Origin of the sequence: Labilibaculum sp., assembly GCF_041595635.1 — a bacterium.
Lineage (GTDB): Bacteria > Bacteroidota > Bacteroidia > Bacteroidales > Marinifilaceae > Labilibaculum.
Genome location: NZ_JBFHJW010000002.1, coordinates 115,344 through 158,463, shown reverse-complemented (window position 1 = coordinate 158,463; position 43,120 = coordinate 115,344). Strand labels below are relative to the sequence as shown.

Sequence of the window (43,120 nt, the reverse complement as noted above, 5' to 3'; positions counted from 1 at the left end):
TATCTGTTTGCTGGTTGGTATTTATTATCTATGGAGGTAAAGAATAGCCAAAAAATATTGCCTTTCATAGTTTCTTATCTAATAGCACAAACCTATATTGCAATTGTATTTGGAATAAGAGACTATCCATTGAAAGAAGTGTTTGCAATAACTACAGCAGCTTCCATTCTTCTCGCGATAATTATTTTATACGTTAATGAAAAAAAATTAGAGAGTAACTACGCAGTAAAATCCTATATCAACCGGTTATGGCTTTGTTTGATGTTTGTCGGATCCTATGCTTGGATCTAAAATGCAGAGGAGAAAAAATAATCGCAATTCTATATCTGTATAGTTTAGGCTGCATATTCAATCTAATTAGTCTACGGAAATAGCTACTTACTATAAATTGAAGAGCCGAATCGATACTGATTCGGCTCTTTTTTTATTGAAATCTTAATGAATTAACATCTTTAATGAACAGGTGAGTTAAATAGTAAGATTGGTGAAATTTTAGTTTTCGTTTAATATTTCCATATCAATACCCATTTTTTGCATTAAAATAGGAGCGTTAAAGGTCTTACAAAATCCTTTTTGCACTTTATAATCGAAGTAAAGTTTTTCTCCATCAATTTTAATATCAAAAAAACGGTTCTCAACTTTTCCAGGAAGTTCCTTTTCTAATACTGATAATTCTAAATCGTGGGTTGCAAGCATGGCAACTGCATCATGCTTCACCAACTGTTTAATCAAAGCTCTCGAGCCAGTATGCTTGTCTTTCGAATTGGTTCCTCTTAAAATTTCATCTAAAAGAAGTAAGCTTTTTTCCTTCCGATTCACTTTTTCGAGTACCTGCTGAATTCTTTTTAGTTCTGCATAAAATGAGGACTCATTTTCTTCTATGGAATCTTTAATTCGCATGGAAGTATTGATTTCCACATTTGAAACGGTCATTTCTTTCGCACAAACCGGAGCTCCAGCTAAAGCCATCACCACATTCACTCCAACAGTTCTTAGAAAAGTACTTTTCCCAGCCATATTCGAACCTGTAATAATGTGCACAGTTCCTGGACCTGTTAATTTATAGTCGTTATTCACTCTCGATTTTTGATCGATCATAGGGTGACCAGCTTCCTTCATTTCTAATGCAAAATGTTGTTCTGTTACATTGGGAAATGACCAATTTTCGTGGTTGAAACTTAAATTAGATAAACTTGATAGTGCTTCAATTTCACCAATGGCGGCAAACCATTTTTCAATTTTCAATCCGTTTTTCTGTTTCCATACATCCATTCTGAATAAAATATGCAAATCGTAGAAAAATAGCAGATTGATTAGGAATTGAACTACCAAATTTAAACTCTGATCAAGAAGTTCGATAAGCTTAGTTAATTGTTGGATTTTTTTAGAAGTGGGTACATCAGAACTAGCCAATTCTTTTTTGAGTTCTATTAATTTTTCAGAAGTCCAGTTTTCATGTTCAAATCGTTCAATAATGTAGGAGTAGGTTTTGAGCATTTCTCCTTTTTTGGATATTTGTTCATGCGCCAACTTAACTTTCTTCGAATTTAAATTATGAATTCCAATACTAGCCAGAGCCATAATTATTAGGGGAACTGGTGAGTCTATAAATGAGTAAATCAAAGCTCCTAAGGATAACAGGGGCATGATTGTAATCACAATCTTTAGCAGTTTTTTCCCATAAAAAGGAGAAGTTTTTTTTCCCCATTCAGTTACAAAATCTGGCTTATCATTTTTTAAATTGTTCAAAAGGCCATATTGAATAATATCTTGCCTCCAGTCTATTTTTGCTGATAATTCTTGAATTGCTTCCTGTCGTTTTTTAATTTCTTGATTTTCCGATGGTTTCGATAGCCAGTTGGCAAGAATATGATTACCACTTTTGCTAACAGCTCTATTAATCAATTGAAAAATAGAATGTGAACCAAATATATCAAGATCTGAGGCATAAGGATGATTTGCTTCTAGGTATTCTTTTCCCTTATTGTATAAGGCACTGTGCCTGGTTTGTAAACAATTTATTTCATTTTCATTAATCTGAATAAGAAGCTTCAGTTTTTTTATTTCCTGATCATTTTTACTATACCTACGCACAAAATAAACTAGAGCGATAATCAGAATACTTCCCACCAAACAAGCAAAATAAATAGAGGTGGATAGAAGAAGATAAAATAGTATAAACGCGCCAAGAGCACTGCTTAATCGTAATACAGATAGGGTTTTATTAGCTTTTTTTAGTTGAGTAATACGTTTTTGAAAGCCGTGAATTCGATCGGCGTAAAAGGATAATTTTTGTTTCATTTTCTCTTTGAATGTAATTGAAAAAGCTAAGGTAAGTAAAAAGATAGCTTTTTATCAATCATGAGAAAACATTGTATTATCGTAAGGCCGATTTGTAGGTCGCTAAGGCTCTTTCACGAGCAAATTTATGATCAACTATGGGGGTAGAATAGTCTTTCGTGTCTATTTCGGGAACCCATTTACGAATGTATTCCATTTTCGGATCAAACTTTTTTTGTTGTTCATGGGGGTTAAAGATTCGGAAATAAGGCGCAGCATCGCATCCACATCCGGCAGCCCATTGCCAATTGCCATTGTTCGAAGCCATGTCGTAATCTAATAAGTGGTTCGCAAACCAAACTTCACCCCAACGCCAATCAATTAGAAGGTGTTTGCATAAAAAGCTAGCAACAACCATTCGAACCCGGTTGTGCATATTCCCAGTTTGTTTTAATTCCCGCATTCCTGCATCAACCATTGGGTAACCAGTTTTTCCTTCACACCAAAGTTTAAATTCATTTTCATCATTTCGCCATTTAATTTCATCGTATTTTATGCGAAAACTTTGATGTTCTACATGTGGAAAATTCCAAAGAATCTGGCTGAAAAAATCTCTCCAAATCAATTCATTCAAAAATTGAGGATGACCCATTAGAGCTTTTTTAGCAGCTTGCCGAATGCTAAGGGTACCAAATCGGAGATGTGGCCCAAGCAACGATGTTGCTTGCAATGCAGGATAATTCCTTCGATTGTCATAATTCAGTAAAGTTTCTGCTGATAAATCATAAACGGGCACAGAAATATTACTTTTTTCGAATCTTAAGCTTTCTAAGGTGGGAACTTCAGAACTTGGAATTTGAGCGAAATTTTTGGAGCAAAAGTCGATTGGGTACTCTAAAAAGGGGTTGTCAGCATGAAGTTCACGCCATTTTTTCATGTAGGGCGTGTAAACGGTATAAGGCAAACCATCCTTTTTAACAACTTCTTTTTTTTCGAAAAGTACATGATCTTTAAAACTTTTAAGATCAGTGTTTTTCAACTTTAATAATTTTTGAATTTCCTTGTCTCTTTTTATTGCGAATGGTTCATAATCTTCGTTAGTGTAAATATTCGCAATATTGTACTCTGTTAGCAATTCCTCAATGACATTTCTACAATTTCCATGTTTTATAAGTAAACTACTACCAATATTTTTTAATCTTTCATTTATTTCAATTAGTTGTTCGTGTATGAAATTGATACGTGCATCATTCTTGTATTCTAATTGGCTTAGAATCTCAGTATCAAAAATAAAGAAACAAAGAACTGGCTTTTTCGATTGGATAGCCTGATAAAGTCCATGATTGTCATTTAAGCGTAAATCTCTTCGAAACCAGAAGGCTGTGAATTCATTTTTCATGCAGGAAGTTTTGATTTCTTTAAAAACAAACTAAAAGTATGATTTGTTTTGACGAAAGATTGGAAATGAGAGTTGTTTATGCTCTAATTTGTCCATTGCCTGCAATCAACCATTTGTAGGAGGTTAATTCTTCCAAAGCCATGGGACCGCGCGCATGCAATTTTTGCGTACTAATTCCAATTTCTGCTCCTAAACCAAATTGTGCTCCATCGGTAAATGCAGTTGAAGTATTAGAATAGACTGCAGCAGCATCTACGGCTGAGTAAAAGCTAGTTATGGTTTGGTTATTCTCGCTAATAATAGCTTCGCTATGCTTCGAACTATACTTGTATATGTGATCAAGTGCAGCTTGAAAGTCGTTTACTGTTTTTATGGACATTCTAAGACTTAGAAACTCGGTTCCAAAGGAAGAAGAATCAGCTTTTTTCAGAAGATGGATCGGATAATGTCCTTTAATTGAACTGTAGGCTTCTTCGTCGGCATAGATTTCAACTTTTTGCTTGGATAGTTTGCTTACAATAGTTGGTAAATCAGAAAGTCTACTTTTATGAATTAGTAAGCAATCCAATGCATTACAAACACTTACTCTTCGAGTTTTTGCATTACATACTATCTCTTTGCCTTTTTCAATATCTCCATCCTTATCAAAATAGGTATGTACAATACCGGCACCTGTTTCAATAACCGGAACTTTAGAGTTTTGTCGAACCGAATTGATTAAATTTTGAGAACCTCGGGGAATTAAAACATCAACAAAACCAACTGCGTTCATCAATTCTGTGGCTGCTTCTCTGGCCGAAGGCAGAAGTTGAATAATATCTGGATTTTGCTGTTCCTGCTTAAGCGTTTCCTTTATAATGGCAACCAATGCTTTGTTTGAGTTTTCAGCATCGCTGCCACCTTTCAGAATGCAGGCATTCCCAGATTTAAAGCAAAGTGTAAATACATCAAGAGTAACATTCGGACGAGCTTCGTAAATTACTCCGACAGTTCCCAGCGCAACACTTACTTTTTTAATGAGTAATCCATTGTCAAGTGTTTTTTCTGAAAGTATTCGGCCCAAAGGCGTAGGTAGTTGAATGGTATTTTCAATATCAGTTGTTATGGCATAAATTCTTTCCTCGTTTAAAAGCAGACGATCGTATTTTGGATCGTCAGTAGACATTTTAGCTAAATCTTTTTGGTTGGCTTCAAGAATCTTTGCAATGTTAATTTTTAATGAGGAGGCTAGAGCCTGCAAAACTTTGTTAATGCCTTCTGAATTTAGCGAGCAAAGTGCTCTCGAGGCTTCTTTTACTTTATGTAGTTGTTCTGTACAGTTCATATCTAACAGTTATTTTGAGCTAATGTATTGATTTTATTTATTGTATTAATTAGGATTTGTTTTGGCATTCTTAGTAAAGAAAAAGGTAATCATAATGAACTACCGGTTTTTCTCCAGTTTTCCCGATAAAACTTTCGGCTTTGCTTTTATTGTATTGTGTTTTTCCTAAGCCTAAAATTTTTCCTGAATTGCCAACGATCTTTACAATATCGCCTTTTTCAAAATCGCCAATTATACTTACAATTCCTACAGGAAGTAAACTGCTTGCATCTTTCGAGCACAATGCTTCTTCTGCACCTTGGTTGATAATTAATTTTGCCTTTTCGAATCCATCCGATCCAGCCAACCATTGTTTTACTGTCGAAGATTTTTTACTAGCTATAAATCGGGTGTGTTTTACTGTTTCTGGCGATTTTACCAATTGCAGTAATATATTATCTATTCCACCATTGGCAATATGAACAGGGATGCCCGATTTTGCGACTCTTCCAGCAATACTGCATTTGGTAATCATGCCACCACGGCCAAAATTCGATTTTTCTGTTGTGATGTACTGTTTTAGCCGGTTAATGTCGCCACTTACCGTTTTTACAAGTTTAGATGCAGGATCGTTAGGATTTCCGGTGTAAATACCATCAATATTACTAAGCAGATAGAGATCTTCAACATTCATCATAGAAGCAATTAATCCCGATAACTCATCATTATCAGTAAACATCAAGGCTGTGACCGAAACGGCATCATTTTCATTGATGATAGGTAAAATATCATGATTAAGTAGTGAGTTTAAACAGTTTTTCATGTTTAAATAATGTTCTCTGGTTCTAAAGCTTTGTTTTGTAACCAATACTTGGGCACAGTCTATTTTGAATTCTTTAAGATAGGATGAATAGATATTCAGCAATTCAACCTGCCCCACAGATGACCATATTTGTCTTGCAGATACGGTATCAATTTTTTCAGGGATTTTCACTTTGCTTTTCCCGGCAGCAACAGCTCCCGACGATACTAGAATGCATTGAAATCCTAATTTTCTGAGGGCAGAAATTTGATAAACTATGTTTTTTATTCTGGATGTATTTAGCTCACCATTTGTTTTTGTGAGAACATTGGAGCCAATTTTGATGCAAATTCGTTTCATATTATATGTATGGATATGACAATTTAAAGTACGCAAACAGAATTCGGTGCTTAGAATTGAAAGCTATTACAATTAAATGCCTTTAATAGGATAAGGGCAGAAAATAAGAAAATAGATGGATCTAGTTACAATTTGGAGAGTACCCAAAGGGATGGAAGCTATAGGGATGACTTGCTGTAAGACATAGCAAATTAAATACAAAGAAGAAACTCTTTGTTTGGTAAGTTTTTTGGATAAGAAAATTCATGCCTCTCATTTCGGTAACGCTTGTAATTACAAATCCCCCCTTTATAATAAACCCAAATATAAGTAATTTTTCATACAAGTGCTTTTTACGTGTTGATAGATTGCTTGTTGAGTCTATTGTTAAAAGGTTTGCACAACGTTTATCTGTATGTCTTTAAATAATGTTAAATGGCTTGTATTTTTCAATCAATCAATAGTTAAGGCTAATTTTATTTAGGAGAGAAAAGCTTTATTAAGATATTTTCTAAATAATTATATTTTTTGTGGATTAAATGCCTTGTCAATTTCATATCTTTGTTTTTTATTATAAAAAAAGAATTATGAGTATAGAAACAAATCCATTACTAAGTGAATTTACCACAGCATACGAATCCGCTCCTTTTGAAATTATCAAGTTAAATCATTTTCTTCCTGCATTTACCGAAAGTATTAAAATTGCCAGAGAAGAAATTGATACAATTGCGAATTCAGACAAAAGTCCTAATTTCGAAAATACAATTGAAGCATTGGAATATTCAGGGCATAAATTAGATCGTGTGGCTTCAATTTTCTTTAATCTGAATCATGCCAATACTAATGATGAGATGCAAGCTCTTGCTCGCGAAGTATCTCCTATGCTAACCGAGTTTTCCAATGATATTATCATGAATGAAAAACTTTTTGCTCGCGTTAAAGAAGTTTATCAGCAAAAAGATGAGTTGACATTAAGTATTGAGCAGGAGAAATTACTAACCAATCGATACAAAGCATTTGTCCGCTCGGGAGCTAATCTTGAAAAAGAGAAAAAGGATCAAATTCGTGAAATATCGAAAGAACTATCGAAATTAACTTTGCAGTTTGGTGAAAATGTATTGGCTGCAACCAATAATTTTGAGCTTCTCATTAGCGATAAAAAAGATTTATCGGGTCTTCCAGAAGGAATTATAGAAGCAGCCTTAAATGCCGCAAAAGAAAAAGAGAAGAAAGGATGGCTTTTCAACTTGCAATTTCCAAGTTATGTTCCTTTTATGCAGTATTCCGATAAGCGTGAATTACGTGAGATAATGTTTAAAGCCTATACTTCCAGATGTTTCAATGATAAATTTGACAATCAAAAAAACGTGAAGCGAATTGTCGAATTACGTTTAAAAAAGGTTCAATTGTTTGGCTACACTTCTTATGCTGATTTTGTACTAGAAGAACGAATGGCACAAACATCCAATCAAGTTTTTGATTTTCTTTCTCAATTGCTTGATTCTTCGTTACCCAAAGCCAAACAAGAGTTCAAAGAATTACAAGACTATGCCAAAAGTTTGGGAGCCAATTTTAAATTGGAAAGATGGGATTGGGCTTACTATGCAGAGAAATTGAAAACAGAGAAATTTGATATTAATGATGAAATTACTCGTCCTTACTTTGAGTTAGGTAAAGTAAAAAAAGGCATTTTCTCCTTGGCAACTCTTTTGTATGGAATCAAATTTAAAATCAATTCCTCTATCTCAAAATATCACGAAGATGTTGATGTATATGAGGTTTTTGACGAAAAAGGAGAATTCTTATCATTATTATATACCGATTTTCATCCACGAAGTTCAAAACAAGGTGGAGCTTGGATGACTTCTTTTGTTGATCAGTACCAGAAAGATGGAAAAGACCATCGTCCTCACATATCTATTGTCTGTAATTTTACCAAACCTAGCAAAACAAAACCTTCTTTACTTACTTTTAACGAAGTAACCACATTTTTACACGAATTTGGTCATGCTTTGCACGGAATGTTATCAAAATGTGCATACAGTAGTTTGTCTGGAACAAATGTTTATCGCGATTTTGTTGAGTTACCTTCCCAATTTATGGAAAATTTTGCGACTCAAAAAGAATGGTTGGACGAAGTAGCTGAACACTTTGAAACAGGAGAGAAGATTCCAGCCGAATTAGTCCAAAAAATTATTGATAGTGAAAATTTCTTAAGCGGGTATTCATTTGTTCGCCAAATTAGTTTTGGTATGAACGATATGGCATGGCATAGCATTACAGAACCTGTCGCTGACGAAGTTGCGCAGTTCGAGAATACTGCCATGGCCCCTACAGAACTATTTGACCCGGTTGAAACTAGTTGCATGAGCACTTCTTTTTCCCATATTTTTGCTGGAGGATATGGCGCAGGATACTATGGTTACAAATGGGCCGAAGTATTAGATGCAGATGCCTTTGATGCTTTCAAAAGTACTGGTGTGTTCAACAAAGAAACAGCAAATTCTTTCAGAAAAAACATTCTCGAAAAAGGAGGAAGCGAGCATCCCATGGCTCTTTATTTGAAATTTAGAGGAAAAGAGCCATCTATAGAACCACTATTAAAAAGAAGTGGACTAAAGTAAGTAAATAAAAATACAGTATTCGAGCTGCTCAATAATTGAGCAGCTCTTTTTTTTGGAAAATATTTATTTTTAACATAAGTGTAATATTAGTGTGTGCTTTAAATTTAAATTAGAACCATGTAAATCAGGCTTAATTACATTTATTCCATTTTCATAAGTGAAAAATTGACGTTTTTTTGATGCTTTTTTGATGAGTATGTTTAAAAATAGTATATATATGTGTCTTTTGTGTTGATAAACTGGGTTTTGCGGTTGAAATAAAATCAAAGATTTTACTTGGATTTATAGGTGGGGAATTTAATTTTGTCGGCGAATTTTAAACAACTAAAAACTACAAGTAAAAAATGGCTTTCATAACTAACGAAAAATTTTTGTCCACCGAGTGGATTAGCGCATACGCTTATTTAATACTAGGGAGTATTATTTTTGCTGTTTCTGATATTTTATTTGTAGTACCATACAAGTTAGCTCCAGGTGGAGTGTATGGAATTGCAACAGTTTTAAACACATTATTTGACTGGAAAATTAGTTACTGTACTTTTGCAATGGAAATACCCCTTGTCATAATCGGCACCTTAATTTTAGGTCCACGATTTGGTGCTAAAACCATTGTAAGCATTTCTATTATTCTTGCTACCGTTTGGTTTATGGAAACCTTTATTTCACCTGATTATGCAAAAGTAATTGCTGATCCTATGTTGAATACGATTGTTGCAGGAGTCTTTTATGGAATTTCAATTGGTTTTGTTTTTAAATCGAGAGCAACTTCTGGAGGCTCAGATATCATTGCCATGATTTTGGCTAAATATACTAAAATGTCACTTGGAAAATTAGTGATGATCGTTGATGGTATTATCGTTTTATTTACACTCGCTCAACCCAGCGAAACGGGAGCAATCGGATGGGAGTTCGCTATCTACTCTTTAATAATCATATATATTGAAGGGAAAATTATTGATATGGTAGTAAGTGGAGCGAATTATCACAAAACAGTGATGATTGTCTCAGAACAATACGAGGCCATTTCGTCTAAAATTAAAAATGATTTAGTGAGAGGAGCTACTATCTTTACAGGACAAGGTGCTTATTCGGGAACTGAGAAAAAAATGATATACTCGGTTATGAGTAGGAGGGAATTAGAAATACTAAAATTATACATTCGCGAGGTAGACCCTTCGGCATTCGTAAATGTGACAGAAGCAAACGAAATTTTGGGCGAAGGATTTAAATCTCTTAACGAAGAATAATTTAAAATATTTATTCCAAATCCTTTCTGGAATATGAAGGGATTTTTTTATTTTTGTGGAAGTGTCCAATCTTTATAAATCTTAATTGATAAAAAAAATTTATTGTTTGTAAGATGCTATATGCTGCTAAGTAGGCACTCATAGTGTTTGTTACACATCAAGGAATTGCAAGGGCACTAAAATATATCTGTAAAAAGTTGCAATATAATTTGATTTTCAAGAAAATTATTACGTATTTTGCGACCTGTTTGAAAAGCGTTTAAGGAAAAAAATAATCTGGACTATGTCAAGAGTTTGTCAAATTACTGGAAAGAGCGTAATGGTTGGGAACAATGTTTCTCACTCAAAAAGAAGAACTAAGAGAAGATTTTATCCAAATCTTTTCGATAAAAAGTTCTATCTTCCTGAAGAGGATCGCTGGATTGAGCTAAGAATTTCTGCTGCAGGAGTACGCCTAATTAACAAGTTAGGAGTAAAAGGTGCACTTACAAAAGCTCAAGAAAAAGGATTTATTAAAAAATACTAAAAAAGGCATATAAAATGGCTAAAAAAGGTAATAGAGTGCAAGTAATTCTTGAGTGCACCGAGCATAAGGAAAGTGGTATGCCTGGAACTTCAAGATACATCACTACTAAGAATAAGAAAAATACTCCAGATCGTATGGAGTTGAAAAAGTACAATTCTATTTTGAAAAAAGTAACTGTTCACAGAGAAATTAAATAATTGAGATATGGCTAAGAAAGTAGTAGCATCCCTACAAAAAGGTGAAGGCCGTGGTTACGCTAAAGTGATCAAAATGGTGAAATCGCCTAAGACAGGTGCGTATTCTTTTAAAGAGGAAATTGTACCAAACGAGAACGTAAAGGATTTCTTTGCTCAAAAGTAAAGATCTTCATATATTAGTATATTTAAAGCCTCCTGATTTTTATTAGGAGGCTTTTTTTTGTAGTACTATGGTATTACTTTTATTCTTTAGCTATAATTCATTTATTGTTAATTGCTTGTGAGTTCATTTTTTTGTACTTTAGCAGTCTAAAATTATTATAGAAAATGGGATTATTTGATAGTTTTTCAAGGTCAAAAAAAGAAAATCTTAACAAAGGACTTGCGAAAACAAAGGACAGTGTTTTTAAGAAGTTGACGAGAGTTGTTGTTGGTAAAACTACCGTTGACGATGATGTACTTGACGAATTAGAAGAAGTCCTTATTTCTTCTGATGTTGGAGTAGATACAACTTTAAAAATTATTGAGCGAATCGAAAAACGTGTGGCGCAAGATAAGTTTCTAGGCACATCGGAATTGAATCGCATTTTGAAAGAAGAGATTGCTGGTCTCCTGAAAGAAAATAGTAAAGGTGAACATATTGGCTTTGATCTGCCAAAATCTGAACATCCTTATGTAATTATGGTTGTAGGAGTTAATGGTGTTGGTAAAACAACAACTATTGGAAAATTAGCTTATCAATTCAAAAAAGCCGGAAAAAAAGTGACTTTAGGAGCCGCCGATACATTTCGAGCTGCAGCAGTTGATCAATTAATAATTTGGTCCGAAAGAGTTGGAGTTCCTGTTGTGAATCAAGGCATGGGAGCCGATCCTGCTTCAGTAGCCTTCGAAACGCTTACTCAAGCAAAAGCTAATGGTTCTGATGTGGTAATTATTGATACTGCGGGTCGCTTGCATAATAAAATCAACTTGATGAATGAATTGAGTAAGATTAAGCGTGTTATGGATCGTGTTATTCCAGGTGCGCCTCATGAAATATTGTTGGTGCTAGATGGCTCAACTGGGCAGAATGCCTTCGAGCAAGCAAAACAATTCACCTTAGCAACGGAAGTAAACGCACTTGCAATTACCAAACTTGATGGAACTGCAAAAGGAGGCGTGGTTATAGGGGTTTCAGATCAATTTAAAGTGCCTGTAAAATACATTGGTATTGGCGAGGGAATGGAAGATTTGCAAGTTTTTAGCCGAAACGAATTTGTTGATTCTTTATTCAATTAAAAAGAATCATTCAGTGATATTAGAATGACTGCCTATAAAAGGCGGTCTTTTTTCATTATAGAACTTATTATTTTGAATCCAAATGGGAAAAAGAGTTTTTTCTCTTAATTTTGTGGCTGTAATAGCGATAAAAGGAAATCTACAAATATGAATCAGACGAAAATAAATATTATTAGCTTAGGTTGTTCTAAAAATTTGGTTGATACTGAATTACTAATGAAACAACTCGATGCCAATCAGTTTCAGGTTAGCTGTGACGAAGAGGATAGTGATGCGAGAACAATTATTATTAATACCTGTGGTTTTATTGGTGACGCTAAGGAGGAATCTATTGATATGATTCTTCAATATGCTGATGCTAAAAAAGCTGGTGATATCGATAAACTTTTCGTTATGGGATGTCTGTCAGAGCGTTATCGTGATGATTTGGTGAAAGAGATTCCTGAAGTGGATCATTTTTTTGGAAAATTTGAATGGCCAGCAATTGTTAAAGAATTGAATAAGGATTATAAGCCTGATTTTAAGAATTTTAGAATGGTAACTACACCTAAGCATTTTGCCTATCTTAAAATTTCGGAAGGTTGTAATCGTTCCTGTTCCTATTGTGCTATTCCTATTATTACTGGAAAGCATGTTTCCAGGCCCATGGAAGATATTTTAGAGGAAGCAAGAGGTTTGGTTAAAGGTGGAGTGAAAGAATTGTTGGTAATTGCTCAAGATTTATCATACTACGGCTATGATTTGTATCAGGAACTAAAATTAGCAGAATTGGTCGAGAAGCTTTCAGAAATTGAAGGTTTAGTGTGGATTAAATTACACTATGCCTATCCAACACAATTCCCCTATGGAATATTGAAAGTGATGCGTGAGAATCCGAAAGTGTGTCGTTATTTAGATATTGCTCTTCAGCATTCTAGCGATAATATTTTATCTCTAATGAGACGAGGAATCGATCGCCATAAAACTGTAGAATTAATCAACAGAATCAGGGAAGAGGTGCCTGGTATTACTTTAAGAACTACAATGTTAGTTGGTCATCCTGGAGAAACAGAAGAGGATATAGAGGATTTAAAAGCATTTGTTTCGGAAATGAAATTTGAACGTTTAGGCGTCTTTCCATATTCTAACGAGGAAGATACCTTTGCTGCGAACAATTATGAGGATAATATCCCTCAAGAAGTTAAGGAAGATAGAAAGGATGCAATTATGGCTCTGCAGCAAGAAATTTCACGACAAGTGAATGAAAAAAAAGTAGGGGAAGAGCTGAAAGTAATCATTGATAGAAAAGATGAAGACTTTTATTACGGAAGAACAGAATTTGATTCTTATGAAGTGGATCCTGAAGTGCTGATTCCAAATAACGGTACAGCTCTAAAAATTGGTCAATTTTATCAGGTGAAGATTAATGATTGTGAGGATTACGATTTATTCGCAGAATTGATATAGCAAGAAAGGCAGATCGAAAGATCTGCCTTTCCTATTTTTAGAATAAACTTCCTTGAATCTGATACAAACCCGATTTTTTTAATTCGAAAAAGCAATCAGCACAAGCTTTTACATCGGCCAATGCATCATGAGCACCATCGAAGTCTTTATTAAATAAAAAATGGTGTAATTCGGTTAAGTTGGGCCATTTGTAACCACTTCTGCCAGGAATTTTGCACACGTTCGTAGTGGTTTTCATGGTGCAAATCTTAGGGATTTCTACAAGCTTGGTATTTATTTCTTTGCGAAGGAATTCTGCTCCAATAATTGCTTCGTCAAAGCTGATGTTGTGAGCAATAAGAAAATCGGCTTTATTTAGTACTTTTGAAAACTCACTTAAAGCTTCCGATAAATTAATACCTTCGTTTATAGCTTTTTGTGTTGATATACCATGAACATTGGAGGCTTCAGTAGGGATGATAAAGCCTTCCGGAATAACGATTCGGTTGGCTCTTTTTATTTCATGATCACGACTGTCATATAAAATCCATGCTAATTGTACCAGCCGTGGCCAGTTATCTAAATCCGTAAGAGGAGCACTCCATCGTTTAGGTAATCCTGTGGTTTCGGTATCGAAAAATAAATACATATTCTACGGGTTAAAAAAAAAGCTCCACGAAGGAGCTTTTTACGTTTATTCTCAAATATTTAAACCAAACCTTTAGCAACTTTTAAAGCAGCCTCATAATTAGGTTCTTCAGTCATTTCAGCTACATATTCCACATACTGTACTTTGTTCTCTTTATCAATAACAACAATACCACGAGCTAGCAGTCGCAATTCCTCAACAGCAAAGCCATATTTTAAACCGAAGTCTAACTCTTTATGATCGGATAGAGTAATTAGATTTGTAATGCCCTCAGCTCCGCAAAAACGACCCAAAGCAAAAGGAAGATCATTTGAAAGAGTAATGATTTGAATGTTAGAATCCAAAGATGATGCTTCCTTATTAAATCGATGAGTTTGTGCCGAACATACACTAGTATCAATAGATGGGAAAATAGATAAAATTTTTACTTTTCCATCAAAATCAGATAATTTTACTGGTTCTAATCCTTGATTTAAGGCGGTGAAATTAGTAGCAGTACTTCCTACTTTAACTTCTGTTCCTAAAAGTGTCATAGGATTGCCAGCAAAGGCGACTTTCTTATTATTTTTATTCATAAAATATTTTTTATTGTTGTTTCTATCAAAGATAATAATTGTTTTGAATTAATCTAGATAAAAACATTCAAGAATTCAAAAGCCGGATAACTCCGGCTTTTATTTATTCAACTTCTTTGTGTTGTTTTAGAATTTTAGTGGTAATTTTTTGCTTTGCTTTATCAAAGCCAACAGATATTGTATCTCCCTCAGAAATAGTAGCTTTAATAATTACTTCAGCCATTTCATCTTCCAAATATTTTTGAATGGCACGTTTTAATGGTCGAGCGCCAAACTGAACATCATATCCTTTTTCCGAAATAAAGTCTTTGGCTGCAGCTGATATTTTAATACCATATCCAAGGTCACTTACTCTCTTATATAAACCATCTAGTTCAATATCAATAATTTTATGAATGTCTTTTTGAGTCAATGAATTAAACATGACAAGATCATCAATTCTATTCAAAAATTCAGGGGCAAATGCTTTTTTAAGAGCTTTTTGGATGATACTGTTGGTGTAGTCATTCGATTCTGTTCCTCCAGTTTGAAAACCAATTCCTTTGCCAAAATCTTTTAATTCCCGACTTCCAATATTCGAAGTCATAATAATGATACTGTTCTTAAAATCAACTTTTCGCCCTAAACTATCGGTTAATTGACCATCATCAAGAACCTGAAGTAATATGTTAAAAACGTCAGGATGTGCTTTTTCAATTTCATCGAGAAGCACAACGGAGTATGGTTTACGTCTAACTTTTTCAGTTAGCTGTCCACCTTCTTCATACCCAACATAGCCCGGAGGAGCTCCAACAAGCCTTGAGACAGCAAATTTTTCCATGTATTCGCTCATGTCGATTCTAATCAAAGCATCGTTACTATCAAATAAGTAGTTGGATAATACCTTTGCTAATTGTGTTTTACCGACACCAGTAGGTCCTAAAAATATAAATGTTCCAATTGGTTTGTTCGGATCTTTTAAGCCCGCTCGGTTCCTTTGAATAGCTTTTACTATTTTACCAATGGCATCATCCTGTCCAATTACTTTGCCCTGTAGTTCTTTACCCATTTGTATAAGTCTGGATCCTTCGGCTTGAGCAATTCTTTTTACAGGAACTCCTGTCATCATGGCAACAACTTCAGCAATATCATCTTCTGATACTTTTTCCTTTTTAAGACTTAGCTCTTGTTCCCACTTGTCTTTTTCGCGTTCCAATTCCTCCGAAAGATTCTTTTCTTTGTCTCTAAAACTAGCTGCCAACTCAAATTTTTGAGCCTTCACCGCTTTTATTTTACTTTGACGGGTTTCTTCGATTTTTTTCTCAAGTTCCTCAATGATAACAGGAACATTAATATTTGAAATGTGAACACGGGATCCTGCTTCATCCAAAGCATCAATTGCTTTGTCTGGAAGGTGTCGGTCACTAATGTATCTGGATGTTAATTTAACGCACGCCTCGATGGCTTCTTTTGTGTAGTATACATTGTGGTGATCTTCGTAGCGATCTTTTATGTTGTTTAGAATTTCAACTGTTTCTTCAGAAGAAGTTGGTTCCACCATTACCTTTTGAAAACGTCTTTCTAAAGCACCATCTTTTTCAATGTTCTGGCGATACTCATCTAAAGTCGTTGCCCCAATACATTGGATTTCACCTCGAGCTAAAGCAGGTTTAAGCATATTTGCAGCATCAAGCGAACCGGTTGCACCACCAGCACCAACAATAGTGTGAATTTCATCGATAAATAAAATGATGTCATTGGTTTTTGAGAGCTCATTCAATATAGCTTTCATTCTTTCTTCAAACTGACCACGATATTTAGTTCCTGCTACAATGGAAGCCAAATCGAGAGAAACAACTCGTTTTCCAAAAAGAACACGAGAAACCTTTTTTTGTACAATTCTTAATGCAAGGCCTTCGGCTATGGCTGATTTACCTACACCAGGCTCTCCAATTAATATTGGATTGTTCTTTTTTCGACGACTTAAAATTTGAGCAAGACGTTCAATTTCATTTTCCCGGCCAACGATAGGATCCAGAGTACCTTCTTCCGCTGATTTTGTAATGTCAACACCAAAATTATCTAGCACGGGTGTTTCCGATTTTCCTCTTTGGCTTGGTCTTTTTGAATCTCCACCCAATCCACCTTTCCCCTCACGATCCTCAGGAGTGTAATCCGCTTGAGCCTTGGGGAAAAGTGTTTTGAGGTTTTCCTTTACCTTATTGTAATCGATAGAATTATTTTCAAGAACCTGAGTAACCAAGCTTTTTTCATCTTTTAATATTGCCAAAAGAAGGTGGCTTGTATCTATAGTTTTATTCTTTAGTGCTTTAGCTTCAAGATAAATTAATTTAAGCACACGTTCTGCAGATCGTTGCAAAGGGATGTTATTTTGATCTAATTCAGAAATAGTCTCCGATTTTAGATTTTTTTCTATGTTTTTTCGAATATCGTAAAGGTCAACTCCTAATGAAATTAGAATGTCAACTGCAATACCTTCACCCTCACGAAGAATTCCTAAAAACAAATGTTCAGTTCCAATTGCGTTATTTCCAAGCCTTTCGGCTTCTTCTTTGCTATAGGAGAGAACATCTTTTATACGAGGTGAAAATTTTGAATCCATATAGTAGTTCTTTAGTAATTTTACAAAATATGATAAATAGCGATTTTTCTTACTTACGCTATTTTTTAATTGTAGCATTAAAATAACGAAAAATTATTAGATACAAGCCTAAAATAACAATGATTTTTATCGATAAATTGCATCAAAAATAGGAATTAAACTAATAATCAAGCAATAAACAAAGATGGTCTAAATATTTATCTTAATTCGTTCATAAATATCATATTCATTCTTACACAAAATCTACATATTTTGTTACTTTTGTATTTCCGAGAAATGTATAGAATTTTAAAATAAATATAATGACTACGGGAGAGAGAATTATTCGTATTAATATAGAAGAGGAAATGAAATCGGCTTACATTGATTATTCAATGTCGGTTATTGTTTCTAGAGCTTTGCCAGATGTTAGAGATGGTTTAAAACCTGTTCATAGAAGAGTGCTATTTGGAATGGGCGAGTTGGGTACAACTTCGAATAAACCATATAAAAAGTCTGCTAGAATTGTTGGTGAAGTACTAGGTAAGTATCACCCTCATGGTGATAGCTCGGTATACATGACAATGGTTCGTATGGCTCAACATTGGTCATTACGTTACCCTCTTATCGATGGTCAGGGAAATTTTGGTTCAGTTGATGGTGATAGTCCTGCTGCTATGCGTTATACCGAAGCTAGAATGAACAAAATTGCGGAAGAAACCTTATCCGATCTCGAAAAGGATACCGTAGATATGACACCCAATTTTGATGAATCCTTGAAGGAACCAACGGTTCTTCCTACACGTATTCCGAATCTTCTAGTAAATGGGGCATCAGGAATTGCTGTGGGAATGGCTACCAATATGGCTCCACATAACTTGACTGACGTTATTGATGCTATTATTGCATACATCGATGATAACGACATATCAATGGATGATTTGATTCGTATTGTAAAAGCTCCGGATTTTCCAACTGGAGGTATTATATATGGATATCAGGGTGTTAAAGATGCATTCGAAACAGGAAGAGGTCGAGTTGTTGTTCGCTCTAAAACAAATATTGAAACAACGGATAATGGTCGTGAAAAAATTATCGTAACCGAAATTCCTTATATGGTTAATAAGGCGGAGCTGATTATTAAAACAGCAGACTTAATTAACGATAAAAAAATTGAAGGAATTTCCAACGTAAATGATGAATCGGATCGTAACGGTATGCGTATCGTTTTTGATCTGAAAAGAGATGCAATTGCCAATGTTGTTTTAAACAAGTTGTTTAAATATACACAGATGCAAACTTCTTTCAGTGTTAATAATATTGCCCTGGTAAATGGACGCCCTAAAATGCTGAATTTAAAAGATTTAATTTTGCATTTTGTTGAGCATAGACATGATGTGGTTGTCCGTAGAACTCAGTTTGAACTTAAGCAGGCAGAAGCCAAAGCCCATATTCTACAAGGCTTGATTATTGCACTTGATAATATCGATCAGGTTATTGCTTTGATTCGAGGATCTAAAACGCCCGATGAAGCAAAACAAGGTTTAATGTCTAATTTTGAGTTGGATGAACTTCAAGCGAAAGCAATTTTGGATATGCGATTGCAGAAACTTACTGGTCTTGAAAGAGATAAGTTGCATGCTGAGTACGAGGAATTAATGAAGTTAATTGATTACTTGAACTCCGTTCTTAATGATAAAGCCATTCGTATGGGAATCATTGAGGAAGAACTTCTTGAGGTAAAAGCTAAATATGGTGATGAAAGAAGAACCGATATTGTTTATGCTTCTGAAGAATTTAATCCAGAAGATTTTTATGCCGATGAAGAAATGGTGATTACTATTTCGAGAATGGGATACATAAAACGAACTCCACTAGTAGAATTCAAAACTCAGAATAGAGGAGGAGTAGGTTCTAAAGGAAGTATTACCCGAGAGGAAGATTTCCTAGAGCATATGATTATGGCAACAATGCATAATACAATGCTATTCTTCACCGAAAAAGGAAAATGTTTCTGGTTAAAAGTATATGAGATCCCTGAAGGAACTAAACAATCTAAGGGTAGAGCAATTCAGAACCTATTAAATATTGAACCAGATGATAAGGTAAAAGCCTACATCAATGTTCTTAATTTAAAAGAAGAAGAATATATTAATAATCACAACATTGTGCTTTGTACAAAAAAAGGTGTTGTTAAAAAGACTTCTTTAGAAGCTTATTCACGACCAAGAATTAATGGTGTAAATGCCATTACTATTCGTGAAGATGATCAGTTATTAGAAGCTAAACTTACGAATGGCAATAATGAAATTTTAATAGCTGTACGTTCTGGTAAAGCAATTCGCTTCGCAGAAAGTCAGGTTCGACCAATGGGAAGAACAGCATCAGGTGTTCGTGGAATTACTCTAAAAGACGAGAAAGATGAAGTAGTTGGCATGATTTGTGTTGAGAATGGGGAAGAAGATGTTCTTGTAGTTTCCGAAAACGGTTTTGGAAAACGTTCCAATATAGATGATTATAGGATTACAAATAGGGGTGGAAAAGGTGTTAAAACCATTAGTGTAACAGAAAAAACTGGTGATTTAATAGCAATTAAAGGTGTAACCGATAATGATGATTTAATGATTATCAACGAATCGGGAATTACCATTAGAATGGCTGTCTCTGATTTACGAGTAATGGGTCGTGCAACTCAGGGGGTTCGCCTAATTAATTTGAGTAAGAAAAATGATTCCATTGCCGCTGTAGCCAAAGTAAATTCATCAAATGATGATGATGAAATAAATTCAGAAGATTCAGAGGAAACTGAAGAAGGTGAAGTAAAAGAATAGATATTTAGACTAATTATAAAGAAATCAATCTTGAGATTAGTTAAAAAATAAAGATCTATTTTTGTTCAAGATTGTAATAAAAACTAAACATTGATTATGAGAAAATTATCATTCATTCTAGTTATGCTTATGTGTGTTGCAAGTGTAAGCGCTCAAAAAAGCAAAGTTACTGGAGCACAAAATTATTTAACTTCTGGTAAGTTAGATAAAGCGAAAGAAGCTATTGATGAAGGAATTCAAGACGAAAAATGTGTGTCATATGCTAAGGCATATCTTGTAAAAGGAAAAGTATATCAAGGGATTTTTGAAAGTCCACTTCCTGCTTATCAAAAATTAGCTGAAAAACCACTTGATGTGGCTTACGAAGCTTATATGAAAGCTCTTGAATTAGATGAAAAAGGAAAAATGCTTAAGCCTGTAAAAGCTCAGATGACTAACATGATTCCTGATTACACAAACCAAGCGGTAACATACTATAACAATGGTGATTATACTGCTGCTTTAGCCGCTTTTGAGAAAGTTTTAGAAATTGAAGCAATGGATATGTTTAAAGAAACTGCTACAATTGATACTGCAGTTATCTTTAACGCAGGTATGACAGCTCAAAAATCTGATGATTTGGAAAAAGCTGCTAAATATTATACCCAAGCCATTCAATATAATTATGGAGGAGCAAAAACTTATGCAAATTTATCGAAAGTATTAAGTGATGCTGGAAATAAAGAAGAAGCAGTAAAATATCTACACAAAGGATTTGAGCTATATCCAAATGACTCTTGGATGTTGGTAGAATTAATTAATTACTACATGTTAGGTGGAGAACCTCAAAAAGCTGCTGATTATCTAGATAAAGCAATTGAGATAGATCCTGAAAATGGTTCCTTTTACCGTGCGAAAGGAACTTTGTATGAGAAAACTGAAGAATATGCAAAAGCTGAAGAAATGTATAATAAAGCTTTAAGCATTGATTCTAAAGATTATGCATCTCAATATAGTTTAGGACTGCTTAAACTTAACCAAGCTATTCAAAAGCATAAAGTAGCTAATGAAATAATGGATGCTAAGAAGTACAATGAAGCAATTAAGGATGTGTATGCTATGTACGAAAAAGTAATTCCATATTTCGAGAAAGTTCTTGAAATTCAACCAGAGGAGAAAAATTCAATGATCACATTGAAAGAATTATATTTCAAACTTAGAAATGAGAATGAGGTTTATCTTCAAAAATACGAATCGTTAAAAGCGAAGTTAGACGGAATGGAATAACAAATAAAATAAAAGGAAGTTAAGGCTTCCTTTTATTTTAACATATCCTATTTAACGTAATGTTGATTATAGGACAAATTGTAATCGAAGAAAACATTCTTTATCTGGTAAAGATCCAATCAACTATAAGAACTTTTGTAAGATTTCAATTAATTTATGAGGATCAATAGGTTTTGTTATGAATTCATCAGCCCCAACATTAAAGCATTCCTCTTTTTCATTGTTCAAAGTAAAAGCAGTCTGTACAATAACTGGAAGTGTCTTGTTGTAAGATTTAATCTGTATAATAGCATCTAAACCACCAACTACAGGCATTTTCATATCCATCAGAACTAAGTCGATTTTTGGGTCATTTTTTTTACAAATATCTATAGCATCTTTGCCATTTCTAGCCCAAATTACATTTGCATGAGTTAATTCAATAATCGCATTAAGGTAATTGAAATTAGACTTAACATCTTCAGCAATTAAAATAGTACGGCCGCAATAATCAATGGATTCAATTCCAGAACCATCAATTCGAATTTTATATTCATTTCTATTACTCGTATCTCTTAGTAATTTTAGATTTGATTGTCCTGTGTTATGTACTTTAAAATAGAAATTTGAACCAATATTTTCTTTGGTATCAAACCAGATTTCGCCGTCTAAAAGTTCCACGATTTTTTTGCACAGTGTTAAGCCAATACCTGAACCTTCAAATTTCCTTGTTGAACTACTTTCTCCTTGTATAAAAAGATCAAATACACTATCTTCTTTTTCTGGTGAAATTCCAACACCAGTATCCTTTATGTAAAATATTGCAGTTGTTTGATTTTCGATAAAATACCCAATTTCAATTGTTCCTTTTGATGTAAACTTTATAGCGTTATCAATCAGATTGTTAAGTATTTGTATGATTTTGTTTTTATCGGAATAAATTTTGAAAGTATCACTATTATCTGGTAATGTTAACCTAAAATCAAGATCTGCTTTATTAGCATTAGCTTTGTGAATTTTAAATATATCTGTGATAATTGGGTTTATAACAAAAGTGTCTTTCTGAATACTCAATTGATTTGTTTCCATTTTAGAAAGATCAATTAAGTTATTGATAAGTTTTAAAAGTTTTTGGCTATTATTGGATATATTATTAATGAAGTTTTTTCTTTCTGTAATAGATATGTCACTATCTGATAGTAAGTTAGAAAATCCAACAATTGCATTTATTGGTGTTCTTATTTCGTGACTTATATTCGAAAGAAAAGCTGATTTTAAAAGTTCTGATTCACCAGCTACTTTCTTCGCTTTTTCGAGTTGATTTTTTGTTTCCTTAATGGTAATTAAGTCTTCTACTGATGTTTCATGAGAAATGCATGCTTTCAATGAAACTGAAAATTTAGACATCACATTTTTCAATTTTGTTTGATCAATATTGGTCCAAATTTGTTTTTTAAACGATGAGTAAAGTGCAAGTAACCCGATATCTTCTAGTAGAAAAAAAGTGATCACTCCCCCCTTCTCTGCTTTTAAGCCGATTTCTTCACTAATTTTTTCAGTTAATATGCATGAAAATGATGTGTTTTTTCCTCCAAAGTATTCTTCTATAAAATTAGGGTTACTTATAGTAGTTTTTTGGAGTTTAACAATTGGATGAGAATAAATTAAGCCTAATCCCTCCTGATTTTTATTCGAAGGAATAGCTCTATTTTGAACCCAAACTGCACCAAACTCAATATTTTTAAATGACATTAAAGAATGCAGAAACTCCTTGCAGTTTTCTTTCTTATCCAATGATTGTCCGATGGATAAGGATAATTCGTATAAAAACGAGATGTCTTTTAGTAAGTTTTGAGTATACATTTTAATCGAAGTATGAAAAACCTAGTACGACAGATTTATTTAATATTTCTGGATAACCTTCCCCGTTGGAATGAATTTCCCCAATTGAAAGGACTCCTTCTAAATCGAGCTGGATGTTATGATTTTTGAATTCATCAGATATTTGACCTAATTCAATACAAAAATCTGTATCCAGATGCCTTTCTCTTGAGATACAGTTAAAAATTAATGCATCAGATACTTTTACATTTTTTTCAATACTTTCACTTATTAATTTTCTAGGAATAGATTTTAAATCCTGCCTCTCCATGGTCATAAGATCAATTAAGGAATTTTGGTCAACATTGGCTGCACATTGTAAATAGCCTTCTTTAGAGACTCTAATTAGATCTCGTATGATGTGATTCTTACTTTCTTTATAAATACCAAATGGATAATACAAGGAGTACTGATCAAAATTTTGAGGATCTATATCAAGATCTAAAATTTCTTTCATGAAACGTTGATAGACTATAAAAGCATTTTCCCAATTAATTTCATAAATAAGATTTTTGTCTGTTTTTGTGGCTATAAAAGGACCAAACAGTTTTTTCCAGCTATGTACCGATTCACTGGTAATTTTAGTTTTTGTAAGAATAATCATAGTTCCCGATTGAAAGACACCATCATTACTAAACAAAATTTCCTCTTTATTGCCCGAATTTCTTCCTGCTCCACCACCTAAAAATTTAACATCGTTCCCTAAATAAGTATAGAGTAAACGAATGTCATCGGAGTTATTCGACGATATGCCAGATGTTAAAATATAAGCTGTAGAAAATTTTGTATCTCTAAAGTCGAAAATTTGTCTGGTGAAAGTTCCTGGCGAATCAAAATAAATCGATATGGTGTGCTTCGGAATTATCTTAATAATAACTCCATTCATGGATGTTTTATTTCTACTGATAATTTTAGGAAAAACACCACCTGCAAAATTTATATTTTTTCGATTTAGCAAGGTAATAAGTTCTTTAAGAGATATTTGTGCATCTTCACCGATAAGTATCAACGCAAAAAACTCCATAGAAAACTTCTGGTTTTCTATGGAATTTAAAATATCTTTTATCTCAGGATTCTCCAAATACATCGTCTCTTCTCTCTTTAGCAGTCTACAATCTTAGTAAAATTGTAATGATTTACCTGATGTTTTTCAATAAAATAAATTTATCTACATATATCAAGAAGTATTATATTTAAATATAAGAGCTGGAAAAGGGAAAAACAGCCTTAAATAGAACTTTAAAACTGTTTTCGATCCAATTATCTAATTTTTTTGAATGATTTATTGACCACTTCGCTTAATCTCTGCAATACTTCTTCTTTGCTCCCGGCACCGTTAACAATTTCGAATTTATTTTGTTTGGAATAATAATTAGTTACATTAATACTCCTTTTTTCAAATTGTTCTAGGCGGTGTATAATTATTTCAGTATTGTCATAGAGTCGTTTACCACGAGTTTTTCCTCTGTTTGATAAACGTTTTATAGATTCAAGAGTAGATACATCGAGATTGATTGATGAAGTAACTGTTGAACCTAATTTTCTCAAAAGCCCATCTAAAATGTATGCTTGAACTATGGTTCGGGGAAATCCTTTAAAGATAAATCCATTTGCATCTGGATGTTTTCGAATCTGTCTCTCAATCAAACGAATGGCAATTTCATCGGGTACAATATCACCTTTTTCAATATAGGTTTTAGCATTTTTACCCATTTCAGTGTCTTTTTTGATTTCCTGACGCATCAAATGTCCTGTTGAAATGTATTCTAAATTGAATTGTTCAGCTAATTTACGCCCCTGTGTACCTTTTCCTGAACCTGGAGGTCCTAATAATACAAGATTAATCCAAGATTTTTGAAGTGTGTGATCGATAATAGATGTTAATCGATCAAAAATTTGATCAATTCCCCCCAAACCATCAATACCATGATAAATATCTTTTTCCTTATAGAAATTAGCAACAGGAGCTGTTTTAGTATCGTATTCTTGCAATCGAACAGTAATAACTTCTTCGGTGTCATCAGCTCTATTCTCTTTTTTTGCACGATCTAGTAAACGACTTCGTAACTGATCGGAAGGCACATTTAAACTTAACATACAGTCAAGTTTTGTATTCATTTTCAGTAGTAAACCTTCTAGAATATATGCTTGCACAGTTGTTCGAGGGAATCCATCAAAAAGGAAACCATTCACCTCTTTATTGGTTTGAATGCGCTCTTCAATAATTTGGACAATAATTTCATCAGGAACTAGTCCTCCTTTTTTAATGATATCTTTTGCTTGTAGACCTAAATCTGTTCCTTCTGCAATTTCACTTCTTAATATATCTCCTGTTGATATATAAGCAAGATTGTATTTTTCCACAAGCATTTTTGATTGTGTTCCTTTACCGGCTCCAGGAGGGCCAAAAAGTGCAATATTCAGCATGTATAGAAATTTATATTTGTTATGATTGTTGTAAAGTCAAATTTAATAAAAAATACATTTTATGATGTGTTTTTGAAGAAATGTTCTGATGGAATTATTTTAGAAACATGAGAAATGAAAACTTACGAGCTGTATTTTGAGCAAAAACACTTAAAGACCAGCATAATAGATGCAGAATTCCTAAAAATAAGAAAGTAGGAAATACGGGGCCATTCCAAAATGAATAATTTGATATGGCAAAGAATATATATCCAATTATTAAAAAAAAACTTCCAATAAATTCAAATCTCCAAACAACAATTAAACCCAAAAGCATGATGATATTGGCTACAAATAACTTAATTTCTTGTATTGTCATCGAATGTATGTTAGGCGATCCAATTTCAATTGCAAACCAAATAAAAAATAGGAATAAAAAAATTCCTAAAAAACGTGCTATCCAGCGAAGTATGGTTATGATTAGTTTCAATTCAACTTATATTTTTAAAGGTTATCAGATCTATAAATAGGTCTCTATCAAATATAAATGAATTAATATTCAATTGAAAATTACCGAATTGGAATAAAATCAAAAAAAGTTTTTGTGATTTTATTCCAATTGCATTATCAATTTGATTATTAGGCTGTTTAAGTTGACATTCGTTGTGTAATGTCTTATATTCTAGTATGGAAATTATTTAAGTAAATGAATGATTATGAAGGCAAATTTTTTGTGTCCGAATTGCAGAAGCTATCTAAATGTGGGGAAAAATATTGTTGTTGTTGTGAAAAATGCAAACGGCGATAAAGGAATTTTGCTACTAAGTATTCAACTGGGAGATTATAAAATTAAAAAGCATGCTAATTTTGACATTGAAGATGACGAGATTATTAAAATCTATTGCCCCTCCTGTTCCAAAAGCATAAAACATGATAGCGTATATGATAATATTTATAAAATATTAATGCAAGACGAAGAAGATCAGGAATATGAAATTCTTTTTTCAGGCATATATGGAGAAAGGTGCACTTATCAAATTCGGGGTTGTAAAGTTTCATCTTTTGGTGAAGATGCTGGTAAATATTTGGATTTAACCATCTAATAGATTCCTCGTTTAGTTACCTGAAATAAAAAGGCATAAAGTATGATTTTATTGCTAATGACTTAATACAGGAAGCGAAAGTTTAAATCGTATGCAAATGATTCGAATCATGATGATAAAACTAATGGTTATGAATTGATTTAAAGAAGAATTAATACCTGCAGAATTAAGGAAAATAAATAAAATTCCTCCAAATAAACAGGCTGTCGCATAAATTTCTTTCCGAAAAATTAAAGGAATGTCATTGCAAAGTGTATCTCGAATAACTCCTCCCATTACAGCCGAAAATAGGCCCATTATTATGGATAAAAAGGGATGAATTCCCAAACTTAAAGACTTTTCAATTCCAATAATTGTAAATACTCCTATTCCAATTGTATCAAATAAAAACAGGGTTTTTTTTAATTGCATAATATATGCTTTAAACAAAAAAGTAAGTACAACTCCAATGGATATAACCGTTAAATAGTTGATATCACTAATCCACCCCACGGGAAAATTACCTAATATTACATCACGCAGAGTTCCTCCACCAATAGCGGTAATGAAACCTGTGAAATAGGCACCAAAAAGATCAAGTTTTTTGTTGGCTGCCGATAAGGTTCCACTTATTGTAAACACAAGAGTTCCTACTAAATCCAACCCATACAAAACGGTCATAGCTTATTTTAAAAATTCACACAAAAATCTATAAAATAATTGAATTCCAAAGAAAAGGGTGAAATTTAATTTCACCCTTTTTCTTATCTATTTGTTTTAAGGTTATTTACCCTTGCGCATCAACAACAGCAATGGCTGTCATATTAATGATTTCGCGTACTGAACATCCCATTGGAATAATATGAAATGATTTGGCTGTCCCTAATAAAATAGGGCCAATATTTTCCGATCCACCCAGATCTTTCATTAATTTATAAGCAATATTTCCTGAACTTAAGTTGGGGAAAATAATGGTATTCACATCTTTCCCTTTAATTTTTGTAAAGTTAAAAGTAGAATCGCGTAAATTTTTGTCCAATGCAAAATTAAGTTGCATCTCACCATCTACAAGTAAATCAGAATGATTTTCGTGCAATTTTGTGATCGCTTTGTTTACTCTTACCGGACTTCCTTTTCTTACAGATCCGAAATTAGAATAAGAAACCATTGCAATTACCGGATCGATGTTAAAGCTTTTTAAAGCTCGCGCAGTACTAAGCGTTGTATCAACCAAAGACTCGGCTGTTGGTTCGGCATTTACTGTAGTATCTGCAAAGAAAAGAGGGCCTTTTTTGGTCATGATAATATTCATTCCTACTAAAGTTTTCATTCCTTCCTCGATACCAATTACTTTCCGAGCAACTTTTAGGGCTTCAAAATAACGGGTCGCATATCCAGAAATAAATGCATCTGCATCGCCATTTTCCACCATCATAGCACCAAAATAATTTCGGTCAAACATTTTTTCGATAGCTTCTTTATCTGTTAAACCTTTTCGTCCACGTTTTTCGCACAATACATTGGCAAAGTGATTTCGTCGTCCCGCTTCCGAATCAGATCTAATATCTATAATCTCAGCACCTTCGAGATCTAAATCGTTTTCTTTGATAATTCTTTTTATATTCTCTGGATTTCCTAATATAATAGGTTTTGCAATGCCATCATGAAGAACGATTTGTGCAGCTTTTAGGATATTAAAGTTATTTCCTTCGGTAAAAACAACACGTTTTGGATTGCATTTTGCTTTATCAAAAATTGTTCTGATTAATTCATTTTCTGTCCCTAAACGGTGTCTTAATTCTTCAGCATAGGCATCCCAATCGCTGATTACTTTTCTGGCTACTCCCGAGTCTACAGCAGCTTTTGCAACGGCTACAGCAACGGTTGATACCAATCTTGGATCCATTGCTTTGGGAATAATATAATTACGTCCAAATACAATATTGGCTTCGTTATAAGCTGCATGAACCGATTCGGGAACAGCTTCTTTTGCAAGTTTTGCGATAGCATGCACCGAAGCTATTTTCATTTCCTCGTTAATAGCGGTTGATCTAACATCTAAGGCTCCTCTAAAAATGTAAGGAAATCCTAAGACATTGTTAATTTGATTAGGATAATCTGACCGCCCAGTAGCAACGATTACACCTTCTTTTGCCTCAATAGCTTCATGGTAATCAATCTCAGGATTTGGATTTGCCAATGCGAAAACAACAGGATGTTCGGCCATACTTCTCACCATTTCCTGATCTACGATTCCACCTACCGATAGTCCCAAGAATACATCGGCATCAACCAAAGCTTCTTTTAGTGTGGTGATATCACGCTTAGTGACAAATTGTTTTTTTTGTTCTGTTAGATTAGTTCTTTTGCTATTTATTACACCACGACTGTCACACATTACTACATTTTCGGGTTTAACCCCCAATGCAATATAAAGTTTGGTGCATGATACGGCAGCAGCTCCAGCTCCGTTAACAACCACGGAAACATCTTCGATTTTTTTATGGTTAATTTCAAGAGCATTGAGTAACCCTGCTGAAGAAATAATAGCAGTTCCATGCTGATCATCGTGCATAACCGGGATATCCAATTCTGCTTTTAGTCTTTTCTCAATTTCGAAACATTCAGGAGCTTTAATGTCTTCTAGGTTAATTCCTCCAAAGGTTGGAGCAATCATTTTTACTGTTTCTATAAATTTATCTACATTACTTGTATCAACTTCAATGTCGAATACGTCGATATCAGCAAAAATTTTAAATAACAAACCTTTACCTTCCATTACAGGTTTACCTGCAAGTGCACCTATATTACCCAAACCTAAAACTGCTGTTCCATTTGAAATTACTGCAACCAGATTCCCTTTTCCCGTGTATTTATATGCATTTTCAGCATCCTTTTCAATTTCTAAGCAGGGTTCTGCAACTCCAGGACTGTAAGCTAGACCTAAATCGCGTTGAGTTCTGTATGGTTTTGTGGGTATAACTTCTACTTTACCTGGACGGCCTTCTGAGTGATACCTTAGGGCATCTGATATGCGGCTTTTAGACATTATTTAAGTATTTTGGATATGATGAATAAATATTTTTCAATCAAGCGATTGAATAAACAAATATGGGAATTATTGTTATTAAACTATTGGCTAATTACCTTAAAAACAAACAGAAGTCGGCATCGTTTTGAATATCTGTTAATTAGGAATAAATAAGAATAAAGGAAAAATTCTAGATTTATCGCGTTGGAATTCTCATACAAATCTATTTTTTTATTTATCCTAATTTCCAGTGATGAAGAAAGAATGAGCAAAGTTATTTTGAATCAGAAATGTATTATCGAAGCTCTGTTGATTGCCTTCTGAATCTTGAATTATGATTTTTTCTATCTTCCATTCTCCATTTTCCGATTTTTTCTTGAATAGCATTCGTCCGAGTAGGAAAGCAGTCTGTGATTTTTTCCTATTTATACATGATGTGTTGAGGATCACATTGCCTGATGGAGAGATAAAATAAATAGTTACCCGATTTAATCCGTATTGAGAATAGGCTTTTAACGAGAAAAACAAGGTTTCGGAGGAACGATTTACATTGATAGAATTTTGGACTAAACTAATGGATTCCAGACTAAACTTGGAACTATTTCTCACATTTAGTTTATCTCCGTAGCTAAACAGATGAAACAAGAGAAATAATAAAAGTAAAGCTAGCTTGGAAAAACTATCAGTAAAGGAAAAGCGGTTCAATATGTTCATTGTAAATGTTTGGCTAAAATTAGAATAATTATTAGCTGAGCAAACAAAAAGGGATACCTAAAAGAGGTATCCCTAATCAATTTATATTTTATCTATACAATTATTTCAATAATCCTTTTACTGTTGAAATAGTAGAAGCAATATCTTCACGACTTGGAGCTATTGTTTTTGCTTTATTTAATTCAACAATCGCTTTTTGATAAAATGAATTGGCTTTAACTGATTCTTCTTTATACTTTTCAGGTTCAGTATTTGCTACCGGTGTAGCCGCTTGCATAATTTTAGCACCTTGATTGTAGTATAATGTACCTAAGCTAAACAATGCGTCAGCTTGATATTTCGATTTGTCGGTTGCAGCTTTCTGATATAAAGTTTGTGCCGCTTCAAATTCATTAGCTTTTTGGGCTTTTTGTCCTTCTATTAAATAATGTTTCGCAAGAGCTTTAACTAATTTGGATTTTTTAGTTGGGCATGCTTCAATACCTTCTTCTAAGGTACTTACCATTTCTTCAGATTTCTTTTGATTTTTTTGAGCGATTGATTTATAATAATACGCAGTTGATTTTTTGTAATTATTTTCAATCGATTGGCCAAAATAAAGTTCTGCCTTAGCATAGTCTTTTATTTTGATGGCACAATAACCTGAATTGAAAACTAAAGCAGGATCATCAACGGTATCCTCAGCACCTAAGAATTTTTCGTAATTTGCAAGAGCTGATTTATAATCTTTCGATTTCAGTGCGGTGTTTCCATCATTTTTAAATTGAGCTGCTGATTGAGCAAAAACACCAACTGCACTTAAACAAACCGCAATAATCAGAATAATTTTTTTCATACTAATGTAACTTTTATGATTAATCAATTAATTAATTTTCTTTTAAAACAAGCCTAAAAATAGCGATTTCGAATAAAAATAACGAAGAAATAAGCTTACTTTTTTTCATTCTTTTAAAAACATTTCAGAAAGTTTAATTTCCTTTTCTACAAAATATTCACTCCCGATTACATAAAAATCATATTTTGTAAGGTTATTACTTTCTACTATTTCTTTCAATTTTCTGGTATATGTATCACCTAGCTCAGAATAACGATTCAATAAAGGAATTAAAATGAATGGGTTATCAGATTCAAATCGTTCTTGTCTGAACTTTTGATATGCATCAACTCGAGCAATTGTTTCGAAGTAATCTTTTACCGAATCTTCAATTGAAGCATAACTTTTCACATAAATGCTTGTAGAATCTCTTCCTACAAGGGCCTTTATTCGGTTTTCGTCTGAATTGTATGACCATATTCCAAAAATATTATTCCCATCCTTTAGAAATCGAGATGATCCCCAACCAGATTCTAATGCTGCTTGTCCGAGTACAATACTAACGGGATGCGGTTTTAATCGTATTTTTAATTCTTGTATTTCCTTACAATTATATGTGTCAAACAGTTGACAAATAAAAAGGCTATCTGTTTTCAGCATAGAAGGGTTCTTCTGTAACCAGTTTTCGATGTGCTCTATTCTGCTTATTTTTTGAGATAAAGAATGTTGAGCAACAAGTATAGAAGGCAATAGCATTTCTACAAACTTCTGCTTCTTCTCATCTACCTCTAAGTTTCGTAAAGAAATTACTTTAGTGTATATATAAGGAACTACCGTAGAATCTGTAATGGTATGAATATCATCTTTGGTTTCTATTAAAGCATATTGAGGTTTTATGGATATTTGCCGAAAAGTACTTACTTTTTTACAGCTCACAAGAAAAATTCCCAGACAAATAAAGAAATATATTATGGTACGCATCACTAGTTATTTTAAGCTTCTTAAAGTAATTATTTCTTTTACTGAATTAACTTCACTTGTCAAAATACGGACTTAACATAGTATGTGACAAAAAAAATCAGGAATAAGAAATTCTTGATTGTACGAATAAAAAGCTTAATTAGTTCGAAATAGGGACAAGAATAAGCTCACCAAAATCGGCAGCTGGTTCATTAAATGAGTCTTCTAATTTGATATTTTTTTCTATAGCCATTATGGTACGAATGACACCGCCATGAGTAAAAACGGCAACTTTATTGCAATCCTTACTTTTAATTTCATTCCAAAATTCCAAAACCCGATCACGCAGCATTACAAAGGACTCTCCGTTGGAACACTTTTTATTTACAAAATCGTTCATCCAAACCTGAAGCAGGGGATCTTTTATTTCGTCCCATACTTTACCTTCCCAATCGCCAAAGTTAAGTTCCATTAACCTTAAATCTTCTTCTACTTTTTCGCCAAAAATATCAGTAGCCAACTGTTTTGCTCTGTTTAAGGGACTTGTAATAACTAGATCAAAATCAATATTTTTTAGTTTTTCTTTTATTAATTCCAACTCTTTAGGATAGCTATCAGCCAATTCAACATCTTTTTGTCCATAGCAAACGCCTGGCTCCACATTTACTTTTGTATGTCTGATTAAATATATTTCCATTTTTTATAGTGCTTGATTATAAATTATCATATAGGATAGGTAAAATACGATTTCGCAAACTTGTTGAGTGGCTCCAATGCAGTCGCCAGTAAAACCACCTATCCATTTTTTAAAATATTTACCTAGCAAAAATTTAGCTAGAAAAACAGGAAGGAGAACTAGAAAGAATTTAGCATTCCCCAGCAGTGCAATAGGCAATACGCCAGTAAGTAACATGAAAATTAAATTCTTTTTCGATAATTTTTGAGAGTAATCTTTTGCTTTTGAATTTTCGGTTCTTGCATATTGATGTGTATTTACCAAGCTAGCGGCAAACATTCTAGATACTGAGTGAGCTGCAATTAAAATAATTGGCAATTCGTTGGCAGAAATAGAATATTGACAAAAGAACTTGGTCATTACTAGAAAAACTATGCCAGTAACACCAAATGCACCAATTAAGGAATCTTTCATAATTTCCAAAATTCGTTCTCGTGTCCAACCACCACCAAAACCATCACAAACGTCCATAAAGCCATCCTCGTGCAATGCTCCAGTGAACAAAACAGTAGCTCCCATGCTCAACATCACTGATAAATTAAATGGAAAAACCAGGTTGGTTAAATAAAATACTAAGCCAGCCACACTACCAATAATTATCCCCGATACAGGAAAATATTTTATGGCTTCGTGCTGATATTCTTTTTTGAATTGTGCCCACTTGGGAAAAGGCACTCTGGTGAAAAAAGAAAGTCCTGTAAAAAATATGTCTAATTCTCTTTTCATTTACTAGTTTATAATTTGGTCACTATTGGTAACTCCAGCATCCTCAAAGCTAGCCATTTGATTTAGAAAATTCACCGCCGATTCTATAATTGGATAGGCTACAGCAGCTCCTGTTCCTTCGCCCAATCTCATTCCCAAATCTAGAATTGGCTCAGCCTCTAAATGCTTCAAAAGGTATTTATGTCCATTTTCATTTGATTTATGTGTGAAAATGCAATAATCCAGAATGTTCGCATTTAGTTTTGATGCTGCCAAAAGTGCTGCACTAATTATGAAACCATCAACCATAATAAGCATTTTAAGTTCGGCAGCTTTCAGCATGGCACCAACAATCATAACAATTTCGAAACCTCCAAAATAAGTTAAAATATTTTCTGTCGTATGATCTCCTTTGTAATTATCAACAGCTTTTTTCAGAATTTCATATTTCTTTTTTAGGCCTTTGTCATCCCAGCCAGTTCCTCGTCCTACGCATTCTTTTAAATCAATATCTGCCAAAAGATTCAATAAAATAGCCCCCGAAGAAGTGTTTGCGATTCCCATTTCGCCAAAGCCAATAATGTTAGATCCTTCGCAATGTATTTTTTCGCAAAGATCAGCACCTCGTTTCATTGCTATTTTAAATTGTTCATTGGTCATTGCAGAACCTCTCAAATAACTTTTGGTTCCATAATCAACCTTCGCATCAATTACGCCTGAATTTTTCTCAAAATCATAATTTACCCCTGCATCGACTATTTTAATATCGATTCCATTCTGCTCGCTAAATACATTAATAGCAGCACCCCCGCCAATAAAGTTAGCGACCATTTGCCATGTTACTTCTTGAGGATAAGGACTTACACCATCTAGAGCAATTCCATGGTCGGCAGCAAAAACAATAATTGTTGGTTGTTTTAATTCCGGACTAAGTGTATTTTGAATGCAGCCAATTTTTACGGCTAATTGTTCTAATACTCCTAAGGATCCGAGGGGTTTTGTTTTCAGATCAATTTTATGTTGAAGCGGTTTTTCTAATTCTTGATTTGGTTTACTTATGTTGAAATTCATATTAGTATCGAGTTAAATTTTTAACCTATTAGTTCAGATTCTTTCGATTCGCTTACTCCTGCGGTTTGAAAAGAAGCCATTTTATTAATAAATTCTACTGCACTTTTTACAATTGGAAAACATACCATTGTACCTGTTCCTTCTCCCAAACGCATTCCAATATCCAATATAGGTTTAGCCTGCAAATAATTTAGCATTTTAATGTGTGCCTGCTCGTTCGATTTGTGAGCAAACAAGCAATATTCCAATACATTAGGGTTTATTTTTGAAGCTGCAAGTAATGCTGATGTGATGATAAAACCATCAATTAACAAGGTCATTTTTAGCTCTGCAGCTTTCAACATTGCACCTGCAATCATCACTATTTCAAATCCACCAAATTGTGTCAACACATCAATTGCATCATTTCCACCTTTGTATTGTAGCAATGCTTCATTCAATAGTTCAAATTTTGATTTCACACCTTTCTTATCAAGCCCAGTACCTCGGCCTACACACTCAATCAATGGAATGTCGGCTAAAACACTTAGCAAGAGTGCTGCTGAAGATGTATTTCCAATGCCTTTTTCTCCAAAAGCTATAAAATTACAGCCCTCTTTATTGATATTTTCAATGATTTCAGAACCTCTTTTGAGTCCTTCCAGACATTGATCTTTAGTCATAGCAGGTCCAAAGCGATAATTTTTAGTTCCGTAGTCAATTTTTTTATTGATAATTGATAGCGAAGGATCAAAATCATGATCAACACCAGCATCAACAACTTTAAAATCAATTTTATGTTGTCTGGCAAATACGTTAATGGCAGCACCACCTTGCATGTAATTGTAAAGCATTTCATAGCTCACCGATTTTGGATAAAAACTTACTCCTTCATCTGCAATTCCATGATCTCCTGCAAATACTATTACATTAGGATTCTTTATTTTAGGCACTAAACTTTCTTGAATTTTTCCAATTTTAAAGGCAATTTCCTCTAACATTCCCAATGAACCAAGAGGTTTGGTTTTGCCATTGATTTTTTTCCACAACTCTCCATCCAATTTTGTTGACAAAGAAGGTATTTTATATTCCATCATGCTTATATATTATTTATAACCATACTATTTTTATCTAAAAAGATAAAAATGAATAGATTTTTATTCTTTATTTAGTTAATTTCTAATTGAATTAACTTGTGCTATTTTGTATTTTTAATATCAAGGGGAATTCCTGAAATAATTAAGGTTACACGATCTGCTTTATTTGCAATATATTGATTAATACTTCCTTGTAGATCGTTGAATCTCATTGCCATTTTATTTTCGGGATGTCCGCCTAATCCTAATTCATTGGTTACAATTATCCAATCGCACTCTTGGCTAAATAGTTTTTCCAATTCTTGACTTGCTTCGAACATTGACTTTTTATCGTCCTCTCCATTATCAAAAAATAAATTATTTAACCATAAAGTAATGCAATCAAGAAGGACAAGTTTACCTGAAAAATCATGCTGGCTTAAGTACTTCTCTTCCTCAATGGTAGTCCACTGATTTCCACGTCTTTTTTTGTGAATTTCAATTCGTTCTCGATGATTTTCGTCCCAGATTCGGGATGTTGCCAGGTAAAGAGGATGATCGCTTTGTGACAATGCCTGTTCTTCGGCAAATAAACTTTTTCCTGAACGCTGACCTCCAGTTATTAAATGAATCATGCTCCAATTTATTTAAATCGATGTGTTTTCGACTTGTAATTTTAAAAATGTGAAGTTACAAATTTATGAAGCTAGCAGAAATTTAATCTTTCTTTTTTACAGCAGTATTTCGTAGGGAAAATGCACCGCTACGATAATAAGAATAGCCACAAAACATACAGAATGATTAACGTACCGGAGTTTATTCATATCTTTCTGTTCAATGGGACGTGGATTTTTACCAATCAGTGGTTTTTCTACTCTTTTTCCATAATAATCATGTGCACCTCCAAATTGACAATTGAGAATTCCTGCCAAAGCTGATTCTGGATAACCTGCATTTGGACTTGTATGGGCACGACCAAATTTAAACAGGTAAATAAATCCCCTGGAACTACCACTAAGTAAAACCATTAACAATGCAGTGATTCGTGCAGGAATAAAATTTGCCACATCATCAAGTCGTGCTGCCACTCGCCCAAACAAAAAATATTTTTCATTTTTATAGCCAATCATGGAATCCATAGTATTAATCATTTTGTAGCACATCATTCCTGGAATTCCTCCAATAGCGTAGAAAAACAAAGGTGCAACTACACCATCCGATAAATTTTCCGATAAGGTTTCAAGTACAGCTAAACGTATTTCTTGTTCGGATAGTTTGGAGGTATCTCGTCCTACAATCCAGGATAATCTTTTTCTTCCTGCTTCTATCCCTTTTTCATTCAGATACTTACAGACTTCAAATCCTTCTTGCAATAAACTCTTATTCGCGAGTCCATAAAAAACCATAATCGAACTGAATAAAATATAAACCGTTGCATTCCAATTCGAGAGAAGATTAGAAATGAAGAATAAAACAAAATATGTACTTGCAGCTAGTCCTAAAGCCATTATTGCACCTTTGAACAATTGATATTTTCCCTTATTCAAGTATTTGGTAAAAAAAGAAATTGTGTTTCCAAATAATACAATTGGATGTGGTAATTTTCTGGGATCACCAAAAATAAGATCCAAAATATATCCAATCAGTAAAGGGAGTATTATGAATTTAATTTGCTCCATTGAGAAAGTGCTTCGATTAATAATTGATTTTTTTCTTCGCTTTGAGTGGCTACTCTAAAAAAAGAAGAATTTAAGCCTCGAAAGTTGGCTGCATCTCGAATTAGGATTCCAAAATTATAAATTAGATGCTTTTTTAATTCAAAAGCAGTCGATTTTTCTAGTTCAACCAAAAAAAAGGATGTTTTTGAAGGATGAATTTTGAATCCTGAAATTTCGTTTATTTTTTCAGTAAGTTTTTTGGTTGCTGATTTATAGAAACTTATGGGAGGAAGAAAATTGTTTTTATGAGCTAAAAGGTATTTTCCAGCCTCAATTGCTAGTGAATTAACCGTCCAGGGAGCCTTGTAGAATTTAATATTCTGTACCATTGCCCGGTTTGTAATTAAATATCCCAATCTCAGGCCGGGAATTGAGAAATTCTTGGTTAGTGATTTTACTAAAATCAAATTTTGATGCTCTTTGAGTAAATTGATGCAGGAGTCAATTTTATCGGTAAAATCGATGTAGGCTTCATCTACAATAAAAGTGGATTTTGAATTCAATTTTATCATTTCATCCAATTCTTCCAATGAAAGGATACTGCCAGTTGGATTATTTGGATTGCAGATCCAAACCAAGCCTTCTTCAAAAATAGTCTTGCCATTTAATTCTGACCAATTAATAAAGAAAAGCTCATGGTTATTAACCTTACAAGCATCTTCATATTCTGAGAAGGTAGGAGTTACGATGCTGGATTTTGATTTATAAAAACACTGTGCAATAAGGTAAAAAGCTTCAGTTGCACCATTTGTTGCTATTATTTGATCTGGATTTACTCCTAAGTCTTTGGACAGTGCATTTACCAAACTTTCAGCTGATGCTTCTGGATAGGATTGAATTTTATCCCAATTTTCAAATAAATAGTGCTTTAGATCTTCAGATTTACCACCAAACCAAACATTTGTGCTAAAATTCGCAACTATGCTATGTTCGTATTGATAACCATCATCACCATGTCCGTGTAACATCTTCTAATATAGTGTTTTATAAATGTTAATATTCTTAATTGTAAGCTGTTTATGCTGGTGTTTTGCGGTTTTATTTATTGGAATAAAGCAAAGAGTTTACATTTGCAATTACACATGTAAACTCCAGAATCAGCAATTAAAGAATTATTTCTTTAATTTAACAAGCTCTATTACTGCAACTTAAGAGCTCCAATTAAATCAGTTATATTTTCCACCTGATGTCTTACCATATAGTCCCGAATTCCTTCAACAATCTTAACTGTTACTTGAGGATCGATAAAGTTCGCAGTTCCTACTTGAAAGGCAGAAGCTCCTGCAAGAATAAATTCGATAGCATCTTTTGCATTCATTATACCTCCTAAACCAACAATGGGGATATTAACAGCATTAAAAACCTGCCAAACCATTCGTAAAGCTACTGGTTTTAAGCAGGGGCCAGATAAACCTCCTGTAATTGTTGATAAAAGAGGTTTTCTACTTTCTGAATCGATTGCCATGCCTAGCAATGTATTAATAAGTGATACGGAATCAGCTCCTTCAGCTTCAACAGCTTTAGCTATTTCGCTTATATCGGTAACATTAGGCGATAACTTTACCATTAAATGCTTTTTGTAAACTTTACGAACCTCACTAACAACTGAAGCAGCTGATAAACTACTAGTACCAAAAGCCATGCCGCCCTCCTTTACATTAGGACAAGATATATTCAATTCTATGGCAGGGATTTTATCCAGTTCATTGATCATTGCAGCTGTTTCAACGTAGTCACTTATGGTTGAGCCCGAAACATTCACTAAAATATTGGTATCGTAATGATTAATTCTAGGATAAATCTGATCGCAGAAATATTCAACCCCTTTGTTTTGCAAACCAACAGCATTAAGCATTCCAGATGGTGTTTCAGCCATTCTAGGATATGCATTTCCTTCCCGATGATGTCTGGTAGTTCCTTTTACAAGAATGCCTCCTAATTGATTAATATCGATAAAATCTTCGAATTCTTCACCATATCCAAATGTTCCGGAAGCAGTCATTACCGGATTTTTAAGAATCAGATCCTTAAGTTTTACTTCCAAATTTACCATTTTAACTCATTTATATTGAACACCGGACCTTCGGTGCATGTACATATATTACCTCTTTTTGTATCGGTTACACAGCATAAGCAGGCTCCAATACCGCAAGCCATTGTGTTTTCGAGAGAAACTTCGCACGGAATGTTATTACTTTTAGAATACGCAGCTACTGCTTTCATCATGGGTTCTGGACCACAAGTAAAAGTGTAATCAAACTTCTCGTTTAGCACTGAATGTTGTGTGGGATAGCCTTTTTCACCAATTGAACCATCCTCTGTAGTAACGAAAATGCGACCATATTCTTTGTACGGATCTAATTCAACCGCATCGAATGCAGAACGAACACCCAATAGGGTTGTTACTTCGTTTCCTGCATCAGCAAGCTGTTTAGCTAGGTATAGCAAGGGTGCTACACCACAGCCTCCACCAATCAAAAGGGTTTTAGCGTTTTTAGGGATGGAATATTGATTTCCTAATGGGAAAATTAGATTAAGCTTTTCGCCAATGTTTAACTCGCTGAGTTTAGCTGTGCCTTCTCCAATTTTTTTAATGTATAATTTGATGATATTTTTCTCGTAATCAACAAAATGGATGGATAAAGGTCTTCTTAGGAAGGTATTTGTTGCATTTTCTACAAGAGCATTAACAAATTGTCCTGGCTTAATGTCAGGTAAAGGTGTAGATGCCTCTACATCAATGATAAAAGTGTTTTCGTTAAGCTCTTTTTTGTGCAGTACCTTAAAATCCTGTACTAATTTTTTCATGCTGCCTGGTTATAATAAACTGTATAGGTATAAACGCAGGCAAAGGTAAGCTAAAAAATGTTTAAGAAGGATTGTATTCTTTAAAAGTTTTATCAGTGTAAAACACCACTACTTTTTCGATCTGTTTTCCTGATGTAAATGCATTCATATCCAGCATAGGTTCAGTATTTGAAGACAAAGTAGGACTTGGCTCCTTATTTAATTTAGGAGGGTGATTAGTCTGATTTTCAACTGCTATTTGCTCTGTTCTTGTTTCCTTAAATAAGGATGTTGTGCCTTCTTCTGATTTATACATGTTACCAATTCCTGAAATAAGCCAATTAGGGTCAATATTAGAGAATGAGCTCAATATTTTTTGTACAAAGTCTAAGCTGGGGTTATTACGACCAGATAGAATGTGCGAAATACTGGATCTTTGAACACCAATGGTATCTGCAAATTTTGAAGAGGTTAAGCCCTCACTATTAATTAGCTGGACAATTCGATTTTTCATAGTAATTGTATAATTGTGAATTTTACAGATGTTAATTGTAATAACAAGACAAACTTAAAATAAATATTACAAAAGTCAAAATTTTAAAGGCGAATAATTATACAATTGTAATTTACTAAGGTAAACTTCAATTCAGATAAATACAATTTTGTAAATTAATACACTTGTTACTTTTGTAAATCCCACAGAAGACCACACCTACAATACTTTAGTGAATTACATCTAAATGCCGTTTTGTTAATAGGATTAATATCTTCTTGTGATTAGAAAGCTTACTTATATCCTATTAACTGACCTAATCGTTTTAAGTTACTGATATTCTGTGCTTATGTTCGTAAAATGAAATTTTTACAAAAATAAATAGTGGAAATTTACATTTTTTAATACTTCTGGTGGAAATTGTTATGAAAACGATAATATAATCACTTTAAATAGATTAATTAACATACTGAATAATAGGCAACTAAGATTTTTGAAATTCACTTATAAATACCAAATTTACACATTTGAATACATTTGTCACAAAACCCTTAAAGTATCTATTTACTAGAATTAGTTAAATGACTAGCTATCAGAATAAAACATCCTATAACTAAAGGCGTATTACAATATTAACAAATACTCCTTTTCTAGAAGATTTATAGTTTCTGAACTTATCAGGATTCCAATATATGTTTTAAATTGTAAATTACATAAGTGAACCGTATGATCTTTTCTATGCAAATAGATAACAATCGTAAATTAATATTGTGAATTTATAAAGTTACAATACTAAACTGTGAGTAATTGTAATTTGTAAATTAGAAACTTCTCTCGCTGGAAAAAATTCAAGTTAATATGTGAATGTTTAGATGATATTTGTAACCACATTCCCCATTGGTTTACAAATATTGGATTGTAATGAGCTTAAAAAACGCATTTTAGCATTTAATCATCTCTAATTCAGTGTAATGTATGGTATTTAGGGGATTTGCAGGAGTTTGTATTACAGAAAAATTGATGGAATACAAACCTCGTGGAGAAATGTAAACACAAATTTATCAATAGATTAGATATTTACTATTTGCAATAGTTCTATTTTTTACTTTTGGGAGTCTTTCTTATTTTTAAAAAACCCATAACTAAAATGTAAATGGCAAATACGACAATTAGAATCCGGAGTAGTAAATTTTGATTGTCTATTTGAGCAGTAGAAAGAATATCTCTTGATAATGCTGGAATCATGAAAATTAACAGAGCAAAAACTATAATTAACTGGATATAAAGAAAGGCCAATTTTAATTTCTCCTTTTTTATTGATGTAGGCGATTGAACTGATGTTGTTTTTTTAGCCTTTTTACGTGCTTTTGTATTCTTATGAGCACTTCTCCCACTTAGTAACTGCCTTAATTTATTACCCACTAAAAAGGTTAATATGCAGATACCAATTAAAATATAAATATGCTGGTTCATACTAATATATTGTTGTAGAGTAATTCTTAATTGCTTTTCTTTTTCGTTTTAGTTCTGAACAATGCTGTTCTAAAAGATGATAAAAATCTTTAGAGTGATTTTTAACTATGGTATGGCAAAGCTCGTGAAGAATTACCATATCGCAGAGTTCGTGAGGTAATCTCATTAAATGAAGATTGAGGTTTATTTTATTATCGTGAGAACATGATCCCCATCGACTTTTGGTATTTTTAATGGTAAGCGATTGGTAGTTAAACCCACATGTTTCTGCTAATTGCTTAATTCTCTTGGGAAGATAATAATTAGCCTCTCTGCGTAAAGTTTCAATAATAGAATTTTGTATGAAAGATTGTAATTCCTTATTTTCGATGGTGCACCCTAGTGGATATGTTACCTGCAGATTACCATCAGAGAGTTTTGCGGAATAATTATTTACATCAGCAGGACAAAGTTGGAGCTTATGAAATCGGGTTTTAAATTCGATCTCTGGGCTAAAAATCGATTGATTACTTTCCTTCGCTTTCGCTCTTATCTGATTCTTTTTTATCCATTCCTTATTTTGCAATGAAAAGTGAATAGCTTCCTTATAGCTAATTGTGAAAGGAACATTCACCCATACGCCTTTATTTGGGGCTATTCTAACAGATAAGCGCTTAAATCTTTTACTCTTTTTAAAAAGAATTTCTCCAATTTCCTTTATGACAATTATTTTTTCTTCGGGCATAAAAAAAGCTTTGCAAACTATGCAAAGCTATCAGAAAAATCTTTTGAAAGAAATTATTTTTTCTTAATTAAATTACTCAATTTCTGAAACGATTCATCAACATTTTTGATTAAATCAGTATAAACAGCCTTATAGTAAGCTTTAACAATTTTAGCATTGTCTTTACCGT

General features: G+C 33.4%; 39 protein-coding genes, 2 pseudogenes and 1 other annotated feature (1 of these 42 running past the window's edge). Of the genes and pseudogenes, 11 read left to right on the top strand and 30 right to left on the bottom strand.

Annotation, left to right across the window (positions count from 1 at the left end):
* Window positions 1-291: hypothetical protein (locus ABYT26_RS01395; RefSeq protein ID WP_372751094.1), on the top strand; the 291-nt coding region annotated here is incomplete at its 5' end.
* A gap of 201 nt (window positions 292-492) precedes the next feature.
* Here ABYT26_RS01395 and ABYT26_RS01390 read toward each other — a convergent pair.
* The 4 genes from ABYT26_RS01390 to proB form a co-directional block, all read right to left on the bottom strand.
* Window positions 493-2,301 (bottom strand): hypothetical protein, encoded by a 1,809-nt coding sequence (locus ABYT26_RS01390; protein WP_372751093.1) that lies wholly within the window; start codon window positions 2,299-2,301, stop codon window positions 493-495.
* 76 nt (window positions 2,302-2,377) lie between these two features.
* Complete coding sequence (locus ABYT26_RS01385) at window positions 2,378-3,679, bottom strand: deoxyribodipyrimidine photo-lyase (RefSeq protein WP_372751092.1); 1,302 nt, start codon at window positions 3,677-3,679, stop codon at window positions 2,378-2,380.
* Between the two features lie 76 nt (window positions 3,680-3,755).
* Window positions 3,756-5,003, bottom strand: coding sequence for a glutamate-5-semialdehyde dehydrogenase (locus ABYT26_RS01380; protein ID WP_372751091.1), 1,248 nt, complete (start codon window positions 5,001-5,003; stop codon window positions 3,756-3,758).
* A gap of 70 nt (window positions 5,004-5,073) precedes the next feature.
* A complete protein-coding gene (proB, locus tag ABYT26_RS01375) occupies window positions 5,074-6,144 on the bottom strand; it encodes a glutamate 5-kinase (RefSeq protein WP_372751090.1) in 1,071 nt (356 codons plus the stop codon).
* A gap of 566 nt (window positions 6,145-6,710) precedes the next feature.
* Between proB and ABYT26_RS01370 the strand changes: the two genes are divergently transcribed.
* The 7 genes from ABYT26_RS01370 (at window position 6,711) to rimO (ending at window position 13,441) form a co-directional block, all read left to right on the top strand.
* The gene (locus ABYT26_RS01370) at window positions 6,711-8,747 is read left to right on the top strand and encodes a M3 family metallopeptidase (protein WP_372751088.1); all 2,037 of its coding nucleotides are present in this window, start codon (window positions 6,711-6,713) and stop codon (window positions 8,745-8,747) included.
* A gap of 344 nt (window positions 8,748-9,091) precedes the next feature.
* Window positions 9,092-9,994 carry a YitT family protein gene (locus tag ABYT26_RS01365; RefSeq protein ID WP_372751087.1) on the top strand — a complete coding sequence of 301 codons (903 nt, stop codon included), beginning with the start codon at window positions 9,092-9,094 and terminating at the stop codon, window positions 9,992-9,994.
* 283 nt (window positions 9,995-10,277) lie between these two features.
* Entirely contained in the window at window positions 10,278-10,520 is a 243-nt protein-coding gene (gene rpmB / locus ABYT26_RS01360) for a 50S ribosomal protein L28 (RefSeq protein WP_096432400.1), read from the top strand.
* 14 nt (window positions 10,521-10,534) lie between these two features.
* Complete coding sequence (gene rpmG / locus ABYT26_RS01355; protein ID WP_372751086.1) at window positions 10,535-10,717, top strand: 50S ribosomal protein L33; 183 nt, start codon at window positions 10,535-10,537, stop codon at window positions 10,715-10,717.
* A gap of 7 nt (window positions 10,718-10,724) precedes the next feature.
* Window positions 10,725-10,880 (top strand): DUF4295 domain-containing protein, encoded by a 156-nt coding sequence (locus tag ABYT26_RS01350; protein WP_372751085.1) that lies wholly within the window; start codon window positions 10,725-10,727, stop codon window positions 10,878-10,880.
* Window positions 10,785-10,946 (top strand) — a sequence feature (ribosomal protein L10 leader region). Its footprint overlaps the gene before it by 96 nt.
* Window positions 10,947-11,044: 98 nt before the next feature.
* The gene (ftsY, locus tag ABYT26_RS01345; RefSeq protein ID WP_372751084.1) at window positions 11,045-11,995 is read left to right on the top strand and encodes a signal recognition particle-docking protein FtsY; all 951 of its coding nucleotides are present in this window, start codon (window positions 11,045-11,047) and stop codon (window positions 11,993-11,995) included.
* 147 nt (window positions 11,996-12,142) lie between these two features.
* Window positions 12,143-13,441, top strand: a complete 1,299-nt coding sequence (gene rimO / locus ABYT26_RS01340) for a 30S ribosomal protein S12 methylthiotransferase RimO (protein WP_372751083.1) — start codon at window positions 12,143-12,145, stop codon at window positions 13,439-13,441.
* Between the two features lie 37 nt (window positions 13,442-13,478).
* On the opposite strand, the gene ABYT26_RS01335 is transcribed toward rimO, so the two are convergent.
* The 3 genes from ABYT26_RS01335 to ABYT26_RS01325 all read right to left on the bottom strand — a co-directional run bounded on the left by ABYT26_RS01335 (window position 13,479) and on the right by ABYT26_RS01325 (window position 17,246).
* Window positions 13,479-14,069 (bottom strand): exonuclease domain-containing protein, encoded by a 591-nt coding sequence (locus tag ABYT26_RS01335; protein ID WP_372751082.1) that lies wholly within the window; start codon window positions 14,067-14,069, stop codon window positions 13,479-13,481.
* 59 nt (window positions 14,070-14,128) lie between these two features.
* The gene (gene tpx / locus ABYT26_RS01330) at window positions 14,129-14,644 is read right to left on the bottom strand and encodes a thiol peroxidase (protein ID WP_372751081.1); all 516 of its coding nucleotides are present in this window, start codon (window positions 14,642-14,644) and stop codon (window positions 14,129-14,131) included.
* 103 nt (window positions 14,645-14,747) lie between these two features.
* Window positions 14,748-17,246: an ATP-dependent Clp protease ATP-binding subunit gene (locus ABYT26_RS01325; RefSeq protein ID WP_372751080.1), complete on the bottom strand. Its 2,499-nt coding sequence runs from the start codon at window positions 17,244-17,246 to the stop codon at window positions 14,748-14,750.
* A 302-nt stretch (window positions 17,247-17,548) separates the two neighbouring features.
* On the opposite strand from ABYT26_RS01325, the gene gyrA reads away from it, so the two are divergent.
* On the top strand, window positions 17,549-20,056 hold the full coding sequence (gene gyrA / locus ABYT26_RS01320) for a DNA gyrase subunit A (protein WP_372751079.1): 2,508 nt from the start codon (window positions 17,549-17,551) through the stop codon (window positions 20,054-20,056).
* Window positions 20,057-20,152: 96 nt separating this feature from the next.
* Window positions 20,153-21,322 carry a tetratricopeptide repeat protein gene (locus tag ABYT26_RS01315; RefSeq protein ID WP_372751078.1) on the top strand — a complete coding sequence of 390 codons (1,170 nt, stop codon included), beginning with the start codon at window positions 20,153-20,155 and terminating at the stop codon, window positions 21,320-21,322.
* 123 nt (window positions 21,323-21,445) lie between these two features.
* On the opposite strand, the gene ABYT26_RS01310 is transcribed toward ABYT26_RS01315, so the two are convergent.
* The 4 genes from ABYT26_RS01310 to ABYT26_RS01295 form a co-directional block, all read right to left on the bottom strand.
* Window positions 21,446-23,164 carry a response regulator gene (locus tag ABYT26_RS01310; RefSeq protein ID WP_372751077.1) on the bottom strand — a complete coding sequence of 573 codons (1,719 nt, stop codon included), beginning with the start codon at window positions 23,162-23,164 and terminating at the stop codon, window positions 21,446-21,448.
* 1 nt (window position 23,165) lies between these two features.
* On the bottom strand, window positions 23,166-24,269 hold the full coding sequence (locus ABYT26_RS01305; protein ID WP_372751076.1) for an FIST signal transduction protein: 1,104 nt from the start codon (window positions 24,267-24,269) through the stop codon (window positions 23,166-23,168).
* A 173-nt stretch (window positions 24,270-24,442) separates the two neighbouring features.
* Window positions 24,443-25,609 (bottom strand): adenylate kinase, encoded by a 1,167-nt coding sequence (locus tag ABYT26_RS01300; RefSeq protein WP_372751075.1) that lies wholly within the window; start codon window positions 25,607-25,609, stop codon window positions 24,443-24,445.
* Between the two features lie 94 nt (window positions 25,610-25,703).
* Window positions 25,704-25,967 (bottom strand): hypothetical protein, encoded by a 264-nt coding sequence (locus ABYT26_RS01295; RefSeq protein ID WP_372751074.1) that lies wholly within the window; start codon window positions 25,965-25,967, stop codon window positions 25,704-25,706.
* A gap of 337 nt (window positions 25,968-26,304) precedes the next feature.
* On the opposite strand from ABYT26_RS01295, the gene ABYT26_RS01290 reads away from it, so the two are divergent.
* Window positions 26,305-26,691, top strand: coding sequence for a hypothetical protein (locus ABYT26_RS01290; protein ID WP_372751072.1), 387 nt, complete (start codon window positions 26,305-26,307; stop codon window positions 26,689-26,691).
* A gap of 54 nt (window positions 26,692-26,745) precedes the next feature.
* Here the strand turns inward: ABYT26_RS01290 and ABYT26_RS01285 are convergent, their stop codons facing one another.
* The 19 genes and pseudogenes from ABYT26_RS01285 to ABYT26_RS01195 form a co-directional block, all read right to left on the bottom strand.
* The gene (locus ABYT26_RS01285; RefSeq protein ID WP_372751071.1) at window positions 26,746-27,351 is read right to left on the bottom strand and encodes a trimeric intracellular cation channel family protein; all 606 of its coding nucleotides are present in this window, start codon (window positions 27,349-27,351) and stop codon (window positions 26,746-26,748) included.
* A gap of 106 nt (window positions 27,352-27,457) precedes the next feature.
* A pseudogene (locus tag ABYT26_RS01280) lies at window positions 27,458-28,426 on the bottom strand (phosphate acyltransferase); the annotation flags it as partial.
* Between the two features lie 69 nt (window positions 28,427-28,495).
* Window positions 28,496-29,719: pseudogene (locus tag ABYT26_RS01275) on the bottom strand (malic enzyme-like NAD(P)-binding protein); the annotation flags it as partial.
* 222 nt (window positions 29,720-29,941) lie between these two features.
* Complete coding sequence (locus ABYT26_RS01270; RefSeq protein WP_372751070.1) at window positions 29,942-30,415, bottom strand: hypothetical protein; 474 nt, start codon at window positions 30,413-30,415, stop codon at window positions 29,942-29,944.
* A gap of 100 nt (window positions 30,416-30,515) precedes the next feature.
* The gene (locus ABYT26_RS01265; RefSeq protein WP_372751069.1) at window positions 30,516-31,250 is read right to left on the bottom strand and encodes a tetratricopeptide repeat protein; all 735 of its coding nucleotides are present in this window, start codon (window positions 31,248-31,250) and stop codon (window positions 30,516-30,518) included.
* A 105-nt stretch (window positions 31,251-31,355) separates the two neighbouring features.
* Window positions 31,356-32,210, bottom strand: coding sequence for a glucosaminidase domain-containing protein (locus tag ABYT26_RS01260; protein ID WP_372751068.1), 855 nt, complete (start codon window positions 32,208-32,210; stop codon window positions 31,356-31,358).
* 139 nt (window positions 32,211-32,349) lie between these two features.
* The gene (cobC, locus tag ABYT26_RS01255; protein WP_372751067.1) at window positions 32,350-32,886 is read right to left on the bottom strand and encodes an alpha-ribazole phosphatase; all 537 of its coding nucleotides are present in this window, start codon (window positions 32,884-32,886) and stop codon (window positions 32,350-32,352) included.
* A gap of 3 nt (window positions 32,887-32,889) precedes the next feature.
* Window positions 32,890-33,651, bottom strand: coding sequence for an adenosylcobinamide-GDP ribazoletransferase (locus ABYT26_RS01250; RefSeq protein ID WP_372751065.1), 762 nt, complete (start codon window positions 33,649-33,651; stop codon window positions 32,890-32,892).
* Window positions 33,652-33,654: 3 nt separating this feature from the next.
* Window positions 33,655-34,701 (bottom strand): nicotinate-nucleotide--dimethylbenzimidazole phosphoribosyltransferase, encoded by a 1,047-nt coding sequence (gene cobT / locus ABYT26_RS01245; protein ID WP_372751064.1) that lies wholly within the window; start codon window positions 34,699-34,701, stop codon window positions 33,655-33,657.
* Between the two features lie 20 nt (window positions 34,702-34,721).
* Window positions 34,722-35,777 (bottom strand): nicotinate-nucleotide--dimethylbenzimidazole phosphoribosyltransferase, encoded by a 1,056-nt coding sequence (gene cobT, locus ABYT26_RS01240; protein ID WP_372751063.1) that lies wholly within the window; start codon window positions 35,775-35,777, stop codon window positions 34,722-34,724.
* 101 nt (window positions 35,778-35,878) lie between these two features.
* Window positions 35,879-36,391, bottom strand: coding sequence for a bifunctional adenosylcobinamide kinase/adenosylcobinamide-phosphate guanylyltransferase (locus ABYT26_RS01235; RefSeq protein ID WP_372751061.1), 513 nt, complete (start codon window positions 36,389-36,391; stop codon window positions 35,879-35,881).
* A gap of 96 nt (window positions 36,392-36,487) precedes the next feature.
* Entirely contained in the window at window positions 36,488-37,435 is a 948-nt protein-coding gene (gene cbiB, locus ABYT26_RS01230) for an adenosylcobinamide-phosphate synthase CbiB (RefSeq protein ID WP_372751060.1), read from the bottom strand.
* Complete coding sequence (locus ABYT26_RS01225; protein WP_372751058.1) at window positions 37,414-38,442, bottom strand: histidinol-phosphate transaminase; 1,029 nt, start codon at window positions 38,440-38,442, stop codon at window positions 37,414-37,416. Before ABYT26_RS01225 ends, cbiB begins: the two co-directional genes overlap by 22 nt.
* Before the next feature lie 170 nt (window positions 38,443-38,612).
* Window positions 38,613-39,527 (bottom strand): dihydroorotate dehydrogenase, encoded by a 915-nt coding sequence (locus ABYT26_RS01220; RefSeq protein WP_372751057.1) that lies wholly within the window; start codon window positions 39,525-39,527, stop codon window positions 38,613-38,615.
* A complete protein-coding gene (locus ABYT26_RS01215; RefSeq protein WP_372751056.1) occupies window positions 39,521-40,282 on the bottom strand; it encodes a dihydroorotate dehydrogenase electron transfer subunit in 762 nt (253 codons plus the stop codon). The genes ABYT26_RS01220 and ABYT26_RS01215 overlap by 7 nt, the downstream gene beginning before the upstream one ends.
* A 61-nt stretch (window positions 40,283-40,343) precedes the next feature.
* Window positions 40,344-40,775: a helix-turn-helix transcriptional regulator gene (locus tag ABYT26_RS01210; RefSeq protein WP_372751055.1), complete on the bottom strand. Its 432-nt coding sequence runs from the start codon at window positions 40,773-40,775 to the stop codon at window positions 40,344-40,346.
* 1,074 nt (window positions 40,776-41,849) lie between these two features.
* Complete coding sequence (locus ABYT26_RS01205) at window positions 41,850-42,227, bottom strand: hypothetical protein (protein WP_372751054.1); 378 nt, start codon at window positions 42,225-42,227, stop codon at window positions 41,850-41,852.
* A 1-nt stretch (window position 42,228) separates the two neighbouring features.
* A complete protein-coding gene (locus ABYT26_RS01200; protein ID WP_372751053.1) occupies window positions 42,229-42,951 on the bottom strand; it encodes a M48 family metallopeptidase in 723 nt (240 codons plus the stop codon).
* A gap of 53 nt (window positions 42,952-43,004) precedes the next feature.
* Window positions 43,005-43,120: the 3' end of a hypothetical protein gene (locus ABYT26_RS01195; RefSeq protein ID WP_372751052.1), read on the bottom strand. Its footprint extends 172 nt past the window's final position; 116 of the gene's 288 nt are visible here — the last part of the coding sequence; its start codon lies beyond the right edge, outside the window; it ends in the stop codon at window positions 43,005-43,007.

Excerpts from the sequence above, each read along its gene's own strand:
- ABYT26_RS01380 (WP_372751091.1), bottom strand. The coding sequence starts at position 5,003 with ATGAACTGTACAGAACAACTACATAAAGTAAAAGAAGCCTCGAGAGCA.
- rimO (WP_372751083.1), top strand. The coding sequence starts at position 12,143 with ATGAATCAGACGAAAATAAATATTATTAGCTTAGGTTGTTCTAAAAAT.
- ABYT26_RS01335 (WP_372751082.1), bottom strand. The coding sequence starts at position 14,069 with ATGTATTTATTTTTCGATACCGAAACCACAGGATTACCTAAACGATGG.
- ABYT26_RS01295 (WP_372751074.1), bottom strand. The coding sequence starts at position 25,967 with ATGACAATACAAGAAATTAAGTTATTTGTAGCCAATATCATCATGCTT.
- ABYT26_RS01250 (WP_372751065.1), bottom strand. The coding sequence starts at position 33,651 with ATGAAAAGAGAATTAGACATATTTTTTACAGGACTTTCTTTTTTCACC.
- rpmB (WP_096432400.1), top strand. The coding sequence starts at position 10,278 with ATGTCAAGAGTTTGTCAAATTACTGGAAAGAGCGTAATGGTTGGGAAC.
- ABYT26_RS01305 (WP_372751076.1), bottom strand. The coding sequence starts at position 24,269 with ATGTATTTGGAGAATCCTGAGATAAAAGATATTTTAAATTCCATAGAA.
- ABYT26_RS01205 (WP_372751054.1), bottom strand. The coding sequence starts at position 42,227 with ATGAACCAGCATATTTATATTTTAATTGGTATCTGCATATTAACCTTT.
- ABYT26_RS01315 (WP_372751078.1), top strand. The coding sequence starts at position 20,153 with ATGAGAAAATTATCATTCATTCTAGTTATGCTTATGTGTGTTGCAAGT.
- ftsY (WP_372751084.1), top strand. The coding sequence starts at position 11,045 with ATGGGATTATTTGATAGTTTTTCAAGGTCAAAAAAAGAAAATCTTAAC.
- proB (WP_372751090.1), bottom strand. The coding sequence starts at position 6,144 with ATGAAACGAATTTGCATCAAAATTGGCTCCAATGTTCTCACAAAAACA.
- ABYT26_RS01210 (WP_372751055.1), bottom strand. The coding sequence starts at position 40,775 with ATGAAAAATCGAATTGTCCAGCTAATTAATAGTGAGGGCTTAACCTCT.
- ABYT26_RS01370 (WP_372751088.1), top strand. The coding sequence starts at position 6,711 with ATGAGTATAGAAACAAATCCATTACTAAGTGAATTTACCACAGCATAC.
- ABYT26_RS01310 (WP_372751077.1), bottom strand. The coding sequence starts at position 23,164 with ATGTATACTCAAAACTTACTAAAAGACATCTCGTTTTTATACGAATTA.
- ABYT26_RS01220 (WP_372751057.1), bottom strand. The coding sequence starts at position 39,527 with ATGGTAAATTTGGAAGTAAAACTTAAGGATCTGATTCTTAAAAATCCG.
- rpmG (WP_372751086.1), top strand. The coding sequence starts at position 10,535 with ATGGCTAAAAAAGGTAATAGAGTGCAAGTAATTCTTGAGTGCACCGAG.
- tpx (WP_372751081.1), bottom strand. The coding sequence starts at position 14,644 with ATGAATAAAAATAATAAGAAAGTCGCCTTTGCTGGCAATCCTATGACA.
- ABYT26_RS01285 (WP_372751071.1), bottom strand. The coding sequence starts at position 27,351 with ATGACCGTTTTGTATGGGTTGGATTTAGTAGGAACTCTTGTGTTTACA.
- ABYT26_RS01325 (WP_372751080.1), bottom strand. The coding sequence starts at position 17,246 with ATGGATTCAAAATTTTCACCTCGTATAAAAGATGTTCTCTCCTATAGC.
- ABYT26_RS01385 (WP_372751092.1), bottom strand. The coding sequence starts at position 3,679 with ATGAAAAATGAATTCACAGCCTTCTGGTTTCGAAGAGATTTACGCTTA.
- ABYT26_RS01290 (WP_372751072.1), top strand. The coding sequence starts at position 26,305 with ATGAAGGCAAATTTTTTGTGTCCGAATTGCAGAAGCTATCTAAATGTG.
- ABYT26_RS01365 (WP_372751087.1), top strand. The coding sequence starts at position 9,092 with ATGGCTTTCATAACTAACGAAAAATTTTTGTCCACCGAGTGGATTAGC.
- ABYT26_RS01265 (WP_372751069.1), bottom strand. The coding sequence starts at position 31,250 with ATGAAAAAAATTATTCTGATTATTGCGGTTTGTTTAAGTGCAGTTGGT.
- gyrA (WP_372751079.1), top strand. The coding sequence starts at position 17,549 with ATGACTACGGGAGAGAGAATTATTCGTATTAATATAGAAGAGGAAATG.
- ABYT26_RS01270 (WP_372751070.1), bottom strand. The coding sequence starts at position 30,415 with ATGAACATATTGAACCGCTTTTCCTTTACTGATAGTTTTTCCAAGCTA.
- ABYT26_RS01215 (WP_372751056.1), bottom strand. The coding sequence starts at position 40,282 with ATGAAAAAATTAGTACAGGATTTTAAGGTACTGCACAAAAAAGAGCTT.
- cobT (WP_372751063.1), bottom strand. The coding sequence starts at position 35,777 with ATGATGGAATATAAAATACCTTCTTTGTCAACAAAATTGGATGGAGAG.
- ABYT26_RS01300 (WP_372751075.1), bottom strand. The coding sequence starts at position 25,609 with ATGCTGAATATTGCACTTTTTGGCCCTCCTGGAGCCGGTAAAGGAACA.
- ABYT26_RS01390 (WP_372751093.1), bottom strand. The coding sequence starts at position 2,301 with ATGAAACAAAAATTATCCTTTTACGCCGATCGAATTCACGGCTTTCAA.
- ABYT26_RS01235 (WP_372751061.1), bottom strand. The coding sequence starts at position 36,391 with ATGATTCATTTAATAACTGGAGGTCAGCGTTCAGGAAAAAGTTTATTT.
- ABYT26_RS01200 (WP_372751053.1), bottom strand. The coding sequence starts at position 42,951 with ATGCCCGAAGAAAAAATAATTGTCATAAAGGAAATTGGAGAAATTCTT.
- cobT (WP_372751064.1), bottom strand. The coding sequence starts at position 34,701 with ATGAATTTCAACATAAGTAAACCAAATCAAGAATTAGAAAAACCGCTT.
- ABYT26_RS01350 (WP_372751085.1), top strand. The coding sequence starts at position 10,725 with ATGGCTAAGAAAGTAGTAGCATCCCTACAAAAAGGTGAAGGCCGTGGT.
- cbiB (WP_372751060.1), bottom strand. The coding sequence starts at position 37,435 with ATGGAGCAAATTAAATTCATAATACTCCCTTTACTGATTGGATATATT.
- ABYT26_RS01260 (WP_372751068.1), bottom strand. The coding sequence starts at position 32,210 with ATGCGTACCATAATATATTTCTTTATTTGTCTGGGAATTTTTCTTGTG.
- cobC (WP_372751067.1), bottom strand. The coding sequence starts at position 32,886 with ATGGAAATATATTTAATCAGACATACAAAAGTAAATGTGGAGCCAGGC.
- ABYT26_RS01225 (WP_372751058.1), bottom strand. The coding sequence starts at position 38,442 with ATGTTACACGGACATGGTGATGATGGTTATCAATACGAACATAGCATA.